The sequence below is a fragment of the Streptomyces sp. NPDC051563 genome, assembly GCF_044454225.1.
Classification (GTDB): domain Bacteria; phylum Actinomycetota; class Actinomycetes; order Streptomycetales; family Streptomycetaceae; genus Streptomyces.
The window spans coordinates 83,382-126,076 of record NZ_JBITDL010000024.1 but is presented as its reverse complement, the minus strand read 5'-3'; the positions used below and the strand labels follow the sequence as shown (position 1 = coordinate 126,076).

Below are 42,695 nucleotides of genomic sequence, written 5' to 3'. Positions count from 1 at the left end.
CGCCCGGTTTACATTCCGAACCCGGAAGCTAAGCCTTTCAGCGCCGATGGTACTGCAGGGGGGACCCTGTGGGAGAGTAGGACGCCGCCGAACAATCATTGTGGAAAGCCCCGTACCGGGAAACCGGTACGGGGCTTTTCTGCGTTTACGGACCGGTGCACCGGCTCCTGTAGGGTCAGGGGGCATCGTTCGACATTTCTACAGTCACAGTGGAGGCCCCCGGGTGGAGGTCCAGGAGACTCGGGTTCAGACTGACCGAATTTTCACCATTCCGAACATCCTGAGCATGGCTCGCCTCGCAGGCGTACCGTTGTTCCTGTGGCTGATCCTGGCCGAGCACGATGGTTGGGCCCTTGCCGTCCTCATGCTCAGCGGGATCAGCGACTACCTCGACGGGAAGCTGGCACGGCGCTGGAATCAGATCAGCAGCCTCGGTCGGCTGCTGGACCCCGCCGCGGACAGGCTCTACATCCTGTCCACCCTGTTCGGTCTCACGTACCGGGAGATTCTGCCGCTCTGGCTCACCGGGGCGCTGCTCGCACGTGAGCTGATGTTGCTGGTCATGGTCTGGATCCTGCGCCGGCACGGCTATCCGCCGCCGCAGGTGAACTTCCTCGGCAAGGCCGCGACCTTCAACCTGATGTACGCGTTCCCCTTCCTCCTGGTGAGCACCTGGTCGGGCTGGTTGGCCTGGATGGGGTCAGTTTTCGGATGGGCGTTCGCCGGATGGGGTACAACGCTCTATTGGTGGGCAGGAGTCCTATACGTGGTGCAAGTCCGCCGGCTCGTGAAGGCGGACGCCACGGCCGATTGAGCTCGCTCGGCGTGACTGACGCGGAGGAGTGGTCCAGTCACCGTCCGGGACGGGTGAGGTCGGCGATACGCCGTCTCTCTAGGAGGACTCTTCCGACATGAAGGCCGTCGTGATGGCCGGTGGCGAAGGCACTCGGCTTCGTCCCATGACCTCAAGCATGCCCAAGCCGCTCCTGCCGGTGGCGAACCGGCCGATCATGGAGCACGTGCTCAGGCTGCTCAAGCGGCATGGGCTCAGCGAGACCGTGGTCACCGTGCAGTTCCTGGCGTCGCTCGTCAGGAACTATTTCGGTGACGGCGAGGAGCTCGGTATGGAGCTCACCTATGCCAACGAAGAGAAGCCACTCGGAACCGCAGGCAGCGTGAAGAACGCCGAGGAGGCTCTGAAGGACGACACGTTCCTCGTCATCTCCGGCGATGCGCTGACCGACTTCGACCTGACCGACCTGATCCGTTTCCACAAGGAGAAGGGCGGACTGGTCACGGTGTGCCTCACCCGGGTGCCGAACCCGCTGGAATTCGGCATCACCATCGTGGACGAGGAAGGCAAGGTCGAGCGCTTCCTGGAGAAGCCGACGTGGGGCCAGGTGTTCTCGGACACCATCAACACCGGCATCTACGTCATGGAGCCGGAGATCTTCGACTACGTCGACGCCGACGTCTCGGTGGACTGGTCCGGTGACGTCTTCCCCCAGCTCATGAAGGAAGGCCGGCCCATCTACGGCTACGTCGCCGAGGGCTACTGGGAGGACGTCGGCACCCACGAGAGCTACGTCAAGGCCCAGGCCGACGTGCTCGAGGGCAAGGTCCAGGTCGACATGGACGGCTTCGAGATCTCCCCGGGCGTGTGGATCGCCGAAGGGGCCGAGGTCAGCCCGGACGCGGTGCTCCGTGGACCGCTGTACATCGGTGACTACGCCAAGGTCGAGGCCGGCGTGGAGATCCGCGAGCACACCGTCGTCGGATCGAACGTAGTCGTGAAGAGCGGCGCCTTCCTGCACAAGGCCGTCGTCCACGACAACGTGTACATCGGCCCGCACAGCAATCTCCGCGGCTGTGTCATCGGCAAGAACACCGACATCATGCGCGCCGCCCGGATCGAGGACGGGGCCGTCATCGGCGACGAGTGCCTCGTCGGCGAGGAATCGATCATCCAGGGGAACGTGCGGGTCTACCCCTTCAAGACGATCGAGGCGGGCGCCTTCGTCAACACCTCGGTCATCTGGGAGTCCCGCGGACAGGCACATCTGTTCGGGGCGCGCGGGGTCACCGGGATCCTGAACGTGGAGATCACCCCGGAGCTGGTGGTCCGGCTCGCCGGTGCCTACGCCACGACCCTGAAGAAGGGGGCGACGGTCACCACGGCCCGCGACCACTCCCGAGGCGCGCGAGCGCTCAAGAGGGCCGTGATCTCGGCGCTCCAGGCCAGTGCCATCAACGTGCGGGACCTGGAGAACGTGCCGCTGCCCGTGGCGCGGCAGCAGACCGCGCGCGGCAGCGCCGGCGGGATCGTGCTGCGGACCTCACCGGGAATCCCGGACTCGGTCGACATCATGTTCCTCGACGAGCGCGGAGCGGACCTCTCCCTCCAGCAGCAGCGCAAGCTCGACCGGGTCTACGCGCGCCAGGAGTACCGGCGGGCGTTCCCCGGTGAGATCGGTGACCTGCAGTTCCCGGGGAGCGTCTTCGACGCGTACACGGGTTCGCTGCTGCGGCGCGTGGACATCACCGGGGTCGCGGACTCCGGGCTCAAGGTCGTCGTGGACGCCTCCAACGGCAGCGCCGGGCTGGTGCTGCCGAGCCTGCTGGGCCGGCTCGGGGTGGACGCCCTGACCGTCAACCCGGGGCTCGACGAGTCCCGGCCCACCGAGACCGCCGAATCCCGCCGGGCGGGACTCGTGCGGCTCGGGGAGATCGTGGCGTCCTCGCGGGCGGCCTTCGGGGTGCGCTTCGACCCGGTGGGCGAGCGGATCTCCCTCGTCGACGAGCGCGGCCGGATCATCGAGGACGACCGGGCCCTGCTGGTGCTGCTCGACCTGGTGGCCGCGGAGAAGCGCAGCGGCAAGGTGGCGCTGCCGGTGACCACCACCCGGATCGCCGAGCAGGTGGCGGCGTACCACGGGACCCAGGTGGAGTGGACGACTACCTCGCCCGACGACCTGACCCGGGTGGGCCGGGCGGAGAACACCATCTTCGGCGGTGACGGGCGGGGCGGATTCATCGTCCCCGAGTTCAGCAGCGTCTTCGACGGCTCGGCCGCCTTCGTGCAGCTGATCGGACTGGTGGCGCGGACGCAGCTCACGCTGAGCCAGATCGATGCCCGGATCCCGCGGGCGCACGTGCTCAAGCGGGACGTGCCGACCCCGTGGGCGGTGAAGGGGCTCGTCATGCGACGGGTCGTGGAAGCGGCCGGGGACCGGCAGGTGGACACCACCGACGGGGTACGGGTCGTGGAGGCCGACGGGCGGTGGGCGCTGGTACTGCCGGATCCGGCGGAGGCGGTCACCCACCTGTGGGCCGAAGGGCCCGACGACGCGTCCGCGCAGGCGCTGCTGGACGACTGGGCCGCGGTGGTGGACGGCGCCGGGAACTGAGCCGCCTGAAGGGCGGGACGTAGGCCTCAAGGCGACGTCGTAGGGCCGGAAGTCCGGTGGAGCGGGCGGGGCGCGAGCCCCGGCCGGACCACCGGACGTCCGCATTCGGTGGGAGCGGCGCCGACATGCGACGATGTGCGGCATGTCGCAGCCGCCCCACCACCGCAGTTCGGCACCTCCCGCGCGGCCGGACGCCTCCATGTCGCTGCTGACGCACGTGATGGACCACTCCCTCGACGAGGGCTACGCGGAGGCCTCGGCCCGCCGCCTGGCCGAGGGCACCTCCGGCCTGCCGCGGACCCTGAAGGCCAAACTGGGTCTCGCCGCCGGGCTCGTGCTCGCCGCCAGTGTCGTCACCCTGGGCGCCGCGCAGGCGCGGGCGACCGCGCCGGTGCTGGCCAAGGAGCGTCAGGAACTCATCGACCGGGTCGAGACGGCCGACGCGCACGCGGACGGTCTGGAGCGGGACATCGAACGCCTCCGGGACACCGTCGCCGCCCGGCAGCGCGAGGCGCTCAAGCAGCACGGCGGCGAGCAGGGCCAGCTCGTGGCGCTGCTGTCGGGGGCCACCGAGGTGCACGGGCCCGGAATCAAACTGACGGTGGACGACGCCAAGGACTCCACGAGCGGAAACGGCTCCAAGCCGCGCGAGAGCGCCGGATTCTCGGACACCGGACGGCTCCGCGACCGCGATATGCAGAAGATCGTCAACGGGCTGTGGCAGTCCGGGGCGGAGGCGATCTCGATCAACGGGCAGCGGCTGACGTCCCTCTCGGCGATCCGGGCCGCGGGTGACGCGATACTGGTCGACAACAGGCCGCTGGTGCCGCCGTACGAGGTACTGGCGATCGGCGACAAGAAGCGCCTCGGGACCGCGTTCCAGGACTCCGCGGACGGCCAGTACCTGCACGTGCTGCAGGAGAACTACGGCATCCGCTCCTCCTTGTCGTCCGAGGCCCAGATGCGCCTTCCGGCCGCGTCGAGCCTCACCGTACGTACGGCTACAGCAGCAGAGCAGCAGAAGGGTGCATCGTGATCGCGGTACTGGGCCTCGTGGTCGGAGTGGTGGTCGGACTTCTCGTCCGCCCCGAAGTGCCGGCCGTGATGGAGCCTTATCTGCCGATCGCCGTGGTCGCGGCGCTGGACGCGGTGTTCGGAGGTCTGCGCGCGATGCTGGACGGCATCTTCGTCGACAAGGTCTTCGTGGTGTCGTTCCTGTCGAACGTGGTCGTGGCGGCGCTGATCGTCTTTCTCGGCGACAAGCTGGGGGTCGGCTCGCAGCTGTCCACCGGTGTGGTCGTCGTCCTCGGCATCCGCATCTTCTCCAACGCCGCGGCCATCCGCCGGCACGTGTTCAGGGCGTGAGGCCGATGAGTACGAACGACACACCGCCCGAGGAGCCCGGGGCCGCTGCGCGGCGTCCGGAGGCGCAGCCTCCGCTGGAGCCGCCGGCCGGGCCCGTGGGCCACGAGCCCGGGCCTGTGGGCCACGAGCCCGGGCCGGTGGCCGGGGAGCGGGGCCCGCAGGCGAGCGGGGCGCAGGCGAGCGGGTCCGAGCCGGCTGGATACCAGCCGACCGGCCCCGAACAGACCGGCCCCGAACAGACCGGGCGGCAGCGACTGGCGGCCGGGTTGTGGCCGCCGCGGGTGAGCCGTGCCCAACTGATCGTCGCGGTGCTGCTGTTCGTCCTGGGGCTCGGCCTGGCCATCCAGGTACGGTCCAATAGCGACTCCAGTGCGCTGCGGGGCGCCCGTCAGGAGGACCTCGTACGGATCCTCGACGAGCTCGACGGGCGGACCAAGCGGCTGGAGGACGAGAAGCAGAAGCTCGACGACCAGCGCCGGGAGCTGGAGAGCAGCTCCAACCAGGCCGAGGAGGCCCGGAAGCAGACCGTGGAGAAGGAGCGCCAACTCGGGATCCTGGCCGGTACGGTGGCCGCGCAGGGTCCGGGGATCGTGCTGAAGATCACGGACCCCAAGAACCAGGTGCAGTCGGACAAGCTGCTGGACACCCTCCAGGAGCTGCGGGCGGCCGGGGCCGAGGCGATCCAGATCAACGGGGTGCGGATCGTGGCGGACTCGTACTTCTCGGACGAGGAGGACGGGGTGGCGATCGACGGTAAGAAGATCACACAACCCTACGAGTTCAAGGTGATCGGCAAGCCGCAGGACCTGGAGCCGGCGCTCAACATTCCCGGTGGCGTCGTCCAGTCGCTGGAGAAGGAGCAGGCCGTCGTCGGCGTCACACGTCCGGCGAAGATCGTTGTGGATGCCTTGCGGGCTGCGAAGCAGCCTGACTACGCTCGGTCGTCATCGTCGTGATGCGGGACGGGCGGGAGACGGGCTCACGCGGGCGAATGCCTGCGGGGGGTCGACGCACCGAAGTCGCGGTGCGTGGTGGAAACTGTCTGATGGTTACGGACGTTGTAAGTATGTCCGGGTCGGCAGGTGTTGCATTCGGAGTTCGTCCTGCCCCACGGGCGGGTCTGTTTCGGTCAAGGGGAATCGCCCGTGAAGTTGTTTGAGAAGTTGTTCGGCAAGAAGAACCGCGAGGAAAGCGGTGCGGCCAGGCACCGTGCGGGGCATGGAGACGTGGAAGGGCAGGGCGACCGGCCGCTCTTCCGCGACGAGGTCGCCGGGGCGGGTGATATTTCGGGCGCGCACGGCGCGTCGGCTGTTGACCCTGCCGGTACCGGACGCATAGGTTTCGGTGAACCATCAACCTCAAGTACGGGTGGAGGGTTTGCCCCCGACCCGTATGCCACCAACGCCTCCGCGGGGCAGCCGCGGCGCGAGGAGCCGTCCATGTCGGCCGAGCAGATTTGCAGCAGGTGCGGGCACCGCAGCGATGCGGCGAGCCGGTTCTGCTCCAACTGCGGGGCGCCGCTGCGGGCGGGCCTGACGCCGGAGCGTGCCTCGGAGACCACGTCCACCATCTCGATCTCGGGCCTGGAGGCCTACGAGGCCGAGCTGTCGGGACAGACGCACGTGTCGTCCTCGCTGTCCCCCGAGGCCCAGGCCGCGGTGGAAGCGCTGCCTCCGGGTTCCGCCCTGCTGATCGTGCGGCGCGGCCCGAACTCCGGCAGCCGGTTCCTCCTGGACGGTGAGCTGACGACGGCCGGCCGGCACCCGCAGAGCGACATCTTCCTGGACGACGTCACCGTCTCCCGGCGCCATGTCGAGTTCCGCAGGAGCCACGACGGTTTCACCGTCTCCGACGTCGGCAGCCTCAACGGCACGTACGTGAACCGTGAACCGATCGACTCCGTCGCCCTGCACAACGGCGACGAGGTGCAGATCGGCAAGTACCGGCTGGTCTTCTACGCGAGCCTGCGGGGGCACTGACCCTTCAAGGGAAGGTCCCATGCTGCGTATCCCGGCAGGCGGTGCCGCCAAGAGCGGTACCGCCACCGCGGCCCCCTCGGGCGTGCGGCTGGTGAGCATCGGAACGGTGCTCACGATGCTGCGCGACGAGTTCCCCGAGGTCACGATCTCGAAGATCCGTTTCCTGGAAGCGGAGGGGCTCGTGGAGCCCCGGCGCACACCTTCCGGATATCGCAAGTTCAGCACCGACGACGTGGAGCGCCTCGCCCACGTCCTGCGGCTCCAGCGCGACCACTACCTTCCGTTGAAGGTCATCCGCGAGCAGCTCGACGCCCTCGCGCGGGGAGAGCAGATCCGCATCCCGGCGCCCGCGGCGCACGGGGAGTCCGTCGACCCCGCGAGCCCCGTCGCCCTCTACGGCGAAGTGGGCCGGGAGCGGCCGACCGTCGCCCGGGTGGGCCGGGCCGAGCTGATCGCCGCGGCGGAGGTCGACGAGGTCCAGCTCGTGGAGTGGGAGTCGTACGGGCTGATCGCGGAAGCACCGGGCGGCGGTTTCGACGCCGAGACGGTCACCGTGGCCCGTCTGGTGGCCGATCTCGGCCGATTCGGCCTGGAGCCGCGCCACCTGCGCGCGATGAAGGCCGCCGCCGACCGGGAGGCCGGTCTGGTGGAACAGGTCGTCTCGCCGCTGCGCCGGCACCGCAATCCGCAGACCAGAGCCCATGCGGAGGCCACCATGAAGGAGCTCGCGGGGCTCTCCGTACGGCTGCACGAGGCCCTCGTACAGACGGCTCTCGGGGTACGGCTGCACTGATCCCGAGGGGTTTTCGGGCCGACTTCGGGCGACTTCGGAGGGGCTTCGGGGCAGGCTTGGGGGAGCCCGACTACCCAAACCTGCCGGGCAGGTCCTAGGGTTGCTGTGTGAACGAGCTCGACGTTGTGGGTGTCCGGGTGGAAATGCCCTCGAACCAACCGATCGTGCTCCTGCGTGAAGTGGGAGGCGACCGGTACCTCCCCATCTGGATCGGACCAGGGGAGGCGACCGCCATTGCCTTCGCGCAGCAGGGCATGGCCCCTGCCCGGCCGCTGACGCACGACCTGTTCAAGGACGTGCTGGAGGCGATCGGCGAGGAGCTGACCGAAGTCCGGATCACAGATCTGCGGGAGGGCGTTTTCTACGCGGAGCTCGTCTTCGCCAGCGGAGTCGAGGTGAGCGCGCGGCCGTCCGACGCCATAGCGCTCGCCCTGCGGACCGGGACGCCGATCTTCGGCAGCGACGGCGTCCTCGACGACGCCGGCATCGCGATCCCGGACGAGCAGGAGGACGAGGTGGAGAAGTTCCGCGAGTTCCTCGACCAGATCTCGCCAGAGGACTTCGGCACCGGCCCGCAGTGAGGCGCGGGTCGCGCCGACCTCCCGGATATTTCAGCCCATTCGAGTAGCCTTTCCCCGCAATGGGGTACGGGAAACCACTCTCAGGGTGATTATCACTCGGCGTGCCGAGTGTGGCGATCGTTGACGCACCCCTGGTGACTGCCTACCTTCGAGGTGGCAGGTCAAGGACGGAGGGTCGGCGTGAGAGTCACGGGCGACGGTATGACCGGGGGCATCCCCGCACGGAGTGACGGTGGGCCGTACCCGCTGCACGGTGGTGCGGTGAACTCCGCGCGCCGTCAGCCGGAGCCCGCGCCGGTCGGTTCGGTGGGGCCGGTCGAGTCGGCGGGGGGCGATTCCGCACCCGAGCAGGTCGGATACCGGGGGCCGACGGCGTGTGCCGCGGCCGGCATCACGTACCGGCAACTCGACTACTGGGCGCGCACGGGGCTGGTGGAGCCCACGGTGCGCCCGGCCTACGGGTCGGGGACGCAGCGCCTCTACAGCTTCCGGGACGTGGTCGTCCTCAAGATCGTGAAGCGTTTCCTGGACACCGGGGTGGCGCTGCAGAACATCCGCACCGCCGTGCAGCACCTGCGTGACCGGGGCTTCTCGGACCTGGAGCGGATGACGCTGATGAGTGACGGCGCCACCGTGTACGAGTGCACCTCGTCGGACCAGGTCGTCAGCCTGCTCCAGGGCGGCCAGGGAGTCTTCGGGATCGCCGTGGGCGTGGTCTGGCGCGATGTCGAGAACGCGCTGTCGCAGCTGCACGGGGAGCGCGTGGACACGGGCGAGACCGTGGTCAGGCACAACCCGGCCGATGAGCTGGCCGCGCGGCGGAACCGGGCCGTCTGAGTTTCCCCGGCGGGCCGGGTTCGGGCCGATTGTCAGTGGTGTAGGGCAGCATCGGAGCTGTGAGAGCCGCCCCGACCATCCTGCACCTGGACATGGACGCCTTCTACGCCTCCGTGGAGCAGGCCTCGAAGCCGAGCCTGCGCGGCAAGGCCGTCATCGTCGGCGGGCTCGGGCCGCGCGGGGTCGTCGCCACCGCCTCCTACGAGGCCCGGCGCTTCGGGGTGCACTCGGCCATGCCGATGGCCCAGGCCCGGCGGCTCTGCCCGAACGGCGCGTGCCTCATTCCACGCTTCAGCCTGTACCGCGAGGTCAGCGACACGGTCATGGGGCTGCTCCGGGAGCTGTCCCCCCTCGTGGAGCCGCTGAGCCTGGACGAGGCCTTCGTGGACCTGGAGGCGGGAGGCGTCGCCTTCGACGCGCCGACCGCGCGGGCCGTCGGCGAGCGGCTGAGGGCCGACATCGCCGCCGCCACCGGGCTCAGCGGGTCGGTGGGGCTCGCGGGGTCCAAGATGCTGGCCAAGGTCGCCTCCGAGGAAGCGAAGCCGGCCGGGCTGCTGCTGATCGAAGTGGGCACGGAGCGGGCGCACCTCGCACCGATGTCGGTACGGACCCTGCCCGGCGTGGGGCCGGCCACCGGGGAGCACCTGCGGCGGGCCGGGATCACGACGGTGGGGGAGCTGGCGGAAGCCGGTGAGGACGAGCTGGTCCGGATGGTGGGGCGGTCCCACGGGGTCGGGCTGTACCGGATGGCACTGGGCGTGGACGAGCGGCCGGTGGTCGCCGAACGCGATGCGAAGTCCGTGTCGGTGGAGGACACCTTCGACGTCGACCTGCACGACCGGGTGCGGATCCGGAACGAGGTGCAGCGGCTCGCCGACCGGTGCGTGGAGCGGCTGCGCGCGTCGGGGCACTCGGGGCGGACCATCGTGCTCAAGGTCCGGCGGTACGACTTCTCCACACTGACCCGTTCGGAGACCCTGCGGGGGCCCACGGACGACCCCGCGGTGGTGCGGGAGGCGGCGGCGCGGCTGCTGGAGGCCGTGGACACCACGGGTGGGGTGCGGCTGCTGGGGGTGGGCGTGACGGGGCTGGCGGACTATACGCAGGAGGATCTTTTCGCTTTTGCCGATGCGATGGCTGCGGGGGCGGGGGCGGGGGACGGGGACGGGGCGGGGGTTGGGGCGGAGGCTGGTTCGGACGGGGGCGCGGTTGAGGGCGTCGAGGCCGTCGGGAGGCAGGAGAGTGCCGGGCGAGGCGGTGAGGCCGCGGGACGGGGGGACGGTGCCGGGGCGGAGCAGGATGAGAGCTCCGGGCAGGGGCCAGCCCCCGACCGGCCGGGGGCTGGGCCGGGGGCCGGCGGCCTCGAAGCCGTGGGTGAGCGGGTGTGGGCGGCCGGGCGCGATGTGCGGCATGCGGAGTACGGGCCGGGGTGGGTGCAGGGCAGCGGGGTCGGGCGGGTGACCGTGCGGTTCGAGCAGCCTGGGTCCGGGCCGGGGCGGGTGCGCACGTTCTTGGTGGACGACCCCGAGTTGGAGCCGTCCGATCCGATGCCGCTGGTCGGGGAGCAGTCCCTGGGGGTCGGGTAGGTCGCCCTGCGGGGCTGGGTCCCCTACCCGCCCTTCCACCGTTCCCCGGGCTCCGCCCGGACCCCGTCCGCGTGCGGCGCCGTTGCCGGGGGCCAGCCCCCGGACCCCCGCTCCTCAAACGCCGGAGGGGCTGGATTTGGCCCCCGCTTCTCAAACGCCGGAGGGGCTGGATTTGGGCCCCGCTCCTCAGACGCCGGAGGGGCTGGATTTGGGCCCTGGATGTGGGCCCCTGGATGTGGGCTGGTCCGGGCTAGGGGGCGTCGGGGGTTTTGTGGCCGAAGTCGTGCTGGAAGTCCGAGGGGAGGGTCAGGTCCAGGCCGTAGTGGTGGTAGAGCTGCAGCTCCTGTTCGGGGGAGAGGTGGCGGCCGACGCCGAAGTCGGGGGCGTCCCTGATGAGGGAGCGTTCGAAGGGCACGTGCAGGGTGTCGCCCACCATCTCGCTGGGCTCCAGCGGGACGAAGGCGTCCCGGCTGAAGAGTCCGGTGCGTACGGCGGCCCATTCCGGGACGCCCGTGGCATCGTCGAGGTAGACCTCGTCGACGGTGCCGATCTTGGTGCCATTGCGGTCGAACGCCTTGCGGCCGATCAGGCTGCGGGGATCGATGTCGGTCTGCACGGTCCGGTCCCTCCATTGGGGCGCAACTCCTCCGTAATGACTACAAAAGTGCATTTCCGGAGAGGGGGCCACTCGAGGGAGGCCCGCAGATCGTCGCTGGTAGGCTGGGTGATGGCTGTTGACCCTGTGCGGGAGAGTCCTCCGAATGAGTGAGACGGAGGCGCCGAAGGAGCAAATCCTCCCCGGAATCTCTCAGGCATACGTACCGCACGTGGTGAGGCCACTCTGGAAAGCAGGGGCGGGTACCGGGCGCGCAGTGCCGGTCCCTCTCCTCACCGACGGTGAAAGCCGGTCTTCGCGGGCGATCCCCGTGCAGCCCGGTGAAGCTCTCAGGTTGTGATGACAGAGGGGGAGGCCGTCCGGGTGCCCGCGCCGTGGTGCCCCTCGCAGGTCGTACGACCAGGAGGCCTCCGTACATGACCGCCAACCGCATTCCGCTCTCCCAGCTGGAGCGAGGCATCCCCTTCGAGCAGCGCCACATCGGCCCGGATGCCGAGGCGCAGGCGAAGATGCTCGCCCATGTGGGCTACGGCTCGCTGGACGAGCTCACCGCTGCCGCGGTGCCGGATGTGATCAAGACGACCGACGCGCTGAACCTGCCCGAGGCGCGGACCGAGGCCGAGGTGCTCGCCGAGCTGCGTGAGCTCGCCGACCGCAACCAGGTCCTCTCCTCCATGATCGGCCTGGGTTACTACGGCACCTTCACGCCGCCGGTGATCCTGCGCAACGTCATGGAGAACCCGGCCTGGTACACGGCGTACACGCCGTACCAGCCGGAGATCTCCCAGGGACGCCTCGAGGCCCTGCTGAACTTCCAGACCGTCGTCGCCGAGCTGACCGGCCTGCCGACCTCCGGTGCCTCCCTGCTCGACGAGGGCACCGCGGCCGCCGAGGCCATGACCCTGGCCCGCCGCGTGGGCAAGGCGAAGGGCAACGTCTTCCTCGTCGACGCCGACGCGCTGCCGCAGACCATCGCGGTGATCCAGACCCGTGCCGAGCCGATCGGCATCGAGGTCGTCGTCGCGGACCTGACGGACGGGATTCCGGCAGAGATCGCCGAGCGCGGCGTCTACGGCGTGCTGCTCCAGTACCCGGGTGCCTCCGGCGCCGTGCGGGAGATCAAGCCGGTCATCGACCAGGCCCACGAGCTCGGTGCGATCGTCGCCGTCTCCGCCGACCTGCTCGCCCTGACCCTGCTCACCTCCCCGGGCGAGCTGGGCGCGGACATCGCCGTCGGCACCACCCAGCGTTTCGGCGTCCCGATGGGCTTCGGCGGACCGCACGCCGGGTACATGGCCGTCCAGGCCAAGCACGCCCGCTCGCTGCCCGGCCGCCTGGTCGGCGTCTCCGTGGACGCGGACGGCAACAAGGCCTACCGCCTGGCCCTGCAGACCCGCGAGCAGCACATCCGCCGCGAGAAGGCCACCTCCAACATCTGCACCGCGCAGGTGCTCCTCGCCGTCATGGCCGGCATGTACGCCGTCTACCACGGCCCGGACGGGCTGCGGACGATCGCCCGCCGCACCCACCGCTACGCCAGCCTGCTGGCCGCGGGCCTGACGGCCGGCGGGGCCGAGGTCGTGCACGGCTCGTACTTCGACACCCTCACCGTCCGGGTTCCCGGCCGGGCCGCCGAGGTCGTGGCCGCGGCCCGCGAGGGTGGCGTCAACCTCTTCCAGGCCGATGCGGACCTCGTCTCCATCGCCTGTGACGAGACCACCCTGCGCGCCGACATCGAGGCCGTCTGGGCCGCCTTCGGCGTCACGGCGGACATCGAGGCGCTGGACGAGAGCACCGCCGAGGCGCTGCCCGAGGGCCTGCTGCGCTCGGACGAGTACCTGACCCACCCGGTCTTCCACCAGCACCGGTCCGAGACGGCGATGCTGCGCTACCTGCGCAAGCTCTCCGACAAGGACTACGCGCTGGACCGCGGCATGATCCCGCTGGGCTCCTGCACCATGAAGCTCAACGCGACCACCGAGATGGAGCCGGTCACCTGGCCGGAATTCGGCCAGGTGCACCCGTTCGCCCCGGTCGAGCAGGCCGAGGGGTACCTCACGCTCATCACTGAGCTGGAGGAACGTCTCTGCGAGGTCACCGGCTACGACAAGGTCTCCATTCAGCCGAACGCCGGTTCCCAGGGCGAGCTCGCCGGCCTGCTGGCCGTCCGCGCGTACCACCGGGCGAACGGCAACGAGCAGCGCACCGTCTGCCTCATCCCCTCCTCCGCGCACGGCACCAATGCCGCGAGCGCCGTGATGGCCGGCATGAAGGTGGTCGTCGTCAAGACCGCCGACGACGGCGAGGTGGACGCGGACGACCTGCGCGCCAAGATCGAGCAGTACCGCGACGAGCTCGCCGTGCTGATGATCACGTACCCCTCCACCCACGGTGTGTTCGAGGAGCACGTCGCCGACATCTGCGCCCAGGTGCACGACGCCGGCGGCCAGGTCTACGTGGACGGCGCCAACCTCAACGCCCTGGTGGGCCTGGCCAAGCCGGGTCACTTCGGCGGCGACGTCTCGCACCTGAACCTGCACAAGACCTTCTGCATCCCGCACGGCGGCGGCGGTCCGGGCGTCGGTCCGGTCGGTGTCCGGGCCCACCTTGCCCCGTACCTGCCCAACCACCCGCTCCAGCCGACCGCCGGTCCGGAGACGGGCGTCGGCCCGATCTCGGCCGCTCCGTGGGGCTCGGCGGGCATCCTGCCGATCTCCTGGTCGTACGTGCGTCTGATGGGCGGCGAGGGCCTCAAGCGCGCCACCCAGGTGGCGGTGCTCGGCGCCAACTACATCGCCAAGCGCCTGGAGCCGCACTACCCGGTGCTCTACACCGGCCCGGGCAACCTGGTCGCGCACGAGTGCATCATCGACATGCGCCCCCTGTCGAAGGCGACGGGCGTGAGCATCGACGACATCGCCAAGCGCCTGATCGACTACGGGTTCCACGCGCCGACCATGTCCTTCCCGGTCGCCGGCACGCTCATGATCGAGCCGACGGAGTCCGAGGACCTCGCCGAGATCGACCGCTTCTGCGACGCGATGATCGCGATCCGCGCCGAGATCGAGCGGGTCGCGGGCGGTGAGTGGCCGGTGGACGACAACCCGCTGGCCAACTCGCCGCACACGGCGGCGGCGCTGGGCGGCGAGTGGAACCACCCGTACACCCGCGACGAGGCCGTCTTCCCGGGCGGGGTGTCGGCCGCGGAGAAGTACTGGCCGCCGGTGCGCCGCATCGACGGTGCCTTCGGGGACCGGAACCTGGTGTGTTCCTGCCCGCCGCTGGACGAGTACGACAACTGAACGAGTACGACAACTGATCGACATGTGACATGACGAAGGGGCCGGTCCGGGAGTTCTCTCCTGGACCGGCCCCTTTCGTTTGCGCCGCGGCTAGGCTGCCTTCATCACCTGCGTCGCGGCGAGCGGGCGGCGCGGGGCGATGATCTGGCCGTCCGGCAGCAGCTCACCGGTGTCCTCGAAGAGCAGGACGCCGTTGCACAGCAGGCTCCATCCCTGTTCCGGGTGAACGGCCACAGGGTGCGCGGCCTCCCGGTCGGCGGAGTCGGCGGACGGGCATGCTGGCTTGTGCTGGCACATGGATGCGTTCTTTCGCTGCGGTGTGGTCTGTGTGCTGCGGCTCGATGCGTTGGTCATGGCCGCCCCCCGTATCAACGACTTGGCTCGGTCAGAGTCCCCAGTGTTCCCCCACGGCACGGTGTCCGGAGGGATTTCGCGGCAGCTGTCCTCATAGATTGATGACGCATCACCCGTGCGGGCGGTTCAGCTCAACTCCCCTGCCAATTCGGATGGTTCGCGGGGGGCCCGAGTGGGCTAGGCCGAATGGGCATAACCGGCCAGGGGGCCGGCCGGAGGCCGTTCAGGCGGCCGGCGCCGCCATGGAGGGCGGGACCGGGGGAGCCGTCGGTGTGAGCCTATGGGTCAGGACGGGCAGGAGCTCGGACACGGTGTGCGGCCGGTAGGCGGCGATGCCGGGCGGGGCGGGGGCGAGGGGCACCAGGAGGTCGGCGGCAGCGGGCAGGCCGGCGGAGGCGTCGGCGCCCACCGAGCCGTGCAGCCACAGCGTCAGCATGTACAGCTCCGGTACGGAGAGCAGGCGCGGCTGGTAGTTCTTGCCGAGCGATTCGGCCTGGCGCAGCGCGCGTTCCGTGGCGGCGACGTAGGGCCCCTCGAAGAAGTGGGAGAAGGCCCAGCCGTCGGGGGTCAGCCTGGTGTCGGCGGCTGCGACGTAGCGGTCCCCGCTGCGGATGAGGAAGCGCCAGCCGGTCAGCCGGGTGCGCGGCGGCCTGCCGCCGGCGGTCAGGCCGGAGACGTGCAGCCGGTCCAGGACGTGGACGGGCAGCGGCAGTTCGGCGGTCATGGGCCCCTGGAGGGAGCGCAGGGCCGGGGTGTGTGCCTCGTGGACGGCGGTGGGGGAACCGAGGGCCGCGAGGACACTGCGCAGGGCGGGCGCGGGAGCCGGAGGGACGTGCAGCGGCATGGTGGGTCGCCTCTCGCTAGGGAGACCTGTGGAACGGGGCGGGTGCGGGGTGCGGACGGCGCTGTCGCATTCTGGGGTCAGAGGAGGGCTGAGGGGCAATGGCCGCGCGCCAACTCTCTGCCTCGCTTGCGGAGTTTATCTGACATGTGTTCACGCAGTGTTTCCGCTAGCTGTCCCGCCTATTGCCGACAAGGCGGTTACCGGTCCCGCTGACGTGGCATTCATGCCGGGTGCGCGCAAAATTTCGGCGCTGACCTCGGAGGTTACCGGATGGGGGCTCGGCTGAAAAGCGCCGGTTATCGATAACCGGCAAGGTCTACGCTGTATTTGCGCAAGGCCGCTTGCCAGGTGAATGTGCCAAAGCGCCCTTCGGCCAAACCGGCGCGCGCTCCCCGACAGTCACGCCCCCGCCGCGTTATCGATCACGCGGCCGGGGCATCATCGACCGTAACGCGCGCCCGGGTGGCGGATCCCGGATCCACTGACCGCCTACCGGGCCCAGTCGAGGAGGGACGCTCCGATGGGGGAGAAGGTCGTGGCGGGCGGATTCGACCTGTCCGATCGGCAACGGTACCGGAGGAAGCTTCACGAGTGCCTGGAGGTACTGGAGCGACTTCTGGAGGAGAAGAGGTTCGATCGCCCCAAGAACATGATGGGGCTGGAGATCGAGCTGAATCTCGCGGGTGCCGACGGGTTGCCGAGAATGGTGAATGCGCAGGTCCTCGAGCGTATTGCGAGCAACGATTTCCAGACCGAACTGGGAATGTTTAACCTGGAGGTCAACGTACTTCCGCACCGGCTCGGCGGCCGGGTATTCGACCAGCTCGCCGAGGAACTGAGCGCCGGCCTCGGCTATGCCCACCGGCAGGCTCTGGAGGTCGGTGCCGGGGTGGTCATGATCGGGATTCTGCCGACGATCTCCCGCACCGACCTGGTCACCGCCAACCTCTCGGCGGTGGACCGCTACTCCCTGCTCAACGAGCAGATCCTGATGATGCGGGGCGAGGACTTCGTGCTCGACATCGAGGGGGTCGAGCGGCTGACCTGGACCTCCGGGTCGATCGTGCCGGAGGCCGCCTGCACCTCCGTACAACTGCACCTGCAGGTGACCCCGGCCCGGTTCGCGGACGTGTGGAACGCGGCCCAGGCGGTGGCGGCCGTACAGATAGCCGTCGGCGCCAACTCGCCCTTCCTGTTCGGGCGGGAGCTGTGGCGCGAGTCGCGGCCGCCGCTCTTCCAGCAGGCCACCGACACCCGGCCGCCCGAGCTCCAGGCGCAGGGGGTGCGGCCGCGCACCTGGTTCGGCGAGCGCTGGGTGGACTCGGCTTACGAGCTCTTCGCCGAGAACGTCCGCTACTTCCCGGCGCTGCTGCCGATCTGCGACGAGGAGGAGCCGCTGCGGGTGCTCGCCGAGGGCGGGGTGCCGAGCCTCCAGGAACTCGTGCTGCACAACGGCACCGTCTACCGGTGGAACCGGCCCGTCTACGGGGTCGCCGACGGGGTGCCGCACCTGCGCGTGGAGAACCGGGTGCTGCCCGCCGGCCCTACGGTGGCCGATGTCGTCGCCAACGCCGCCTTCTACTACGGGCTGGTACGGACGCTCGCCGACGAGCAGCGCCCGGTGTGGAGCCGGCTGCCCTTCGCGGAGGCGGAGGCCAACTTCGACGCGGCCTGCCGCTACGGCATCGACGCCCGGCTGCGCTGGCCGCGCCGGGGCCGGGGCGGGGGACTGGCGAGCGTGCCCGCGGTCCGGCTGGTGCTGGAGGAACTGCTGCCGATGGCGGCCGCCGGCCTGGACGCGTGGGGCATCGAGCCCGCGGACCGGGACCACTACCTCGGCATCATCGAAGAGCGGTGCCGGCGCCGGGTGAACGGAGCCACCTGGCAGGTGGACACGTACCACCGGGCGCTCGCGGGCGGGCTGGAGCGGGACGCGGCGCTGGCCGCGACCACGCGCCGCTACAGCGAGCTCAGCCACCGGGGCGATCCCGTGCACACCTGGCCGGCGGGTCTGGGGGGTGGGGCCGCGGCGGCACGCGGAGCGGCCGGAGGGGCGGTCGGAGGGACGGTCGGACCGGCGGCCGCCGACTGATCCCGCAGCCGTGCCGGTCCCGCCCGGTGATCCCTTCGCTCCGTCGAGGAGGCAGTATGGGGTGATCGGGGCGGGCCGCCCCGCGGGATGCCGCAGCGGTGGCGGAACGGGAGACGGGCGTGCGGACGGTGCCGGAACCGGAGATCGGGGAGCTCGGCGGGGGCCCCGGCGAGCGCAGGATGCTGCGCTCCGAGACGCTGCTCGTGCTCGCGCTGTCCCTGGGCGCCAGCGGCGTCTCGGCGCTGATCAGCTTCATCGGCTCGCTGACCAAGCCGGGCGGGCTCAAGGACCAGGCCGCCACGCTCAACGGGTCCTACGCCCCCGGCCGGCCCTGGCTGGACCTCGCCTGGCAGCTGTTCGGCATCGCGAGCGCCCTGGTCCCCGTGCTGCTCGTCGCGCACCTGCTGACCCGGGAGGGCGCGCCCGGGCTGAAGGCGCTGGGCTTCGACCGCACGCAGCGCTGGCCGGACCTCGGCCGGGGCGTGCTCGTGGCCGCCTGCATCGGCAGCGCCGGCCTCGCCTTCTACCTGGGGGCCCGGGCGAGCGGCTTCAACCTCACGGTGGTGCCGGAGGCGCTGCCCGACGTGTGGTGGAAGTTCCCCGTGCTGATCCTCTCCGCGATCCAGAACTCCGTGGTGGAGGAGGTCATCGTGCTGGCCTACCTGCTGCGCAGGCTCGGGCAGCTCGGCTGGTCGCCGATGGCCGCGCTGCTGGCCAGCTCCGTACTGCGCGGCTCGTACCACCTCTACCAGGGCATCGGCGGTTTCATCGGCAACGTGGTGATGGGCGTGGTGTTCGTCCTCGCCTACCGGCGCTGGGGCCGGGTCGGTCCGCTCGTCGTCGCGCACGCCCTGCTCGACATCGTGGCCTTCGGCGGGTACGCCCTGCTCGCGGGCAAGGTGGGCTGGCTGCCCACGCCGTAGGCCGCCCGGCTCAAGGCGCCGTGAGCAGCTCGCCGTCGATGACCGTGACCGCGCGCCCGATCAGCAGCATACGGTCGCCCAGCAGCCGGACCCGGACCAGGCCGGTGCGGGCTCCGCCCTGGAGGCCGACGAGCTCCGTGCGGCCCAGCCGCTGCGCCCAGAACGGGGCCAGGGCGGTGTGGGCGCTGCCGGTGACCGGGTCCTCGTCGATGCCCAGCGCGGGGAAGAACCCGCGCGAGACGAAGTCGTAGCCGCGCGAGGGGTCCTCGGCCGCCGCGGTCACGATGATCCCCCGCCGGGAGCGGCCGCGCAGGGCGGCGAAGTCCGGCGTCAGCTCGCGTACGGCCCGCTCGTCGGCCAGCTCCACCACGAGGTCGCCGATGTGCTCGGAGGTGTCGTGGACCGACTTGGCCGGGGCGCCGAGCGCGCGCTCCACGGCCGGGTCCCGCTCGACCTCGGTCAGGGAGGAGGTCGGGAAGTCCATGACCAGGGTCCCGTCCGCGGCGGCCGTGACCTCCAGTACCCCGCAGCGCGCGGAGAAGCGGACCGGCCCCGTCGCGAGGCCGCTCGCGGCCAGCACGTGGGCGGTGGCCAGGGTCGCGTGGCCGCACATGTCGACCTCGGCGGCCGGGGTGAACCAGCGCAGCGCCCAGTCCGCCTCACCGCCGGGCGGCAGGGGATGGGCGAAGGCCGTCTCGGAGAGATTGACCTCGGCGGCGACCTGCTGGAGCCAGGCGTCCGGGGGGAACCCGCCCGCGCCATCGAGGAGCAGGACCCCGGCGGGGTTGCCGCCGAAGGGGCGGTCGGTGAAGGCGTCGACGATTCGGATGCGCATGTCACCGACGGTAGGGACGCGGCGGAGCCGGCTGCAAAGGCCAATTCGGGATGACTGGACTGGTCTGGGGGGATTGGGTCTGGGCCTAGGTGCCGGCGTCGAACAGGGGGTCGAGCAGGTCGCCCTCGCGGCCGACGACGAGGCAGGTTGCGGCTACGGGGCTCCGGGAGAGCTCCACGAGGCGTGCCAGGACCGCCGTCTCGGGCGGGAGCCCGGCCGGATCGAGACCGAGTGCCCGGGCCGCGCGGTCGCGTCGCCGGTCGAGGTCGGGCACGTCCTCCCGGTACTCGTCGGCGACGGCCCGGAGTTCGTCGGCCGTCCGTCCCGGAGCATCCCGCCACCACGGTGACACCAGCAAGAGCCGCGCCAACTCCGGCAGGCCGAGGGCGAGCGGTCCCGCCTCGCCGTCGAGGCTGACGTACACCACCGGGCGTTCCTCGCCGCCCTCGCCGACGAAGCAGAACGCGTCCCCCGAGCCCGCCCGTGCGAACGGCTCCAGCCGGGCCCCGGAGGCGAGCCGGACTCCGTCCTCCAGCAGATGGTCGGCCGGGCTCGTCGCGTCGAGATCCGCGACCTCGGCGAAGTAGGCGACGGCCCCTTCGTCGGCACCCAGGAGGGGGAGCAGGGCTACGGGGTGGGTGGGTGTGCCGGCCGGTCCGTTCAATGCGTTCACCCGGCCACCGTAGTCGGGCCGTCAATGCCAACTGCGGGTGGTCCGGGGTGTTCGTTGAGAAAGTTTCCGATATATCGTTGACGCATCGCGATGGGTCAGCGATAGTAGAGACATCGCATCAGCGACAACGAGATCACCGAATGAGGAAAGGAGCGCAGTCATGCGTTCACACGGACAGCACGGACACGACCACGGACATGAGCACGGACGGGGTCACGGCCACTGCGGGCCGGACCGTCGGGAGGAGTTCCAGCAGCGGCGGGCCGCCTTCGGGCCGTTCGGGCCGCCCTTCGGCGGTGGGCCCTTCGGGGGGCGCGGCGGGCCTCGGGGCCGGGCGCGGCGGGGTGATGTGCGCGCCTCGATCCTGGCACTGCTCGCCGACCGGCCGATGCACGGCTACGAGATGATCCAGGAGATCGGCGAGCGCAGCGGCGGGGCGTGGAAGCCCAGCCCGGGGTCGGTGTACCCGACCCTGCAGATGCTGGAGGACGAGGGTCTCATCACCAGCGAGAGCGAGGGCGGCAAGAAGCTGTTCACGCTCACCGAAGCCGGTCGCACCGAGGCCGAGTCCGGCCCGGACGCCCCCTGGGCGGAGGCCGGCCGGGGCTTCGACTTCGAGGCCGTGAACGAGGTCCGGACGGCCGGATTCGGCCTGATGGAGGCCTTCGGGCAGGTCTTCAAGACCGGCACCCCCGCGCAGCGGGAGAAGGCCCTTGCCGTCATCAACGACGCCCGCAAGAAGCTCTACCTGATTCTGGCCGACGAGCACTGATCGTCGACATGACGGCGCGCCCCGCGAGGTTCCTCGCGGGGCGCGCCGTCATGTGTGGGGCTCTACGGGCCTGCTCGGCCGGGAGCGCTGCTCAGGCGACCAGGCCGGAGAGCTTGCGGAGCGACTCGTTCAGGGCGGCGGTGGCCGAGTCCTTGAGCTTGCCCGCCATGAGGGAGACCGCGGCGCCGGTGAACTCGCCGTCGATGCGGACGGTGGTGGCTTCGCCGTCCGGGATCAGGGTGTAGCGGGTCAGGATGGCCACGCCCATGGGGCCCTTGCCGGTCAGCGTGAAGACGCGCTCGTCCTCCAGCTCCGAGACCGTCCAGAGGACCTCGGCGGGGAAGCCCATCATCTTCATGTTCTCGGCGAAGGTGGATCCCACCGCGAGGGTCTCGGGGCCGCCCTTGGGGAAGTTGGTGTGGGTCATGCTCCACTGGCCGTATGCGTCCCAGTCGGTCAGCTGGGACCAGAGCTTCGCGGCGGGCGCCTCGATGCGTGATTCCGCGGTGACTTCAGCCATGCGACCACCCCTTCTCGTCAGTACGTGCGGCGGAAGGTAGTCCCGGCGGACGCAACATTCAAGACTGACGACCTGTCAGATATCGAGCGGGAGGGAGGCGAAGGGCGGGTTCGGGCCCGGTCGGTACCGGGTCGGTCTCGGGAGCGTCTCAACAGGTGTCACGGTCCCGTGGCTCCTGACCGGTCCTGCCATGATGTCCGAATGCAAGCGTCAGGGAGACATGCCGGACTGGGCCTCGCCCTCATTTCGGCGATCGCGTTCGGTGGTTCGGGTGTGGCGGCGAAGCCGCTGATCGAGGCGGGTCTGGACCCGCTCCACATGGTCTGGCTCAGGGTGGCCGGGGCGGCTCTGGTGCTGTCCCCGCTGGCTTGGCGCCATCGCGATCTCGTACGCCGCAAACCCCTGCTGCTCGCGGGCTTCGGGCTCGTCGCCGTGGCCGGCGTCCAGGCCTTCTACTTCGCCTCCCTGTCCCGGATCCCGGTCGGCGTCGCCCTGCTGCTGGAGTACCTCGGCCCCGCGCTGCTGCTCGGCTGGATCCGCTTCGTGCAGCGGCGGCCCGTGACCCGGGCCGCCGCGGCCGGCGCCGCCGTGGCCGTCGTGGGCCTCGCCTGCGTGGTGCAGATCTGGGCCGGGCTGAGCCTCGATCTGCTCGGCGTGCTGCTCGGCCTCGCGGCCGCCTGCTGCCAGGCCTTCTACTTCGTCTTCGCCGACCAGGGCAGCGACGGCGATGACCTTCCCGACCCGATGGGCATGATCGCGTACGGCATGATCGTCGGCACCCTCGTGATGACCGTCATCGCCCGGCCCTGGCGGATCGACTGGCAGGTCCTGGGCGGCGACGCGGCGCTCGGGGAGCTGATGGTGCCGGCGCCGGTGCTGCTCGGCTGGGTGGTGCTGATCGCGACCGTGTTCGCGTACCTGACTGGCGTGGTCTCCGTGCGGAAGCTGTCGCCGCAGGTCGCGGGCGTGGTGGCCTGTCTCGAGGCGGTTGTGGCGACCGTCCTGGCCTGGGTGCTCCTCGGCGAGCACCTCTCGACCTGGCAGATCGTCGGGGGCGCCCTGGTGCTGGGCGGGGCCTTCATCGCGCAGACCTCCCGGCAGGCCGCGCCCGCGCCCGGAGTCGCCGAGCCGGTGGCCGCTCTGGACCGCGATCCGAGCAAGGTCTAGGCTCCCGATCATGCCGATGACCGTGCTTCCGCCTCCCGCCGCCTAGCGCGGGCGGCTGCCACACCGTAGGAGAACCCGGCCCGGGCCGTGACCCGGGCGGATTCGCGCTGCCCGCGAAGCGATGACCTGCTCCTTTCATCCTTCACGCACGCGCGGAGATCCCCTGTGTCGAATCAGTCGGACCACATGCCCTCCAACGGGCGCAGCCTGCTCTTCCTCGTCATCGCCGGAACCGCCTGGGGCACGGCGGGGGCGGCGGCCTCGCTGCTCTACCTCGTCAGTGACCTCGGCCCGCTCGCCCTGTCGTTCTGGCGGTGCGCGGGCGGGCTGGCCGTGCTCCTCGCGGTACTCGCCGTGCGCCGCCGCCCGCGGGGCGGTGCGGCCGGGGCGGGCGCCGTGCGGGCCCGGGCCTCGGTGGGGTCGCTGATCGGGACCGGGCTGCTGTTCACCCTCTTCCAGGCCGCGTACTTCGCCGCCGTCCGCGAGACCGGCCTCGCCGTGGCCACCGTGGCCACCCTCGGATCCGGGCCCGTGCTCATCGCGCTCGGGGCCCGGTACTGGATGGGGGAGCGGCTCGGCCGGGGCGGGATCCTCGCGGTCGGCGGGGCGCTGGCCGGGCTGGCCGTGCTCGTCCTCGGCGGAGCGGGCGCCGAGGTGCGGCCGCTCGGCATCGGCTGGGCGCTGCTGTCCGCCGCCGGCTACGGGGCCATGACCCTGCGGGCCCGGCTGCTGGGGCGGCGCGGAACGGGAGGGGACCCGCTGGTCACCACCGTCTGGTCGGTCGGGGTGGGCGCGGTGTGCCTGTTGCCGCTCGCCCTCGTGGAGGGGCTGATGCCGCACACCGCGGAGCCCGCCCGGGTGCTCGGTCTGCTCGCGTACATGGCCACCGTGCCGACCGCCCTGGCCTACGCGCTCTACTTCAGCGGGGCCGCCGCGGTACGGGCCGCGACGGTGTCCGTGATCATGCTGATCGAGCCCGTCGGCGCGGCGGCGATCGCCGTCCTGGTGCTCGGGGAGCGGCTGACCGGCCCGGTGGTGCTGGGCACCGTACTCCTGCTGACGGCCGTGGGGGCGCTGATCGCCGCGGAGTCGCGGGGGCCGGCGGTGGCCGGCGGTGCGGAGACCGGGGGCGCGGAGACCGGGGACGCCGAGGCCGGGGACGCGCAGATGCGGGAGGGCGGGCCGGAGGTCCGGCCCGCCCTTGCCGACGGGGCGGCCGTCAGAGCGCGGTGATGTAGTCCGGGACGGGGATGCCCGCGGCGAGGTCGGCGGCCGGGACCGGGGTCCCGTACGCCGGCGCCACGGGGACCACGCCGGACCAGAACGGCAGCGCGAGGTCCTCGGGGGCGTCGCCCGGGCCGCCGCTGCGGACCTTGGCGGAGACCTCGTTCAGGTCCAGGCGGATCACGGCGGTGGCCGCGAGCTCCTTGGCGTTCGCCGGCCTGGAGTCGGCCGAGCGGCCCGGGACGACCTGGTCGACGAGGGCGTCGAGCGCGATCCGGCGCTCCTCGGGGTCGGTCACCTCGTGGGCGGTGCCGTGCACGACCACCGAGCGGTAGTTGAGCGAGTGGTTGAAGGCGGAGCGGGCCAGGACCAGGCCGTCGAGGTGCGTCACGGTGAGGCAGACCGGCAGCCCCGGATCGGCCTGGCCGGCCGCGAGGAGCGGGCGCGAGCCCGTGGAGCCGTGCACGTAGAGGGTCTGGCCGACCCGGCCGAAGAGGGTCGGCAGGACCACCGGCGCGCCGTCGCGGATGAAACCGAGGTGGCAGAGGTAGGCCGCGTCCAGTATCGAGTGCACCGTCTCGTGGTCGTAGTGCGCGCGGTCGCGGTACCGGCTCGGAACGGTACGGTCCGTGGGAGCGTATCCGGCGGCCGGCGCCTCCGTGGGCGCGGGCGTTGCCGTCGACGTCTCCGGGGTGGCCTCGGGTGCGGGCGTGACGCTCATCGTGCGGACTCCGTTGTATTAGTGCATACTTAGCTTTGTGCTAGGAGAGTATCTGATCATCGGGCGGCGTGCATCGGAAATCGCCGCGAGCGTGGAAGCGGGCGTCGCCTCGGGCGCGCTCGCACCGGGAGCGATGTTGCCGCCGATGCGGGAGCTCGCCGGTGTGCTGGGGGTGAACCCCAACACCGTGGCCGCCGCGTACCGCACGCTGCGCGAACGCGGGGTCATCGAGACCGACGGGCGCCGCGGCAGCCGGGTGCGGTCCCGCCCGGCGACCGCGCCGCGCGACGAACTGCGGATGGCCGTCCCGGCGGGGGTGCACGACATCGCCTCGGGCAACCCGGACGTGCGGCTGCTGCCCGCGCTGGACGTGGCGCTGGCGGGCGCGGCCCGGCGGTACGCCGCCGAGCCCACGCTCTACGGGCACGACCCGGTGGTCCCGGAGCTGGCCCGGTTCGCCAGGGCCGCCTTCGACGCGGACGGGGTCCCGGCCGGGGAGGTGGCGGTCACCTCGGGCGCGCTCGACGGCATCGAACGGGTCCTGGCCGCGCACCTGCGGCCCGGAGACGCGGTGGCGGTCGAGGACCCGGGGTGGGGGAGCGTGCTCGACCTCGTCCCGGCGCTGGGACTGCGGGTGGTACCGGTGGCCGTGGACGACGACGGGCCGCTGCCCGACGCGGTGGAACGCGCGCTGGCGCTGGGGGTCCGGGCGCTGCTCGTGACCGCCCGGGCGCAGAATCCGACCGGCGCCGTGGTGAGCGCGGAGCGGGCTGCGGAGCTGCGGGCGGTGCTCGCCGGGCACCCGGAGGTGCTGGTCATCGACGACGACCACGGACACGGCATCGTGGACCTGCCGCTGAACGTGCTGGGCGGGGCGACCCGCCACTGGGTGGTGATCCGCTCCACCGCGAAGGGATACGCCCCCGACCTGCGGCTCGCCCTGCTGACCGGCGACGGGGTCACGCTCGACCGGGTCCGCGGACGGCAGAGGCTGGGCCCCGGGTGGGTGAGTCGGCTGCTGCAGTACACCGCGGTGGAGCTGTGGGAGGCCGGAGCGGTCGACCACGCTGCGGTCGCGCGCTCCTACGGCGAGCGCCGGGACGTACTGGTCGCGGCGCTCGCCCGGCACGGGGTGCGGGCGCACGGGCGGAGCGGGCTGAACGTGTGGGTGCCCGTCGCCGAGGAGACGGCGGTGGTGACGCGTCTGCTGGGCGCGGGCTGGGCGGTCGCTCCGGGGGCCCGGTTCCGGGTGGAATCGGGCCCGGCCGTACGGATGACGGTGTCGACGCTGTCCCCGGCGGACGTGCCGGGGCTGGCGGAGGCGGTGGCCTCGGCCGTCCGGCCGGCGGCCGGGGGGCGGCTCGACTGAGGGCGGGCCCTCGGGGGTGTCTTGCCGATCGGGCCGGGCTCGCGGGGCCTGATCGACAAGGCGTCACACCCCAAGGGGGTGTCCGCACAGTGGCGCCCGGCACACCGAGAGCGCGTGCCGGGCGTCGTGAGGCAGGCGGTACTTTGCGGACACCTCCTAGCGGCGGCGGGTCTGGGTGAGGGCCGCGCCGGCCAGGACGATGGCCGCGCCCACCGGGGTGTTCCAGTGGAGCTGTTCGTCCAGGAGCAGGACGCCCGCCGTGGTCGCGATGACCGGGATGAAGTACGTGACCATCTGCGCGGTGGTCGGGCCGATCTCGGTGACCAGGCCGTACTGCATCTGGAGGGCCATGCCCGTGCCGAGCGCGCCCAGGGCGATCACCGAGAGGGTCGGCCAGAGCGGGAAGGAGGTCGGCGTCGAGGTGAACAGGGCGCTGACCGAGGCCAGTTGGAGGGTCGAAAGCAGGAGCTGGGCGCCGGTCAGGGCCACCGGGGAGCCCGGTGCGGCGGCCAGGGTGCGGCGTACGTAGATCCAGCCGATCGGGTAGCAGAGCGCGGCCAGCAGGGCGAGCGCCGTGCCCTTGGCGTCGAGACCCGAGAAGCCCTGCCAGGCGCCGAGAACGGTCAGGACGCCGAGGAAGCCAAGGCCCAGCCCCGCGAAGCGGCGGCGCGTCGGGCGGTCCTCGGAGAGGGCGACCAGCGAGAGCGCCATGCCCCACAGCGGAGAGGTGGCGTTGCAGATGCCCGCCAGGCTGGAGGGGATGCTCAGCTCCGCGTACGCGAAGAGGGAGAACGGGACGGTGTTGAGCAGCAGCGCCGCCACCGACAGGTGGGCCCAGGTGCGCCCGCCCCGGGGGAGCGGCTCGCGGCGGATCAGGAGCACGGTGAGCAGGGCGAGCGCGCCGAAGAAGACCCGGCCGAGGGCGACCTGGAACGGGGCGTACGCCTCTGTGCCCACCTTGATCAGCAGGAAGCTGAAGCCCCAGATCACCGAGAGGATCGCGAAGCGCAGGCGCCAGTCCAGGCGGCCGGTGGCGCGGGCCTTGGTGGTGGCGCCGTCGAGGAGGGCGGGGGTGGAGGCCGTGGCCGGGGCGGGGGCCGGAGACGGGTGCGGGGCGGAGGGGCTCGGTGGAGCCGGGGTGGGGTGGGGAAGCGGGGTGCTGGGGGCGCTCATGACAGCCACCTTCGCTCCTGGCGACCTCGTAGGACAAGCGAGAGTTGTTGGGGGTGACGTCGTAGGATTGCTTACATGTTGAATCTGGAGCGGCTGCGCACCCTTGATGCCCTCGCCCGCCACGGCTCCGTCGGCGGCGCCGCCGACGGACTCCACGTCACCACCTCCGCCGTGTCCCAGCAGATGGCCAAGCTGGAACGGGAGGTCGGGCAGCCGCTGCTGGCCAAGAACGGGCGCGGGGTCCGGCTCACCGATGCGGGGCGGCTCCTCGCCGAGCACGCGGCCCGGATCATCTCGCAGGTCGAGCTCGCCCAGGCCGACGTCGAGGCCGCGCGCGGATGCGCGGTCGGCGAGCTGCGGATCGCCGCCTTCCCGACCGCCATGCGGGGGCTGTTGCCGCAGGCGCTGGCGGAGTTGCGGGCCGACCACCCCGAACTGCGGCCCCGCGTAAGGGAGCAGGAGCCTGGAGAGAGCATGGCCGCCGTGGTGCGGGGCGACCTCGACATGGCCCTCGCCATCGACTGGCACAACAAGCGGATGCCGGTACCGGCCGAGCTCACGCGGGCCCATCTCCTGGACGACTCGCTGGACATCGCGGTGCCGGCGGCGCATCCGCTGGCCGGGCGCTCCGAGATCTCCCTGGCCGAGTTCGGCGGGGACGACTGGATCTCCTGGACCGAGGGCCAGTTCTGTCACGAGTGGCTCGTCTCCACCCTGCGCGGCACCGGCATCGAGCCCCGGATCACGCACATCGCGGAGGAGCACCACACCCAACTGGCCTTCGTCGAGGCCGGACTGGGTGTGTGCGTGGCCCCCCGGCTGGGACGCGGCCCCGTACCGCCGGGGGTCCGGCTGCTGCCGGTGTGCGACAGCGTCCGGCGCCACGTGTACGTCGTCTGGCGCGCGGACGCCGACCGCCGGCCGTCGATCCGGGCCGCTGTCGAGGCCCTGAGGAGGGCGGCATCGGCCGCGGCGGGGGAGGCCGCGACGGCAGGCCGGGTCGCCGCTGTCGGGGAGGCCGCGGCTGTCGGGGAGGTCGCGGGCGGTGGTGCGGTGGCCTGAGTCGTTCCCGGACACCCCCTAGATCTTGCGGAAGTCCCAGGACACTATCGAGTCCGGGGTCAGCCGGATCCAGGCGTGCCGCCCGTCGTGGGGCATCTCCGTGATGCCGAAGTTCTTGACGGGGAAGAGCCGCTCCGGCTCCGCCAGTTCCCCGCACGGCTCTCCCGTACGGGGGGCTTCGCCCACGAAGACGGCCGTGCCGGACAGTTCGACGCCGCGCAGCTCGTCGTAGGCCTCGCCGGCATCCACGACCACCGAGATGCGGGGATCCTTGCGCAGGTCGGACCAGCGGCGGCTGCGGGTGATCGAGTACAGCCACAGGGAGGCGCCGTCCCAGACGAACCAGAGCGCGCCCACGTGCGGGCGCCCGTCGGGGGAGACCGTGGCCACCCGGCAGGTGCGCTGCTCGCGCAGGAAGGCGTCCGTCTCCTCGTCGGTCATCATGATGCGGCGGCCCCGCCGCTGGGCCCTGTCCGTGGGTGTGCTGTCCATGTGGTCCGCGCCCCTTCACATCTGACTGTGTGTCAGGAATCATGCGTGCTCTTCCGTCGCCACGCCAGGGGGAGCCATGGCCGATCTCGATCCCGCCACCACCGCACTGCTCACCGTCGAGTGCCAGAACGGTGTCGTCGGTGAGGAGAGCGCCCTCCCGGAACTGGCGAAGGAGGCGCGGGACTCCGGCATGCTGGACCGCGTCGCCGCGCTGGTCGAGGCCGCGCGCGGAGCCGGGGTGCAGGTGCTGCACGCGGTGGCCGAGCGGCGGCCCGACGGCCTGGGAGCCAATGCCAACGCCCGGCTGTTCCGGGCCGCGGGCAAGCTGCCGGTGCGCCAGTTGACCGGCAGCCCGGCCGTACAGGTCGCCGCGCCCATCACCGTCGCCGAGCAGGACCTCGTGCTGCGCCGGCTGCACGGGCTCTCCCCGATGGCCGGCACCGACCTCGACGCCCTGCTCCGCAACCTCGGCATCCGCACCCTCGTCGTCACCGGGGTCTCCTCCAACATCGCGATCCCGAACACCGTCTTCGACGCGGTGAACCTCGGCTACCAGGTCGTGGTCCCCTCCGACGCCATCGCCGGGGTGCCCGCGGCCTGCACCGCCGAGGTCATCCGCAACTCCCTCTCCCTGGTCGCCGCCATCACCACCGCCGAAGCCGTCCTCGCCCAGTGGACCCCGGCGCCGATCGTGGCCGTGGTCAACGACGCGGGCCGCCCGGAGCCGTCGGGGGGGCACTGAGGAACGGGTACGGCCGCGTCCGCCGGAGCAGCCGTACCCTCGGCTCCCCTTCGGGTTACGGGACCCAGTGGTTGCCGGAAGCGGTGATCATGACCTGGAGCTGGATGCTCGCGGAGAAGTAGCTGCTGGTGTCGACCGGGGCGGCCAGCATCTTGTTCCACAGCGCGTCCAGCCAGGCCTGGCTGCCGGGGTCGGTCATGGCCGCCAGGGCGAACGGGGCGAAGAAGGCCGCCTCGCTGCCGGAGGAGATCTGCGTGCCGTCGAGCTTGTAGCCGACGGCGATCTTGTTCGGGTCGCCGCCCGTCTTGGCCTTGATCCAGCCGTTGATCTTCCGTGCCGACGCCAGGGACTTGGCGTCCCCGCTGGTCACCGCGTCGTCCGCGATGCGCCACGGGGTGCGGCAGGCGTTCCACCAGTAGGCACCGTCGTTCGGGTCCTCGAGGACCTTGCCGGGGGCGGGCTTGGGGGTGGTGTTGGTGGTGACGACGAAGTCGGGCAGCAGCCCGGTGTTCGGGGCGTAGGAGGCCTGCAGGCCGGTGATCTGGTTCTGGTGCGCGGCGCGGACGGTGTCCCAGGCCGCGTCGCCGGTGGCCGTCCGGAAGGCCCGGAAGTGGTCGACCATCCAGTCCGAGGTGCGGGTGATCCAGTAGTACTGGTCGCCGGAGCTGCTCCAGTCGCCCAGCTTGAGCAGGTTGGTGGACGGATTGAGCTCGCCCTTCTTGATCGCGTTGATGTGCTTGATCGCGAGGGCCTCGTAGTTGTAAGTGCCCGCGCTGCCCCACTGCTTGTCGGCGAGGAGCAGTCCGTACGCGACGTCCATGTCCCCGTCGGTCGCGCCGTCGCCGCCGTTGACGCTCCGGCAGGCGGTGTCCTGTTCGGCGGCGAGCAGGTCGGAGTTGACCGAAGAGGGGTGGTCGATCGTCCACTTGGTCAGACCGTCGAAGATCTTCTTCGCGTCCGGGTCGGCGCCGGCCATCGTCGCGGCGATCACCATGCCGTACCCCTGGGCCTCGGCCACGTAGGGGTGGTCGGCGTCGGGGGAGATGACCTGGTACCAGCCGTTGCCGCAGTTCTGCCGGACGAAGGCGGACTTCCAGGCGGTGTAGTAGTCGATCGTCTTCTGGTCGAGCGTGCCCTGGGCGCCGGTCGGCTTCAGCGTCCCGGCGGCGTAGGGGCGGGTGTGGCCGCCGAACGGAACCGCGGGACCGGAGCCGCTCGCGGGCAGGGTGGTGACGCTGAGCGCATTGCTCGCCGCCGAGACGTTGCCCGCCGCGTCCCGCGCCCTGACCGTGTACCCGTAGCCGGTGGAGGCCGTGAGGCCGGTGTCCGTGTACGAGGTCCCGGTGGCCGTCGTCACGAGCGTGGCGCCGCGGTAGACGTCGTAGCCGGTGACGCCCACGTCGTCGGTGGCGGCGTTCCAGGCCAGCGAGACGCTGTTCGCGGTGGCGGCCGTGGAGCGCAGGCTTCCCGGGGCGCTCGGCGGGGTGGTGTCGGAGCCGCCGGAGACCGGGGAGCCGTAGACCCCGAACTCCCAGAGGGAGTAGCCGTACGCGGTGCCCCGCGCGGTGGCGTACATGCGGACGTAGCGCCCGGTTCCGGCGACCGTCAGATCGTCGGTCGCACCGTTCCCGGTGCTCGTGGAGTAGACGTCGGTCCAGCTCGTCCCGTCATTCGAGGTCTGGATCCTGTACGCCTTCCCGTACGCGGCCTCCCAGTCGAGCTTCACCCGGCTGATGGTGTGCGCCGATCCGAGGTCGATGCGGATCCACTGGGGGTCCGCGCCCTCCGCGCTGGCCCAGCGGGTCGAGGCGACGGCGTCCACGGCCTTGGCGGCCTCGAAACCGCTCCCTTCGACGGAGGAGGCGGTCGTGGGCTTTCCGGTCGACACCAGCACCGCGGCGGCCCGGGCCGGGGCGACGGCGGCAGGGGCCCGGACCGCGGTTCCGGCGGCCTCGGCCGGGGCGCCGAGGCCGGAGAGGCCCGCCACGGCGGCGAAGAGGGCGGCGAAGCCCGCCAGCGGGCGGTGCCGGCGGGGGTAGCGACGGTCTCGGTGCGCGGAACGTTGCTGATGTGCTCGTGACATCGGGCGTCCTCGGGTGAGTGCTGCGCGAGTGGGGGGAGCGCCGATTCGGGGGACCGGCCAATGGTTAGGAATGGTTCCTAACCATTGGCCGAGAGCGTAGGAACGGAACGGGGCGCCGCGCAAGACCCCGGGCGCGATCCGTCGGAGCGCCGCACGGCCGCCGCGCGGGAGCCGCCTCCCGCGCCCCGGGAAAAACCCCGGAAGGCGATCCGTGATCGCCGGTTAGCCTGGGGAAATGCTCACAGAAGTGATCGCGACCCGATATGTCACGCCCTTGCGGGAGGGCGGCTCGCTCCCGGGAATCGTGGAAGCCGATGATCTCGGCACCTACGTCATGAAGTTCACCGGAGCCGGCCAGGGCCGCAAGACCCTGGTCGCCGAGGTCATCTGCGGCCGCCTCGCGCAGCGGCTGGGGCTGCGCGTCCCGACGCTGGTGCAGATGCAGCTCGACCCGGTCATCGGGCTGGGCGAGCCCGACCAGGAGGTCCAGGAGCTGCTCAAGGCCAGCGGCGGGCTCAACCTCGGGATGGACTACCTCCCCGGCTCGATCGGCTTCGACCCGCTCGCGTACCAGGTGGACCCCGTGGAGGCGGGGCGCGTGGTCTGGTTCGACGCACTGATCAACAACGTCGACCGGTCCTGGCGCAACCCCAACATGCTCGTCTGGCACGGGGACCTCTGGCTCATCGACCACGGCGCCACCATGATCTGGCACCACAACTGGCCCACCGCCCAGAGCGCCGCGGCCAAGCCGTACAACGCCTCCGACCACGTACTGGCCCCGGTCGGCCCGGACATCGCCGCGGCGGCCGCCGCGCTCGCGCCGCTGGTCACCGAGGAACTGCTCACCGAGGTCGCGGCCGACGTGCCCGACGAATGGCTGGTGGACGAGCCGGGCTTCGACTCCACCGACGCACTGCGCCGCGCCTACGTGGAGGCCCTGCTGCCGCGCGCGGCCACGATCCACGAGAGGATCACGATGGAGGCCGAGGTGAAGGTCCGGACGGGTCCGCCCGGCTGGCTCGCCGACCGCCTCGACCCCCGTCCCCGGAAGATGAAGAGCGACAGCGAGTGATCAAGCGGGACGTGTTCGAGTACGCGCTGGTGCGCGTGGTGCCCCGGATGGAGCGCGGCGAGTGCTTCAACGCCGGCGTGATCGTCTACTGCCGGGCGCAGTCCTACGTCCGCGCGCGCACCCACCTCGACGAGGCCAAGCTCCTCGCCCTGGACCCGAAGGCCGACGTGGCCGGGGTGCGGGCCGCCCTGCGCGGGGTCGAGGGCGTGTGCGAGGGCGGCGAGTCCGCCGGCCAGGCGGCGGGCGACGACGCGGGACGGCGGTTCCGGTGGCTGATCGCCCCGCGCAGCACGGTGGTGCAGCCCGGCCCGGTCCACACGGGGCTGACGGCCGACGCCGCCGCCGAGGTGGAGCGGCTGCTGGACCTCCTGGTCCGGTGAGCCGCTGATCGGCGCGGGTGGTCGGCACGGTTCATCGGCGCGGTTCACCGGCGCGGGACGCGGGTCGTCGGCGCGGGTCCGGAGCCCTGGCACGTGGTGGCGTTGACACCGGGTGCCAGGGCTCCTAGCGTCTCCTCAGCTGAAGCTACTAAGCGGTTGCTCACCCCTGAGGGGCCGCTTTTCCCAGTGCGAGGAGATCCAGCATGTCCACCACCGAGCAGCGCGTCGCGATCGTGACCGGGGCGGCCCGGGGCATCGGCGCCGCGACCGCCGTACGCCTGGCCGCCGAGGGCCGGGCGGTCGCCGTACTCGACCTGGACGAGGCGGCCTGCAAGGACACCGTGGAGACCATCACGGCGGCCGGCGGCACGGCCGTCGCGATCGGCTGCGACGTCTCAGACAGCGCGCAGGTGGAGGCGGCCGTGGAGCGGGTGGTGAGCCTGCTCGGGGCCCCGACCATCCTCGTCAACAACGCGGGCGTGCTCCGGGACAACCTGCTCTTCAAGATGAGCGACACCGACTGGGACACCGTCATGAACGTGCACCTGCGCGGTGCGTTCCTGATGTCGAAGGCCTGTCAAAAGCACATGGTGGCAGCCAAGTTCGGCCGGATCGTGAGCCTCTCCAGCAGCTCGGCGCTCGGCAACCGCGGCCAGGCCAACTACTCGGCGGCCAAGGCCGGTCTGCAGGGCTTCACCAAGACCCTGGCCATCGAGCTCGGCAAGTTCGGCATCACCGCGAACGCCGTGGCCCCCGGTTTCATCGTCACCGAGATGACCGCCCACACGGCCGCCCGGGTCGGCATGGACTTCGAGGACTTCCAGGCCGCGGCCGCCACCCAGATCCCGGTGCAGCGCGTCGGGCGCCCGGACGACGTGGCCAACGCCATCGCCTTCTTCACCGGCGAGTCCGCCGGTTTTGTTTCCGGCCAGGTCATGTACGTGGCCGGCGGCCCGCTCAGCTGACGAGGAAGGCGCACACCATGACGTACGACGGAACGGACAGCGGCAAGGTCGCGCTGATCACCGGGGCGAGCCGGGGCATCGGCTACGGCATCGCCGAGGCCCTGGTGGCCCGCGGCGACCGGCTCTGCATCACCGGTCGCAACGAGGAGGCCCTCAAGGAGGCCGTGGAGCGGCTCGGCGCGGACCGGGTGATCGCGGTCGCGGGCAAGGCGCACGACGAGGCCCACCAGGCCGTCGCCGTGGAACGCACGATGGAGGCCTTCGGCCGCGTCGACTTCCTGATCAACAATGCGGGGACCAATCCGGTCTTCGGGCCGATCGCGGACCTGGACCTCGGGGTCGCCCGCAAGGTCTTCGAGACCAACGTGATCTCGGCGCTCGGCTTCGCCCAGCGGACCTGGCACGCCTGGCAGAAGGAGAACGGCGGCGCGATCGTCAACATCGCCTCGATCGCCGGGGTCTCCGCCTCGCCCTTCATCGGGGCGTACGGGATGAGCAAGGCGGCCATGGTCAACCTGACGCTCCAGCTCGCCCACGAGATGGCGCCGGGGGTCCGGGTCAACGCGATCGCCCCCGCGGTGGTGAAGACCAGGTTCGCGCAGGCGCTCTACGAGGGCCGCGAACAGGAGGCGGCGGCGGCCTATCCGCTGGGCCGCCTCGGGGTCCCGGAGGACATCGGCGGGGCCGCCGCGTTCCTCACATCTGCACAAGCGGAATGGATCACGGGACAAACTCTCGTCGTCGACGGGGGAATGTTCCTCAATGCCGGAGTGCACTGACCGATAGTCGGACGCATTTGCCTCCAAGGGGGAGGCAAATGCGTACCGAATAGGCATGTAATCGGTCAAGTGCCGCACGAAACCTGCCCATTGGATTCGTGATGCTCTGCGGTAGGGTCTGCCGCACCCCTGGCTGATCGAGGAGCGTGCACGTGTTCAACCGGACCAGATGCCTGCAGATCTCTGCGGCCCTTGCGTCCATATCCCTGCTCTCCGGATGCGGCCTGTTTTCGGACGACGGCGGCAATGGAGAACAGCGGATTGTCGTCGGAACGACGAGCGCACCCACGACCCTCGATCCAGCCGCGGCCTGGGACGGCTCCTGGGAGCTCTACCGGAACGTCTACCAGACCCTGCTGGCGTTCCCCACGGGTGCCACCAAGCCCCAGCCCGACGCCGCGCAGAACTGCGAGTTCACCGACGCCGGGAACGAGTCGTACCGCTGCACCATCCGCAAGGGCCTGAAGTTCTCCGACGGCGAGCCGCTCGACGCCAAGGCCGTCAAGCACTCCCTGGACCGGATCAAGACCATCAACGCCCCGTCCGGGCCGAAGGCGCTGTTCGGCAGCCTCGACAAGATCGAGACCCCGGACTCGCAGACGGTGGTCTTCCACCTGAACACCCCCGACGCCACGTTCCCCTTCGTGCTCGGCTCCCCGGCCGCCTCGCTCGTCTCGCCGAAGCAGTACCCGGCCGACAAGCTCCGCGAGGGCGACAAGGTCACCGGCTCCGGCCCGTACACCCTGGAGTCGTACAAGGAGGCCGGCGAAGCGGTCCTGAACCGCAACGGGAGCTACAACGGCTTCGCCAACCGCCGCAACGGCGGGGTCACCATCCGCTACTTCGCGGACTCCAAGAAGATGATCGCCGCCCTCAAGGGCAAGGAGATCGACGCGACCTACCGCGGCCTCTCCGCCGACGAGGTCAAGGACCTCCAGTCCCCCGCCTCGCACGACGCGGGCGTCCAGGTCGTCGAGAACGTCGGCTCGGAGATCCGCTACCTGATCTTCAACCCCACGGACCCGCAGGTCGCGAAGGTCGAGGTGCGCCGCGCGATCGCGCAGATCGTCGACCGCGGGGCGCTCGTCTCGAAGGTCTACCAGGGCACGGCCGAGCCGCTCTACTCGATGGTCCCCAAGGGGGTCGTCGGCCACAAGACGCCGTTCTACGACTCCTACGGCCAGCCGGACGTGGCCAAGGCCAAGAAGGCCCTCAAGGACGCCGGCATCCCCACGCCGGTGAACCTGACCTTCTGGTACACCACCGACCGCTACGGCGCCTCCACCGCGGACGAGTTCACCGAACTGAAGCGCCAGCTCGACGAGAGCGGACTCTTCAAGATCACCCTGCGCGGGCAGCCCTGGAAGGCCTTCCAGGAGGGCTACAAGAAGGGCGAGTACCCGGTCTTCGGCCGCGGCTGGTTCCCCGACTTCCCGGACCCGGACAACTTCATCGCGCCGTTCGTCGGCAAGGACAACGCGGTCGGCACCCCGTACGAGTCCGCCGAGATCCTGAACACGATCCTGCCCAAGTCCCGCCGCGAGAGCGACCGGTCGGCCGGCATCCACGAGTTCGAGAAGGCCCAGCAGATCTTCGCCGACGACGTCCGGCTGCTGCCCCTGTGGCAGGGCAAGCTGTACGTCGCCGCCCGCGACGACATCGCCGGCGCCGAGCGGGCGCTCGACCCGCAGACCGTCATGCAGGTCTGGGAGCTGTACCGCAAGACCAGCTGGTAGCAGGCCCGTACGCCGCCCCGCCCGTCCGCACCGCCCACCCGGGCGGGGCGGGCGGGCGCCGCGCTGTCAGTGGCCACCGGTAAGTTCTGGACCAGTCGCGCGAAGCAGTTGCGCGAGCGCGCCCGCGTGCACACGCGCCGGCGCGCAGACGAGACGTCTCGAACACCGTGTACCGGAGGTTGTCGCCGTGCCCCAGATGCTGCCCGATTCCTGGCTCCCCGTCCTCGGTGGAGAGCTGGAGCAGCCCTACTTCAAAGAGCTCACCGAGTTCGTCGAGAAGGAGCGGGCGAACGGGCCGGTCTACCCGCCCCGCGAGCAGGTCTTCGCGGCCCTGGAGGCCACTGCGTTCGACCAGGTGAAGGTGCTGGTCCTCGGCCAGGACCCGTACCACGGCGCGGGCCAGGGCCACGGCCTGTGCTTCTCCGTGCAGCCCGGCGTGAAGACCCCGCCCTCGCTGCGCAACATCTACAAGGAGATGCAGGCCGAGCTGGGCACCCCCGTCCCGGACAACGGCTACCTGATGCCGTGGGCCGAGCAGGGCGTCCTGCTGCTCAACGCGGTGCTCACCGTCCGCGAGGCCGAGCCCAACTCGCACAAGGGCAAGGGCTGGGAGAAGTTCACCGACGCGGTGATCCGCGCGGTGGCCGCGCGCCCCGACCCGGCCGTCTTCGTCCTCTGGGGGGCGTACGCGCAGAAGAAGCTCCCGCTGATCGACGAGGAGCGGCACGCGGTCGTCAAGGGCGCCCACCCCTCCCCGCTGTCGGCCAAGAAGTTCTTCGGCTCCAAGCCCTTCACCCAGATCAACGAGGCCGTCGCCGCCCAGGGCCATGCGCCGATCGACTGGCGGATCCCGGACCTGGGCCGCTGACCGACCGCGCCTAGGCGGCATTGGAGGTGCCTCCGGCTAGCGTCTTGACGATCGGACCGGAGCAGGTCTGACGGGAACGAGCCGGAGGCCGCGTTGACGGAGCAGCAGGAGGCGTCGGAGGACGCCGTCATGACCAGGATCGGCCAAGCGGCCATCCTGCTGCACGCCGGCGACCGCGAGGAGGCCCGCAACCGGCTCGGCGAGATCTGGTCCGAGCTCGGCACGGAGGGCGACTCCCTGCACCGCTGCACGCTCGCGCACTACCTGGCCGACGCGCAGGACGACCCCGCGGAGGAGCTGGCCTGGGACCTGCGGGCCCTGGCCGCCGCGCACGCCGACTCCGACGGTCCCGGACCCCCGGCGGCCGTGCGGGTCTTCTACCCGTCGCTGCACCTGAGCCTGGCCGCCGACTACGTGAAGCTACGGCGCCCCGAGGCGGCCCGGATCCACCTGGCGCGGGCCCGTGCGGCCACCGGGGTCCTGGCCGACGACGGCTACGGGAACGGCGTACGGGCCGCCATCGCCCGGCTGGAGCACCGGCTCGCGACGGAACCGGCGGAGGGGCCCCGGCCGTTCCCGGAGCAGAACCAGTAGCGGGAACCCGGTCCGCAGACGCGGTCCGGGGCCCCGGCACCCGTCAGCCGCCGTGGACGCCCGCGCAGATGCGGGCCTCCGGGCTGTCCGGATGCCAGCGCCCGTGCCGGCGGCCCAGGGCGCACACGTCGGCCGGCCGGACCGGCAGCTCCCGCATCAGCTCGCGCGGCACCTCCCCGCCCCCGGAACCGGGCCCCCCGGGCCGCTGCCCACCGGGACGGCCGTCGGCGTGGTCCCGGTGCCCCCCGGGCCGCCGGGGCTCGGGGATGTCCGGCACCGGTGCGACGGCCGCCGGGGCTCCGCGGTCTCCCGGCCGGCCGTTCCCGGCCGCCTCCGCCGCCGGGGCTCCGGCCCGCGGGACGGCGGCCCGGCCGGAGGTGGAGGGAGCCGGCCCGGCGGGACGTCCCGGGGCGGCCTCCACGGCCTCCAGCGCCTCCAGGGCGGGTGCCCGGACGACCACCGGCGCGGCCCCGGGCCCGCCGCGGGGCTCGTGCCGGGGCGGCGCCCCCGGGGTGCCGGGGGCGGGCACCGGCTGCACGGGGGCCGGGGTCACGTTCACGCAGCCGGAGACGGCCGAGACCGCACAGGCGACGCCGAGCAGCAGTTTTGTCGTGGTTCGGGTTGGATGCACTCACACAACTCTGCTGTGCGAGGACCCCGCCCGGAAAACCCGGAGCCGATATTCACCCCGCACGGGTGACGGCTACTCGCCCGTGGCGCCGTCGAGGTGCTCGCGCAGCAGGTCGGCGTGCCCGTTGTGGCGCGCGTACTCCTCGATCATGTGGGTGTAGACCCAGCGCATGCTGAACACCTCGCCCCGGCGGTGGCTCTCGGGCCGGGAGACGAGGTCCAGGGAGCGGCCGGCCGCGGCCTGCCGGGCCAGCTCGATCTCGGTCCGCCATACCTGCTCGGCCGCGGCCCAGGTGTCCCCGTCGGCGAAGCGGAAGTCCCCGTCCGGGTCCTCGCGGGTGCTGTACAGCTCGGGCAGGTCCTCGTCCAGCATGACCTCCCGGAACCAGTACCGCTCCACCTCCGCCATGTGCCGCACCAGCCCCAGCAGGCTCAGCGCGGACGGCAGCAGCGGGGTGGTGCGCAGCTGCGCGTCGGACAGCCCCTCGCACTTCCAGGCCAGGGTGGAGCGGTGGTAGTCGAGCCAGCCGTCGAGCATCTCGCGCTCGCCGGCCGTGGTGGAGGGTTCGGTGCGGTGGGATCCGGTACTGGTCGTCATGGGCCCCATCGTGGTCGAACACGGTCGAGGTCACCACCGATTAGGCTGCGTACTCCCACAAGGAACGAACCTGGAGGTCCCGGTGAAGGTCGGCTGCATCGGACTCGGCGACATCGCGCAGAAGGCGTACCTGCCCGTCCTGACCACTCGCCCGGGGCTCGAACTGCACCTGCAGACCCGGACCCCGGCCACCCTCGACCGGGTCGGCGCCCAGCACCGCATCCCCGCCGGGCAGCTGCACACCGACCTCGACTCGCTGCTCGCGCAGAAGCTCGACGCGGCCTTCGTGCACGCCCCGACGGCCGTCCACCCCGAGATCGTGGAGCGGCTGCTGGAAGCGGGCGTGCCGACCTACGTCGACAAGCCGATCGCCTACGAGCTCGCGGAATCGCGCCGCCTGGTCGAACTGGCCGAGGACCGCGGGATCTCCCTCGCCGTCGGCTTCAACCGCCGCCACGCGCCCGGCTACGCGCAGTGCGCCGACCACGCGCGCGACCTGATCGTCATGCAGAAGAACCGGGTCGGCCTGCCCGAGGACGTACGGACCTTCGTCCTGGACGACTTCATCCACGTCGTCGACACCCTGCGCTTCCTGCTGCCCGGCGAGGCCGACCAGGTCGACGTACGGGCCGTGGTGCGGGACGGCCTGATGAGCCAGGTCGTGCTCCAGCTGTCGGGTCCGGGCTTCACCGCGCTCGGCATCATGAACCGGCTCTCCGGTTCCACCGAGGAGGTCCTGGAGGTCTCCGGGCAGGACACCAAGCGCCAGGTGGTCAACCTCGCGGAGGTCATCGACCACAAGGGCCAGCCCACGCTCCGGCGGCGCGGGGACTGGGTGCCGGTCGCCCGTCAGCGCGGCATCGAGCAGGTCGTCGACTCCTTCCTGGACGCCGTCGCCACGGGCTCGGTCCTCAGCGCGCGCGACGCCCTGCTGACCCACGAACTGTGCGAGCGGGTCGTGCACTCCGCCCTGGAGCAGGCACGGCAGGCGTCCTGAGCGGCTCCCCGAGGGGCGCCCCGGCCGGATCCGGGGCCGGATCCCCGGCCGGGGCCGCCACGGGCCGCCCCGGCGGCCGGCCGAGCCGTACGGAGCGGGCGCCCGACACCGTGCAGTACGCGGCCAGGGCGGCCAGCGCCGCGCCCACCGCCCAGTCCCCGAAGCGGACGTAGAGGGTCGTGCCCCGGGCCAGCGGGACCTCGTACACCCGCGCCGTCCGCGCCGAGGTGGACAGTGCGGGGCCGATCCGTCCGCCGGACGGCCCGTGCACCGCGCTGATCCCGGTCAGGGCGGCGTGCACCTCGGGCCGGCCGGTCTCCGCGGCCCGCAGCGCGGACAGCGAGGCGTGCTGGGCCGGGGCCCAGCCGTCCTGGAAGGTGGAGGTCGCCGACTGGTCGATCAGCACGGCGGCCCCGTCGCGGACCAGGTGCCGGCTCATGTCGGGGAACGCCGACTCGAAGCAGACCAGCGGGCCGAGGCGGACGTCCGGCCGCCCGGGCAGGTCCATCACGACCGGCGCGTCGCCCGGGACCCGGTTCTCGTCCGCCGCCTTGCCGACCGAGGTGGCCCAGCCCAGCAGTTCGCGGGCCGGAACGTACTCCCCGAAGGGGACCAGGCGCATCTTGTCGTACCGGTCGCCGGTCGGGCCCCCGGGACCCACGAGCACCGCCGATTTGCGGATCCCCGGCCGGTCGGCGGCCCGCGCGTCCACGTTGACCAGCAGCGGAGCCCCCACCCGCGCCGACAGGCCGGCGAGCCGCCGGGCCAGGCCGGGACGGGCCGTCAGGTCCTCGCCGACACTGCTCTCCCCCCACACCACCAGGTCGGGGCGCTGCCCCGCCAGGCCCGCGGTCAGCCGCTCCCCTGCGGCGAACCGCCGCTCCGCGGCGTCCGGGCCGTCCTCGACCGGACCCGGCTGTACGACGGCCACCCGCAGCACGCCCGAGACCTCCGGCCGGGGCGCCCACAGCCACACCACCCCGGTCAGCACCGCGCAGCCCGTCACCCCGGCCAGCGCCGGTGCCCGCGCCCCCGGCGCCGCGATCAGCAGCGCCACCGCGCAGTTCACCGCCACGACCAGCAGCCCGACCAGCCAGACCCCGCCCACCGAAGCGAGCCGCAGCGCGGGCGCCACCTGCCACTGACTGGCGCCGAGCAGCCCCCACGGCCCGCCCAGCCCCTGCCAGGACCGCACCAGCTCCGACAGCAGCCAGCCCGCCGGCACGAGGACCAGCGCGGCGCCCGCCCGGGCCCCGCCGGGCCGGCCGCCGAGCAACTCCCGCACCAGCAGGGCGAACGGGATCCAGAGCAGGCCCAGCAGCGCCGACAGCACGAACAGGAACACGTGCAGACTGGGCAACAGCCAGTGGTGGACGGCGAAGACGAAGCCGGCGCCGCCGAGCCACCCCTCCAGGGCGGCGCGCCGGCCGGTGGGGGCCGACCTCAGCAGCAGGATCCAGGGCACGAGGGCGACGTACGCGAACCACCACAGGGCGGGCGCCGGGAAGGCGAGGCAGGGCAGGGCCCCCGCGGCGACCGCCACCACCGCCCGCCACCACGGGACCCGCTTCGGGACCCGCCCCGGGACCGTCGCGACGGCCGGGAACGACGTCATCACCAAGGGCCTCCGCTTCGCGTGGGGAACAGCCCGGACCGATGGGTCACCGCACCATCAGAACGACATGTGCCGCCACGTCTCGTGGACGGTGACGCGCGAGAGCCGCCAGCCGGACCGGGCGGTCCGGGCGACGGCGAAGGTGTACCGGCCCGCCTCGACGAAGTTGGGCGCGGTGACGGGAGCCGCGCCGTCGTCGGGCTCCTCCCCGGCGAGCCGCATGGGATTGAGGAAGTAGGCCCGGACCTGCGCCGTGTCACCGGGGGAGCCGCCCTGATCCGCGATCCGGACCAGCCGGTTGACGATGAGGTGCTGGCGCACCGGAAACAGCTTCATCGTCTCCGCGAGCCAGTCCGCGACCTCGCCCGCCGGGCCCTCGATCCCGCCGGCCGAGAGGTAGTCGGCCCGCCCGCCCGGAGCGAACAGGGCGCGGTACGCGGCCCAGTCCCCGTCGTCCACGGCGAGGGCGTACCCCGTCACCAGCTCGTCGATCGCCAGCCGGTCCATCACGCCCGCAAGGTCCACACGCTGCGTCATCGGGTCAGTGTGGGGGCGCGGGGCGCGAAGGCCAAGGGGCGTGCGCGGCCAGGATGGCCCGGCAGCGGATCAGTGACCGGAACGCGCCTCCCTGGGACGGACCACCACGAGGTAGGCGTCGCTCGCCAGATCCATGACCACCTCCGCCGGCACGCCCTCGCGCGTCCGCTGCGCCGCGTACTCCTCGGCCGGCCAGCTTCCCCTCGGACTTCCGGCCGGAAACCGCTCCAACACCACTCGACCCATGGGACACCCCCTGCTGTTCGTCTTCAGGTCTCTCCCTCCACAACGACGCGGAGGCCGCCCCGGGACGGTGCCCGGGGGGCGCCGCTTGAAGCGGAGGGGGGTGTGATGTGCGGAGTGGGCGGGCCCCCCGCCCCCCGGGGGGGGGTGGGGACCCAACGCGAAC

42 protein-coding genes, 1 rRNA gene and 1 riboswitch are annotated in these 42,695 nt (G+C 71.7%); of the genes, 28 read left to right on the top strand and 15 right to left on the bottom strand.

Annotated features, from left to right (window positions below):
• The 11 genes from rrf to ACIA8F_RS27135 form a co-directional block, all read left to right on the top strand.
• A 5S ribosomal RNA gene (gene rrf, locus ACIA8F_RS27185) occupies nt 1–93 on the top strand; the annotation flags it as partial.
• A gap of 130 nt (nt 94–223) precedes the next feature.
• Nucleotides 224–814, top strand: a complete 591-nt coding sequence (locus ACIA8F_RS27180; protein ID WP_250745186.1) for a CDP-alcohol phosphatidyltransferase family protein — start codon at nt 224–226, stop codon at nt 812–814.
• 97 nt (nt 815–911) lie between these two features.
• Complete coding sequence (locus ACIA8F_RS27175) at nt 912–3,407, top strand: sugar phosphate nucleotidyltransferase (RefSeq protein ID WP_399382577.1); 2,496 nt, start codon at nt 912–914, stop codon at nt 3,405–3,407.
• Between the two features lie 133 nt (nt 3,408–3,540).
• On the top strand, nt 3,541–4,443 hold the full coding sequence (locus ACIA8F_RS27170; RefSeq protein WP_399382575.1) for a DUF881 domain-containing protein: 903 nt from the start codon (nt 3,541–3,543) through the stop codon (nt 4,441–4,443).
• On the top strand, nt 4,440–4,772 hold the full coding sequence (locus ACIA8F_RS27165) for a small basic family protein (protein WP_243342106.1): 333 nt from the start codon (nt 4,440–4,442) through the stop codon (nt 4,770–4,772). Before ACIA8F_RS27170 ends, ACIA8F_RS27165 begins: the two co-directional genes overlap by 4 nt.
• A gap of 5 nt (nt 4,773–4,777) precedes the next feature.
• Nucleotides 4,778–5,728 (top strand): DUF881 domain-containing protein, encoded by a 951-nt coding sequence (locus ACIA8F_RS27160; RefSeq protein ID WP_399382573.1) that lies wholly within the window; start codon nt 4,778–4,780, stop codon nt 5,726–5,728.
• Nucleotides 5,729–6,211: 483 nt separating this feature from the next.
• Entirely contained in the window at nt 6,212–6,751 is a 540-nt protein-coding gene (locus tag ACIA8F_RS27155) for an FHA domain-containing protein (protein WP_399382572.1), read from the top strand.
• 19 nt (nt 6,752–6,770) lie between these two features.
• Nucleotides 6,771–7,544, top strand: a complete 774-nt coding sequence (locus tag ACIA8F_RS27150) for a MerR family transcriptional regulator (protein WP_399382570.1) — start codon at nt 6,771–6,773, stop codon at nt 7,542–7,544.
• A gap of 107 nt (nt 7,545–7,651) precedes the next feature.
• Nucleotides 7,652–8,125: a bifunctional nuclease family protein gene (locus ACIA8F_RS27145; protein ID WP_250745191.1), complete on the top strand. Its 474-nt coding sequence runs from the start codon at nt 7,652–7,654 to the stop codon at nt 8,123–8,125.
• A 180-nt stretch (nt 8,126–8,305) separates the two neighbouring features.
• Complete coding sequence (locus ACIA8F_RS27140) at nt 8,306–8,962, top strand: MerR family transcriptional regulator (protein WP_399382568.1); 657 nt, start codon at nt 8,306–8,308, stop codon at nt 8,960–8,962.
• Between the two features lie 59 nt (nt 8,963–9,021).
• Nucleotides 9,022–10,548 carry a DNA polymerase IV gene (locus ACIA8F_RS27135; RefSeq protein ID WP_399382566.1) on the top strand — a complete coding sequence of 509 codons (1,527 nt, stop codon included), beginning with the start codon at nt 9,022–9,024 and terminating at the stop codon, nt 10,546–10,548.
• 250 nt (nt 10,549–10,798) lie between these two features.
• On the opposite strand, the gene ACIA8F_RS27130 is transcribed toward ACIA8F_RS27135, so the two are convergent.
• Nucleotides 10,799–11,164 (bottom strand): PRC-barrel domain-containing protein, encoded by a 366-nt coding sequence (locus tag ACIA8F_RS27130; RefSeq protein ID WP_399382564.1) that lies wholly within the window; start codon nt 11,162–11,164, stop codon nt 10,799–10,801.
• Between the two features lie 119 nt (nt 11,165–11,283).
• A riboswitch (glycine riboswitch) is annotated at nt 11,284–11,382 on the top strand.
• 198 nt (nt 11,383–11,580) lie between these two features.
• Between ACIA8F_RS27130 and gcvP the strand changes: the two genes are divergently transcribed.
• Nucleotides 11,581–14,466 (top strand): aminomethyl-transferring glycine dehydrogenase, encoded by a 2,886-nt coding sequence (gene gcvP / locus ACIA8F_RS27125; RefSeq protein WP_399382562.1) that lies wholly within the window; start codon nt 11,581–11,583, stop codon nt 14,464–14,466.
• A gap of 90 nt (nt 14,467–14,556) precedes the next feature.
• On the opposite strand, the gene ACIA8F_RS27120 is transcribed toward gcvP, so the two are convergent.
• Nucleotides 14,557–14,763 carry a DUF5999 family protein gene (locus tag ACIA8F_RS27120; RefSeq protein WP_399382560.1) on the bottom strand — a complete coding sequence of 69 codons (207 nt, stop codon included), beginning with the start codon at nt 14,761–14,763 and terminating at the stop codon, nt 14,557–14,559.
• A 280-nt stretch (nt 14,764–15,043) separates the two neighbouring features.
• Complete coding sequence (locus ACIA8F_RS27115; RefSeq protein WP_399382558.1) at nt 15,044–15,664, bottom strand: hypothetical protein; 621 nt, start codon at nt 15,662–15,664, stop codon at nt 15,044–15,046.
• Nucleotides 15,665–16,184: 520 nt separating this feature from the next.
• Here ACIA8F_RS27115 and ACIA8F_RS27110 point away from each other — a divergent pair.
• Nucleotides 16,185–17,756, top strand: a complete 1,572-nt coding sequence (locus ACIA8F_RS27110; RefSeq protein ID WP_399382556.1) for a glutamate-cysteine ligase family protein — start codon at nt 16,185–16,187, stop codon at nt 17,754–17,756.
• Nucleotides 17,757–17,935: 179 nt separating this feature from the next.
• Nucleotides 17,936–18,679 (top strand): CPBP family intramembrane glutamic endopeptidase, encoded by a 744-nt coding sequence (locus tag ACIA8F_RS27105; RefSeq protein WP_399382597.1) that lies wholly within the window; start codon nt 17,936–17,938, stop codon nt 18,677–18,679.
• A gap of 10 nt (nt 18,680–18,689) precedes the next feature.
• Here the strand turns inward: ACIA8F_RS27105 and ACIA8F_RS27100 are convergent, their stop codons facing one another.
• Both ACIA8F_RS27100 and ACIA8F_RS27095 read right to left on the bottom strand, forming a co-directional pair.
• Nucleotides 18,690–19,514 (bottom strand): PhzF family phenazine biosynthesis protein, encoded by an 825-nt coding sequence (locus tag ACIA8F_RS27100; protein ID WP_399382554.1) that lies wholly within the window; start codon nt 19,512–19,514, stop codon nt 18,690–18,692.
• A gap of 85 nt (nt 19,515–19,599) precedes the next feature.
• Nucleotides 19,600–20,187, bottom strand: a complete 588-nt coding sequence (locus tag ACIA8F_RS27095; RefSeq protein ID WP_399382552.1) for a hypothetical protein — start codon at nt 20,185–20,187, stop codon at nt 19,600–19,602.
• A 160-nt stretch (nt 20,188–20,347) separates the two neighbouring features.
• Between ACIA8F_RS27095 and ACIA8F_RS27090 the strand changes: the two genes are divergently transcribed.
• Complete coding sequence (locus ACIA8F_RS27090; RefSeq protein ID WP_399382550.1) at nt 20,348–20,959, top strand: PadR family transcriptional regulator; 612 nt, start codon at nt 20,348–20,350, stop codon at nt 20,957–20,959.
• Between the two features lie 91 nt (nt 20,960–21,050).
• Here ACIA8F_RS27090 and ACIA8F_RS27085 read toward each other — a convergent pair whose 3' ends face one another.
• Nucleotides 21,051–21,479, bottom strand: a complete 429-nt coding sequence (locus ACIA8F_RS27085; protein WP_399382549.1) for an SRPBCC family protein — start codon at nt 21,477–21,479, stop codon at nt 21,051–21,053.
• A gap of 201 nt (nt 21,480–21,680) precedes the next feature.
• Between ACIA8F_RS27085 and ACIA8F_RS27080 the strand changes: the two genes are divergently transcribed.
• Both ACIA8F_RS27080 and ACIA8F_RS27075 read left to right on the top strand, forming a co-directional pair.
• A complete protein-coding gene (locus tag ACIA8F_RS27080; protein ID WP_399382547.1) occupies nt 21,681–22,646 on the top strand; it encodes an EamA family transporter in 966 nt (321 codons plus the stop codon).
• Nucleotides 22,647–22,832: 186 nt separating this feature from the next.
• Nucleotides 22,833–23,879: a DMT family transporter gene (locus ACIA8F_RS27075; protein WP_399382596.1), complete on the top strand. Its 1,047-nt coding sequence runs from the start codon at nt 22,833–22,835 to the stop codon at nt 23,877–23,879.
• Here ACIA8F_RS27075 and ACIA8F_RS27070 read toward each other — a convergent pair.
• Nucleotides 23,866–24,591 carry a pyridoxamine 5'-phosphate oxidase family protein gene (locus tag ACIA8F_RS27070; protein ID WP_399382545.1) on the bottom strand — a complete coding sequence of 242 codons (726 nt, stop codon included), beginning with the start codon at nt 24,589–24,591 and terminating at the stop codon, nt 23,866–23,868. The two genes, ACIA8F_RS27075 and ACIA8F_RS27070, sit on opposite strands and share 14 nt — an antisense overlap.
• Before the next feature lie 37 nt (nt 24,592–24,628).
• Here ACIA8F_RS27070 and ACIA8F_RS27065 point away from each other — a divergent pair, with 37 nt between their 5' ends.
• Entirely contained in the window at nt 24,629–25,960 is a 1,332-nt protein-coding gene (locus ACIA8F_RS27065; protein WP_399382543.1) for an aminotransferase class I/II-fold pyridoxal phosphate-dependent enzyme, read from the top strand.
• A 156-nt stretch (nt 25,961–26,116) separates the two neighbouring features.
• On the opposite strand, the gene ACIA8F_RS27060 is transcribed toward ACIA8F_RS27065, so the two are convergent.
• Complete coding sequence (locus tag ACIA8F_RS27060) at nt 26,117–27,133, bottom strand: DMT family transporter (protein ID WP_399382541.1); 1,017 nt, start codon at nt 27,131–27,133, stop codon at nt 26,117–26,119.
• A 75-nt stretch (nt 27,134–27,208) separates the two neighbouring features.
• Here ACIA8F_RS27060 and ACIA8F_RS27055 point away from each other — a divergent pair, with 75 nt between their 5' ends.
• The gene (locus ACIA8F_RS27055; protein ID WP_399382539.1) at nt 27,209–28,195 is read left to right on the top strand and encodes a LysR family transcriptional regulator; all 987 of its coding nucleotides are present in this window, start codon (nt 27,209–27,211) and stop codon (nt 28,193–28,195) included.
• A gap of 18 nt (nt 28,196–28,213) precedes the next feature.
• On the opposite strand, the gene ACIA8F_RS27050 is transcribed toward ACIA8F_RS27055, so the two are convergent.
• Nucleotides 28,214–28,687, bottom strand: coding sequence for a pyridoxamine 5'-phosphate oxidase family protein (locus ACIA8F_RS27050; protein ID WP_399382537.1), 474 nt, complete (start codon nt 28,685–28,687; stop codon nt 28,214–28,216).
• Nucleotides 28,688–28,763: 76 nt separating this feature from the next.
• On the opposite strand from ACIA8F_RS27050, the gene ACIA8F_RS27045 reads away from it, so the two are divergent.
• Nucleotides 28,764–29,429, top strand: coding sequence for a cysteine hydrolase (locus tag ACIA8F_RS27045; RefSeq protein WP_399382535.1), 666 nt, complete (start codon nt 28,764–28,766; stop codon nt 29,427–29,429).
• A 55-nt stretch (nt 29,430–29,484) separates the two neighbouring features.
• Here the strand turns inward: ACIA8F_RS27045 and ACIA8F_RS27040 are convergent, their stop codons facing one another.
• Complete coding sequence (locus ACIA8F_RS27040; RefSeq protein WP_399382533.1) at nt 29,485–31,512, bottom strand: glycosyl hydrolase family 8; 2,028 nt, start codon at nt 31,510–31,512, stop codon at nt 29,485–29,487.
• A 235-nt stretch (nt 31,513–31,747) separates the two neighbouring features.
• On the opposite strand from ACIA8F_RS27040, the gene ACIA8F_RS27035 reads away from it, so the two are divergent.
• The 7 genes from ACIA8F_RS27035 (at nt 31,748) to ACIA8F_RS27005 (ending at nt 37,909) form a co-directional block, all read left to right on the top strand.
• On the top strand, nt 31,748–32,587 hold the full coding sequence (locus tag ACIA8F_RS27035; protein ID WP_399382531.1) for a HipA family kinase: 840 nt from the start codon (nt 31,748–31,750) through the stop codon (nt 32,585–32,587).
• A complete protein-coding gene (locus ACIA8F_RS27030) occupies nt 32,584–32,967 on the top strand; it encodes a DUF3037 domain-containing protein (RefSeq protein WP_399382529.1) in 384 nt (127 codons plus the stop codon). The genes ACIA8F_RS27035 and ACIA8F_RS27030 overlap by 4 nt, the downstream gene beginning before the upstream one ends.
• Nucleotides 32,968–33,170: 203 nt before the next feature.
• A complete protein-coding gene (fabG, locus tag ACIA8F_RS27025) occupies nt 33,171–33,932 on the top strand; it encodes a 3-oxoacyl-ACP reductase FabG (RefSeq protein WP_383942048.1) in 762 nt (253 codons plus the stop codon).
• 17 nt (nt 33,933–33,949) lie between these two features.
• Nucleotides 33,950–34,711, top strand: a complete 762-nt coding sequence (locus ACIA8F_RS27020; protein ID WP_389437169.1) for an SDR family oxidoreductase — start codon at nt 33,950–33,952, stop codon at nt 34,709–34,711.
• A gap of 152 nt (nt 34,712–34,863) precedes the next feature.
• Nucleotides 34,864–36,447 carry an ABC transporter substrate-binding protein gene (locus tag ACIA8F_RS27015; protein ID WP_399382526.1) on the top strand — a complete coding sequence of 528 codons (1,584 nt, stop codon included), beginning with the start codon at nt 34,864–34,866 and terminating at the stop codon, nt 36,445–36,447.
• 196 nt (nt 36,448–36,643) lie between these two features.
• Complete coding sequence (locus ACIA8F_RS27010) at nt 36,644–37,315, top strand: uracil-DNA glycosylase (protein WP_399382594.1); 672 nt, start codon at nt 36,644–36,646, stop codon at nt 37,313–37,315.
• 93 nt (nt 37,316–37,408) lie between these two features.
• A complete protein-coding gene (locus tag ACIA8F_RS27005; RefSeq protein ID WP_399382524.1) occupies nt 37,409–37,909 on the top strand; it encodes a hypothetical protein in 501 nt (166 codons plus the stop codon).
• Nucleotides 37,910–37,952: 43 nt separating this feature from the next.
• Here ACIA8F_RS27005 and ACIA8F_RS27000 read toward each other — a convergent pair whose 3' ends face one another.
• Nucleotides 37,953–38,540 carry a hypothetical protein gene (locus tag ACIA8F_RS27000; protein WP_399382522.1) on the bottom strand — a complete coding sequence of 196 codons (588 nt, stop codon included), beginning with the start codon at nt 38,538–38,540 and terminating at the stop codon, nt 37,953–37,955.
• 72 nt (nt 38,541–38,612) lie between these two features.
• Complete coding sequence (locus ACIA8F_RS26995; protein ID WP_399382520.1) at nt 38,613–39,137, bottom strand: DinB family protein; 525 nt, start codon at nt 39,135–39,137, stop codon at nt 38,613–38,615.
• A gap of 82 nt (nt 39,138–39,219) precedes the next feature.
• Here ACIA8F_RS26995 and ACIA8F_RS26990 point away from each other — a divergent pair, with 82 nt between their 5' ends.
• Nucleotides 39,220–40,134, top strand: coding sequence for a Gfo/Idh/MocA family protein (locus ACIA8F_RS26990; RefSeq protein WP_399382518.1), 915 nt, complete (start codon nt 39,220–39,222; stop codon nt 40,132–40,134).
• Here ACIA8F_RS26990 and lnt read toward each other — a convergent pair.
• From lnt to ACIA8F_RS26975, 3 genes are all read right to left on the bottom strand, one after another.
• Nucleotides 40,049–41,749 (bottom strand): apolipoprotein N-acyltransferase, encoded by a 1,701-nt coding sequence (lnt, locus tag ACIA8F_RS26985; RefSeq protein WP_399382516.1) that lies wholly within the window; start codon nt 41,747–41,749, stop codon nt 40,049–40,051. The genes ACIA8F_RS26990 and lnt overlap by 86 nt on opposite strands.
• Nucleotides 41,750–41,806: 57 nt before the next feature.
• Complete coding sequence (locus tag ACIA8F_RS26980; protein WP_399382514.1) at nt 41,807–42,286, bottom strand: nuclear transport factor 2 family protein; 480 nt, start codon at nt 42,284–42,286, stop codon at nt 41,807–41,809.
• 69 nt (nt 42,287–42,355) lie between these two features.
• The gene (locus ACIA8F_RS26975) at nt 42,356–42,532 is read right to left on the bottom strand and encodes a hypothetical protein (RefSeq protein WP_266876352.1); all 177 of its coding nucleotides are present in this window, start codon (nt 42,530–42,532) and stop codon (nt 42,356–42,358) included.
• Nucleotides 42,533–42,695 lie beyond the last annotated feature (163 nt).

Bases quoted from the DNA above. Each gene is read 5' to 3' on its own strand.
- ACIA8F_RS27175 (WP_399382577.1), top strand. From the start codon at position 912: ATGAAGGCCGTCGTGATGGCCGGTGGCGAAGGCACTCGGCTTCGTCCC.
- ACIA8F_RS27170 (WP_399382575.1), top strand. From the start codon at position 3,541: ATGTGCGGCATGTCGCAGCCGCCCCACCACCGCAGTTCGGCACCTCCC.
- ACIA8F_RS27160 (WP_399382573.1), top strand. From the start codon at position 4,778: ATGAGTACGAACGACACACCGCCCGAGGAGCCCGGGGCCGCTGCGCGG.
- ACIA8F_RS27155 (WP_399382572.1), top strand. From the start codon at position 6,212: ATGTCGGCCGAGCAGATTTGCAGCAGGTGCGGGCACCGCAGCGATGCG.
- ACIA8F_RS27150 (WP_399382570.1), top strand. From the start codon at position 6,771: ATGCTGCGTATCCCGGCAGGCGGTGCCGCCAAGAGCGGTACCGCCACC.
- gcvP (WP_399382562.1), top strand. From the start codon at position 11,581: ATGACCGCCAACCGCATTCCGCTCTCCCAGCTGGAGCGAGGCATCCCC.
- ACIA8F_RS27120 (WP_399382560.1), bottom strand. From the start codon at position 14,763: ATGTGCCAGCACAAGCCAGCATGCCCGTCCGCCGACTCCGCCGACCGG.
- ACIA8F_RS27115 (WP_399382558.1), bottom strand. From the start codon at position 15,664: ATGCCGCTGCACGTCCCTCCGGCTCCCGCGCCCGCCCTGCGCAGTGTC.
- ACIA8F_RS27110 (WP_399382556.1), top strand. From the start codon at position 16,185: ATGGGGGAGAAGGTCGTGGCGGGCGGATTCGACCTGTCCGATCGGCAA.
- ACIA8F_RS27105 (WP_399382597.1), top strand. From the start codon at position 17,936: ATGCTGCGCTCCGAGACGCTGCTCGTGCTCGCGCTGTCCCTGGGCGCC.
- ACIA8F_RS27100 (WP_399382554.1), bottom strand. From the start codon at position 19,514: ATGCGCATCCGAATCGTCGACGCCTTCACCGACCGCCCCTTCGGCGGC.
- ACIA8F_RS27090 (WP_399382550.1), top strand. From the start codon at position 20,348: ATGCGTTCACACGGACAGCACGGACACGACCACGGACATGAGCACGGA.
- ACIA8F_RS27085 (WP_399382549.1), bottom strand. From the start codon at position 21,479: ATGGCTGAAGTCACCGCGGAATCACGCATCGAGGCGCCCGCCGCGAAG.
- ACIA8F_RS27080 (WP_399382547.1), top strand. From the start codon at position 21,681: ATGCAAGCGTCAGGGAGACATGCCGGACTGGGCCTCGCCCTCATTTCG.
- ACIA8F_RS27075 (WP_399382596.1), top strand. From the start codon at position 22,833: ATGCCCTCCAACGGGCGCAGCCTGCTCTTCCTCGTCATCGCCGGAACC.
- ACIA8F_RS27070 (WP_399382545.1), bottom strand. From the start codon at position 24,591: ATGAGCGTCACGCCCGCACCCGAGGCCACCCCGGAGACGTCGACGGCA.
- ACIA8F_RS27060 (WP_399382541.1), bottom strand. From the start codon at position 27,133: ATGAGCGCCCCCAGCACCCCGCTTCCCCACCCCACCCCGGCTCCACCG.
- ACIA8F_RS27055 (WP_399382539.1), top strand. From the start codon at position 27,209: ATGTTGAATCTGGAGCGGCTGCGCACCCTTGATGCCCTCGCCCGCCAC.
- ACIA8F_RS27050 (WP_399382537.1), bottom strand. From the start codon at position 28,687: ATGGACAGCACACCCACGGACAGGGCCCAGCGGCGGGGCCGCCGCATC.
- ACIA8F_RS27045 (WP_399382535.1), top strand. From the start codon at position 28,764: ATGGCCGATCTCGATCCCGCCACCACCGCACTGCTCACCGTCGAGTGC.
- ACIA8F_RS27040 (WP_399382533.1), bottom strand. From the start codon at position 31,512: ATGTCACGAGCACATCAGCAACGTTCCGCGCACCGAGACCGTCGCTAC.
- ACIA8F_RS27035 (WP_399382531.1), top strand. From the start codon at position 31,748: ATGCTCACAGAAGTGATCGCGACCCGATATGTCACGCCCTTGCGGGAG.
- fabG (WP_383942048.1), top strand. From the start codon at position 33,171: ATGTCCACCACCGAGCAGCGCGTCGCGATCGTGACCGGGGCGGCCCGG.
- ACIA8F_RS27020 (WP_389437169.1), top strand. From the start codon at position 33,950: ATGACGTACGACGGAACGGACAGCGGCAAGGTCGCGCTGATCACCGGG.
- ACIA8F_RS27010 (WP_399382594.1), top strand. From the start codon at position 36,644: ATGCTGCCCGATTCCTGGCTCCCCGTCCTCGGTGGAGAGCTGGAGCAG.
- ACIA8F_RS26995 (WP_399382520.1), bottom strand. From the start codon at position 39,137: ATGACGACCAGTACCGGATCCCACCGCACCGAACCCTCCACCACGGCC.
- lnt (WP_399382516.1), bottom strand. From the start codon at position 41,749: ATGACGTCGTTCCCGGCCGTCGCGACGGTCCCGGGGCGGGTCCCGAAG.
- ACIA8F_RS26980 (WP_399382514.1), bottom strand. From the start codon at position 42,286: ATGACGCAGCGTGTGGACCTTGCGGGCGTGATGGACCGGCTGGCGATC.
- ACIA8F_RS26975 (WP_266876352.1), bottom strand. From the start codon at position 42,532: ATGGGTCGAGTGGTGTTGGAGCGGTTTCCGGCCGGAAGTCCGAGGGGA.